The organism is Nocardioides sp. AN3 (genome assembly GCF_054653495.1).
Window position 1 is genome coordinate 1 of the sequence record NZ_BAAIGC010000024.1, and the last position, 54,590, is coordinate 54,590.

A 54,590-nucleotide genomic window follows, 5' to 3' on the forward strand; every position below is an offset into this window, starting at 1 on the left:
TGCGGCGGGATGGCGGGAGTCGGGGGAGTTGAAGGCGCAGTAGTCGACCGCGACTTGGATCTTGCGGACCTGTTCGCGGGCCTCGCGGCGTTGCGCGGCGGTGAAGGCTTCCAACAACTCCCCACTGGAGTCCCACGACCCACCGTCCTGCGGTGACGGGCCTTCGTCATCGGGCGGGGGTGGGCACTCCTCCTCGAGCGGGGGCACATCCTCGTCACGCGGGAGAGGCCACTCCTCCCCGGCCGGGAAGAATGCAGCGCCCTCGACGTCCTCGGCGCGGCCGAAGTCGGGCTTGGGGCCCGCGTCACGGTCGGAGCGACGGTCGGGGCCCGGGGCGCCGTTGGCGTTACGATCGGGGCCGCAAACACCCTCGGGAGCGCCACCGTGCCCGTGATCGGGCTCGCCGTCAGGCGGCGGAGGAAGCGGTTCCGAGATCGACATGGAACTAGCCAATCAGAGGCCACCGACAATCTGTTGGGTCGGCCGAACGCCTGTGGAACAAGGCACTTGAAGCCTCGCTGGGGACCAGAAGCGGCCCGCTCAGGCGCACCGCAACGCCCACAGCGACGCCCACCAACAACGCCGACCAGCAGACCCCGGCATCCTGCGGGGAGTCAGCTCGGCGGAGCGCCGTACTCCCGCAGGACGGTGGCGACACGGACGCGGTAGTCGGCATACCAGGCCGCCTGCCCGCGTCGTTGCGCAACCACATGCTCAGCGACGCCCTTCCAAGCGGCCGCTGCGGCTTCGGAGTCCCAGTAGGACACGGTGATGCCGACGCCGTCACGCGCGGACTCGATGCCCAGATAGCCGGGTTGTTGCATGGCGAGCGCCTCCATGCGGGCCGCCATCGCGGCGTACCCCTGGTCGCCGTCGGTGCGAAGAGACGTGAAGATGACGGCGGTGTAGGGCGGCTCCGGCGTCTGCGCGATCGTCACCCGCTCACACTAGGACCGGCGCCAGAGGCCCGGCACGAAAACCGGGACGGTCACCGGTGTCTCGATTCCCCAGCGAAGGGAGGGATGGGTCGCTTAACCTCCGCTCATGCAGACGTCGCGGCTCGGGCGCGGCATCGGGGAGCTCACGCGCCGGTGGCGCACTGGCTCCGCCGGGAGCCAGGTGCAGGTGCTTGCTCTCCTGCTGTTCGGGCTGCTGGTCTGCTTCGGGCTCTCCCTCTGGGCCTATGACCGGATGCCGACCGGGGTCTTCTTCCTCTGGCCGCTCGCCGGTCTGACGCTGCTGCGGTTCCGCCCCCTGACTGTGCTGACCGCGGCGACCGTGGCGGCCGCGATCGCCGCCTTCGTGCACAGCGACCGTTCGCGCGAGCTGAGGCCGGGAGACCTGATGGTCGGCGCCATCGCGGTGGGGATCGTCCTGTGGCAGTCCAGTCGACAGCGCAGCGGACTTCCGGTCGGCCTCAGCGAGGCGATGCTGGCGGAGCTGCGTGACCGGCTCCAACGGCAGGGCCGCGTGCCGACCCTGCCTGGTGGGTGGTCCTGCCAGTCGGCGATGGTCGCAGCGTCGGGCACCGGCTATGCCGGCGACTTCCTCGTCGCCGATCTCCGTGACGACAAGGTGCTCGAGCTGGTGTTGGTCGACGTCTGCGGCAAGGGCACGGCTGTCGGCCCGCAGTCGCTCCAGTTCGCCGGCGCCCTCGGTGGCCTGATCGGCGCGCTCCCGCCGAAGCAGCTCCTGCGGGCAGCCAACGCGTTCCTGCTCCGTCAGGATGCGGAAGAGGCATTCTCCACAGCCGTTCATCTGATCGTCGACCTGAACGACGGCAGCTACCGGGTGACGAGCGCCGGACACCCTCCGGCTCTGAAGTGGGTGGCGGCGTGCGACGAGTGGGTCGTCGACAACGCTCGCGGCACCGCGCTGGGCGTCGTCGACCATCCCGCGTTCGACGCCAGTGAGGGTGCACTGGAGCCCGGTGAGGCCTTGATGTTCTACACGGACGGCGTCGTTGAGCGGCGCCACTCCGACATCGACGCAGGCATCGCGTGGCTGCGCACCGCCGCCGAGGAGGACGTGGGTCGAAGAGGCTTCCCTGGTGCTGCCCGGCGCATCCTCGCGCGCGTCAACGGCGGAAGCGACGACCGGGCCATCCTCATCCTGTCGCGGGAGGCGTGAGCGAGGCCACACGGCAAACCGTTTGCTGGAAGTCCTTTGAGGTCATCTGTGCGGTGGGGAGGCTGACCATGGAGAGGATGAATGACCACTCTGGCTCGCCGGCCTGCTCTGGCGCTCGCATGCGCCCGGAGTGGTACGCCGTCGACGGCGGGGCAGATGTGCTGTCGACCGTGTCGTTCACCCTGCAGGCTCCCACTGCCGACGCGGGCCTCTTCGTGCAGGGCCCCACCAGCGTTCCTGTCGGCGGCGACTCGGCCAGCGGCGCCGGCACGCCGTCGGGCCCCGACGCCGTGCAGTCCTACACGCTGACCTTCGCCGGAGCCCCACAGGCAAGCAGGGCTATGGGGTGCGACTCACCGTCTCCACCCCTGGATCGCGCGGCAACGACACGCAGACCAAGATGTTCTGGGTCTCGCCGTGCGCTCCGACCGCTGGAGCGTTGCCCGGAGGGACCGCCCACCTGTCCCGGTCCACGGGCAACGGCGCTGCGACGTCCACGTCGTCCGACTTCATGGGCACCAAGCTCAGCGGCCGCAACATCGACGCCCGTCCCGCTCGCCATCGATGCCGGGGAGGACCGGTCGGCGCTCGCCCGCTGGACGCGATCACCGCTGGGCGTGACGCTCGTCCTGGGCGGCCTCGCGCTCGTAGCCGCCGGGTCCCGGGTGCGGCTCCGCCGCTGTGCTTGGGGACAGCGTGCCTGAGGACCACCTTTCCCGACACCGTCGCCTCCCGTCACTGGTGCTGGTGGCGGCGGTCCTGGTGGCGGCGGTCCTGGGGGCAGCACTCGTCGCCGGGCGTGCTCGTCTCGGCAGCAGCAATGACGGGGCGGGCACCCACCCCCTGCTGCGCACGCCGACTGCCAGCCCGTCGGCCTCTCCGCCGGCGGCGGTGCGGGCACCATGGACGCCCGGCGCTCCGAGGCGGCTACGACTCCCGACGCTGGGGGTCACTGCGCCCGTCGTCCCGGTCCGCGCACCGGGACGCACACTCGTGCCGCCGCCGGATTCGCAGACCCTCGGCTGGTGGGCGGATGGCGCCCGGCCGGGTCAGCCGCGCGGGCGGGTGCTGATCGCCGGGCACACCGTGCACGGGTCGGCGACGGGGGCCTTGGAGCACATCGGCGATCTGGAGATCGGCGACCCCGTGGTCGTCGCCACAGAGACCGGCCGACTGCGCTACGCCGTGGTGCGCGTGCTCAGGTTCGACAAGGGAATGGTGGCGCGGCAGGCGGCGAGCCTGTTCGCCCAGGACGGCGCACCGCGACTGGTGCTCATCACGTGCGCGGACTGGGACGGGACTCGGTTCCTCAGCAACACCATCGTGGTGGCCCACCCGTCCGCCTCCACGTGACCGGCAGCGTGGAATAGCGTGAAGGTCTGCGAGGTTCATCGGATAGTTCAGAATTCAACTATCCGGCCATGAGCCCGGACGCGAGGAGCGCACGATGCAGTTCGGAATCTTCACCGTCGGCGACGTCACCACCGATCCCACGACCGGCCAGACGCCCACCGAGCACGAGCGGATCAAGGCGACGGTCGCCATCGCGAAGAAGGCGGAGGAGATCGGACTCGACGTCTTCGCCACCGGCGAGCACCACAACCCGCCGTTCATCGCGTCCAACCCGACCGCGACCCTCGCCTACATCGGCGCCCAGACCGAGCGCATCATCCTGTCCACCGCGACGACGCTGATCACGACGACCGACCCCGTCCTCATCGCCGAGGACTACGCCAAGATCCAGCACCTCACCGACGGCCGGGTCGACCTCATGATGGGTCGCGGCAACACCGGCCCCGTCTACCCGTGGTTCGGCAAGGACATCCGCCAAGGCATCAATCTCGCGATCGAGAACTACGCGCTGCTGCGCCGGCTGTGGAGCGAGGACGTCGTCGACTGGAGCGGCCGGTTCCGCACACCGCTGCAGGGCTACACCTCGACACCTCGTCCGCTGGACGGCGTGCCCCCGTTCGTCTGGCACGGGTCGATCCGGAGTCCTGAGATCGCGGAGCAGGCGGCGTACTACGGCGACGGCTTCTTCCACAACCACATCTTCTGGCCGGCCAGCCACACCGAGGCGATGGTCCGCCTCTACCGGCAGCGCTTCGAACACTACGGCCACGGCACCGCCGACCAGGCGATCGTCGGCCTAGGCGGGCAGTTCTTCATGCGGAGGAACAGCCAGGACGCGGTCAACGAGTTCCGACCCTACTTCGACAACGCGCCGGTCTACGGCCACGGTCCCTCGCTGGAGGACTTCACCGAGGCGACCCCGCTGACCGTCGGCTCGCCGCAGCAGGTCATCGAGCGCACGCTGTCGTTCCGTGAGTACGTCGGGGACTACCAGCGCCAGCTGTTCCTCGTCGACCACGCCGGCCTACCCCTCAAGACGGTGCTCGAGCAGCTCGACCTCTACGGCGAGATCCTGCCGACCCTGCGCGAGGAGTTCGCCAAGCTCCGCAAGCCGGGCGTGCCCGACGGGCCGACCCACGCCTCCCTGGTGGACGAGGCCGGCGGCGCCAAGGACACGACGGTGTACGCCGCCGGCGACGCGGCCACCGGCACGACCGACCGTGACGCCGTTCACATCGACGGCGACCCCGAGGTCGCGAAGGTCCTGGAAGGCGAGCTGTGAGCACCTCTGCCAAGCGGATCGTCGTCGTCAGTGCCGGACTCAGCGTCCCGTCGAGCACCCGCCTCCTCGCCGACATGCTGGGCGAGGCGGCCGTAGCGGCCGTCCACGAACGCGGGCAGGAGGCGGAGCTCGACATCGTCGAGCTCCGCCCGCTCGCCCATGCACTCGCCGACCACCTGCTCACCGGCTTCCCGTCCGGCGAGCTGAAGGCAGCCATCGAGACGGTACGCCGGGCCGATGGGCTGGTCGTGGTCACGCCGGTGTTCTCGGCGTCGTACTCCGGGCTCTTCAAGACGTTCTTCGACGTCCTCGAGCTCGGCGTGCTCGACGGCAAGCCGGTCGTCGTCGCCGCGACCGCCGGCACCGCCCGACACTCGCTCGTGCTCGACCACGCCCTGCGGCCGCTGTTCTCCTACCTCCACGCGGTCGTGGTGCCGACCGGTGTCTTCGCCGCGAGCGAGGACTTCGGGTCGGCGGGGCGCGAGGCAGGCACGGGCGAGCTGGCCAAGCGGGTCGATCGGGCCGCCAACGAGCTCGCCGCACACGTCGCCGGCCCGGGCGCCGTGGCGCGTCCGACGGCACACCGCCGGACCGTCGACGACGAGTTCGCACACCCGACGTCGTTCGAGGACCTGCTCAAGGCCGCGAGCGAGGGTCCGCCGGAGTATTAGGGCCTCGAGCGACTACGTCCGTGGCTTGACCTGGCGTGCCAGCTCCTCGGGCATCGGCTCGTAGTGGGCGAAGGTGCGGGTGAAGGTGCCTGCGCCACGGGTGGCCGAGCGCAGGTCGATGGCGTAGCGGACGAGCTCGCGCTGCGGCACATAGGCGCGCACCACGGTCCGGTCGTCGCCCGCTTGGTCGGTCCCGAGCAGACGCGCCCGCCGCGACGACAGGTCGCTCATCACCTGACCGACGAGGTCGTCGGCGACGACGACCGCCACCTCGTCGTACGGCTCGAGGAGGTTGACGGTGGTCGCCTCGGCCGCCTCGCGCAGCGCCAGGGCCCCGGCACTCTGGAAGGCCATGTCGGAGGAGTCGACGCTGTGGGCCTTGCCGTCGACGAGCGTCACCCGCAGGTCCACGACCGGGAAGCCGGCGCGCACGCCGCGCGCCATCTGCGCGGCGATGCCCTTCTCGACGCTCGGGATGAACTGGCGGGGGACCGAGCCGCCGACGACCTTGTCGACGAACTCGAACCCGCTGCCCTCCGGCAGCGGCTCGACGACGATGTCGCAGATCGCATACTGCCCGTGTCCGCCCGACTGCTTGACGTGGCGGCCGTGCCCCTTCGAGGCACCGCCGAAGCACTCCCGGAAGGGCACGATGACGTCCCGTTCCTCGACCGTCACGCCATAGCGGGACTGCAACCGGTCCAGCGCCACCTCGGCGTGGGCCTCGCCCATCACCCAGACGACGAGCTGGCCGGTCTCGGCGTTGTGCTCCACGCGCAGGCTCGGGTCCTCGGCGGTGAGACGGGCGAGGGCCGAGGAGAGCTTGTCCTCATCCGAGCGCGTCGCCGCCTCGACCGCGATCGGCAGCAGGGGCTCGGGCATCGACCAGGGCCGCAGCACCACGGGCAGGTCGGGGGAGGAGAGCGTGTCGCCGGTCTCGGCGCGCGAGAGCCGGGAGACGATGCCGAGGTCGCCCGCGACGACGCGGGTGGCAGGCACCTGGCCCGCCCCGAAGGGGTAGGCGAGCGCCCCGACCCGCTCGTCCTCGTCGTGGTCCTCATGCAGGCCGGCCGGGCCCTCGAACGCCGAGAAGTGGCCGGAGACATGCACCGCCGCGTCCGGGCTGAGCGTCCCCGAGAACACGCGCACCAGGCTCACGCGCCCGAGGTAGGGGTCGCTGCTGGTGCGGACCACCTCGGCGACGAGGGGACCCGACGGGTCGCAGGTGACGGGCGCCGCGGGCTTCCCCGACGGGGTGAACACCTCGGGCGGCACGTGCTCCGGCGGTGACGGGAACGCGCGCACGCACAGGTCCAGCAGCTCCCGTACGCCGACCCCGGTCGGCCCGCACACGGGGATGACCGGATGGAAGGACGCGCGGGCGATCGCCTTCTCGAGGTCGCCGAGCAGGACCTGCTCCTCGATCGTCTCGCCGCCGACGTAGCGGTCCATCAGCGTCTCGTCCTCGGACTCCTCGATGACGGCCTCGATGAGCTCACCGCGACGGGGGTCGGCCTGGATCTCCTCGGAGTCGCCGGTGATGAGCCCTGTGAGCGTGTCGCCGGTGAGCACGTACACGGGCAGGACGCCGGGGCCGAACGCCTCCTGCGTCTCACCCAGCACACGGCCGGCGTCCGCGCGCGGGTGGTCGAGCTTGGTCAGCACGACCGCGCGGGGCATGCCGACCTCCCCACACTCGCGCCACAGTCGACGGGTGTTGTCGTCGACGCCGTCGTTGGCGGCGATCACGAAGAGCGCACAGTCGGCGGCACGCAGCCCGGCGCGGACCTCGCCGATGAAGTCGACGTAGCCAGGGGTGTCGATGATGTTGACCTTGACGTCCTCATGGACGACGGGGGCCACCGCGAGCGAGATCGAGCGACCGTGCGCCTGCTCGGCGTCCTCGGTGTCGCAGACGGTCGTGCCCTCGGCGACCGACCCGGGACGGAGGATGGCGCCCGCTTCGGCGAGCAGGGCCTCGACGAGCGAGGTCTTTCCGGACTGGGAGGGCCCGACCAGGACGACGTTGCGGATCCTGTCGGGCCCCGATGCGTCCACGTCTTGGGTGGTCGCCTTTCGGGTGCTCTTCTCGGCCATGACCCCAACCAACTCCTGTGTGACGCACGACACAAGAGTCAACACGGATCAGAGGCGAATCAGTGCCTCGCGTCGGGGTAGATGCTCCGCGTCTCGGCCCGACGGCTTCGACTGGCGAACCAGGTGGTGGGGCGCATCGGCGGCAGCAGCTTCGCGATCGACAGCGTCGCGAACGCGACGGTGTTGACCGACACGAAGGTCACGAGCACCAGATAGGGCTCGGAGTGCAGGACGCTCTCGGGCAGCAGCCGGAACCCGAGCAGGAGTGCACTCATGCGGCCTGCTCCTCGCTCTCGCTCGCCCGCTGGACATGGGTCCACCCGGCCGTCTTGCCGAGGGAGATGTCGAGGACGCCCTTGACGTAGGCCAGCTGCAGGAACGCGTCGAAGAACAGCTCCGGGAAGATGGTCAGAGCCACCAGACGGGCGTTCCAGCCTCCTCGCCAGACGGTGACGAGGCGCTCGACCATGAAGATCAGACCGAGTCCGATCCAGAAGGTGAACCAGATCCAGTGGCTGCTGGCCAGCAGCATGACGAGGAGCAGCACGAAGTAGGCCCACAGAGCGAAGACGCCGTACCCGATGGCCAGCTGCTGGGACCAGTAGCGCATCGTCTGAGGGGTCAGGCCGTAGGCGCCGAGGTTCTCCAGCGCTCCGCGCTGCCAGCGCAGCCGCTGGTGCCACAGCAGCCGCCAGGTCGGCATCAGCTCGGTGACGACCGTGCACTCGGCAGGGGAGACGGTGAGCGCGCCGAGGGACTTCAGGGCGATGGTGAGCTCGTTGTCCTCGGTCAGCGCCGCGGTGTCGTAGACATCGCCGTGGATGCCGGGGATGGTGCGGCCGCGCTGCTCGGCCACCGTCCGCAACGCGCGCGGCCGGAACAGCGACGCCGTGCCGGTCAGCACGAAGACCTTGCCGCGCCGACGACGCAGCTCGCGGGCGTAGCGGATGTACTCGTTGCGCTGGAACTGTCCGATCAGGCCATGCCCCTGCTCGCCGTAGAACACCCCGCCGACGGCCATCAGGCCGCGGTCGTCGGTGAAGCGCCGCACCGCGGAGGCGAGGAAGCCCTGATCCAGGATCGTGTCGGCGTCCATCACCATGACGACGTCGTTCTCGCCCTGTCCGGGGAGAAGGTGTCGCAGCGCCTGGTTGAGGGCGCCACCCTTCTTGTGCGTGTTGCCGATGGTCTCGAAGACCTCGGCACCGTGCGTGCGGGCGATCTCGGCCGTGCGGTCCGTGCAGTTGTCAGCGACGACGACGACCCGCTCAGGCGGCGGCTGCTGCGCGCCGAGCGAGGTCAGGGTCGCGCCGAGCGAGGCCTCCTCGTTGTGGGCCGGCACCAGCACCGTGACCGTGACCTCGCCGTCGAAGCGACCGCGGGTGTCGGCCATGACGACGCGAGGCGCGAGCGGCGTGCCGTGGGGGTTGGTCGAGCGTCGTGCGTGGGTGATGATGCGGTGCTCGAGGTAGGTGACCCCGGCCGCACACAGCAGCGAGACGCTGATCGCGATCTCCAGCACGCGCCACGTCGGCGCCTGGGTGTCGTAGAGCACCCGCCACGCGCCGAACACGAGGCCGTCCCGCTCGGACCCTGCGGGCACGCCGGTGCGGGCCACCGCCAGCCACAGCAGGAGGGCCGCGGCACCGGTCAGCCCCAGCACGATGAGGCCGACGAGGCGCTCGAGTTTCCTCACAGTCATCGAACGTATCAACGGCCGGAACGTGACGCGCCTGAGGACAACGTACGTCCGGTCCGGGTCAGGTGATCTTTTTCACCCGGAGGCCGTCCAACAGCTCCTGAGCGGGGATCGGCACCCCGAGGAAGTTGCCCTGGGCCAGGTCGACCTCCAGGGCGCCGGCGACGTCGAGCTGCTCGGCGGTCTCGATTCCCTCCAGGAGGACGGTCGTGCCGAGCTCGTGGAGCATCGTGACGGTGTGGCGCAGGAGGATCCGCCCCCGGTCACCCATGGCGAGGAACCCTCGGTCCAGCTTGACCCAGGTCCACTCCTGTTGCGCCAGCAGCCGCATCCGCGACGCGCCCGCGCCCAGGTCGTCGATGGCCAGCGGGAGCCCCGCACCGCGCAGCTGCGCCAGGGCCTCGTCCTGGGCGGCGGCCCACGTCGGGTCGTCGCTGCGCTCGGTGATCTCGAGGAGCAGCTGCGCGGCGGACGAGGCCGAGCGGTCGACCAGCCACCGGAGGAACGCGCTGTCGGGGCGGAGCTGGTGCGGCTCGACGTTGATGGACACCGTCATCCGCCGGCCCAGACGCAGCGACGCCACCGTGGCCGTGGTGAGCGCCTGCTCGGTGACCTGACGCATCACCCGGTCGAGCGCGCCGGTCCGGCTGGCTGAGCCCACGACGTCCTCCGGGCTGACCGCGCCATGCTCCGGCAGCTCGCCCCGCAGCAACGCCTCCCAGCCGATGACCACACCGGTGTCGACCGCGACGATCGGCTGGTAGGCGACGTCGAGGCCGCACTGCAGCAGGCTGCCGACGATCTGGTCGTCGGACAGCGGCTCCGGCTCGGACACGGGGCGAGCCTAGGCCCGGACGGCTCCTAGTGTTGGTAGGTCCCGACCAAGATGGCCCGTGCGGCTGTCTTGAAGGCCAGGTTGAAGCCCACCACCGCTGGAGTGGCGTCGCCGTCGACGCCGAGCGACTCCTCGGTCACCGCGTGGACCACGAAGTAGTAGCGGTGCACCTGGTCGCCGGGCGGCGGGGCCGCCCCGCCGAAGCTCTTCGTGCCGTAGTCGTTGCGGACGTGGAAGGCGCCGTCGGGGAGCGAGTCGTCACTCGCCCCGGCGCCCGCGTCGAGCGAGGTGACGTCCGCCGGGATGTCCACCGCAACCCAGTGCCAGAACCCGCTCACCACCGGCGCGTCGGGGTCGTAGCAGGTCACGACGTAGCTCTTGGTGCCCTGCGGGCCGGGCTCCCAGGACAGCTGCGGGGAGGTGTTGCCGCCGTCGTAGACCTGCGCCTGGTCCAGTGGCTGCCCCTGCGTCAGGTCGGTGCTCGTCACGGAGAACGAGGCGACGACGGGGAGGAGCTCGTACGGGTCGGGCTTGACCGGACGGTCCAGAGACATGGCACTCCTTGTCGAGAACTCTGCGGGGACGGGCCGAGACTAGTCCGATGGGTGAGCGGCCGTCAGCGGGGCAGGCACGCACGAGGGTTGAATACCCCCGTGGACTTCCCTCCCTACCCCTCGGGTCTCCGGCTCGCCGGCCGTCGCGTCGTCGTGGTCGGGGGCGGTCATGTCGCCCAGCGCCGGATCCCCGCGCTCATCGCCGCGGGCGCCGACGTCGAGGTGGTCTCGCCCGAGGTCACGCCGGCCATCGAGGGCATGCTGGGGTCGGGGGAGCTGCGCTGGACCCCGCGAGGGTTCGCCCCCGCCGACCTCGACGGAGCGTGGTACGTCGTCTGCGCGACGGCTGATGCGGCCGTCAACGAGGCGGTCAGCGCGGCTGCAGAGGAGCGACGCGTCTTCTGCGTCCGCTCCGACGACGCCCTCGCGGCCACCGCCTGGACGCCCGCTGTCGGACGCCACGGCGGGGTGACCGTCGCCGTGCTCGGCAACCGCGAGCCGCAGCGGTCGGCAGCGGTCCGCGACGAGATCCTCGAGGGCCTCCGCGACGGCACGCTCGACGTGCGCCGCGCGCGCCCCCGCGCCGCCGGCGTCGTGCTGGTGGGCGGAGGCCCGGGCGACCCGGACCTGGTCTCCGTCGCGGGGCGCAAGGCGCTCATGGAGGCGGATGTGGTCGTGGCCGACCGGTTGGCGCCGCGCGAGCTGCTGTCCGAGCTGCCTGCGGACGTGCAGCTGATCGACGTCGCGAAGCTCCCGCGCGGTCGCTCGGCGCAGCAGGAGGAGATCAACCGGGTCATCGTCCAGCACGCCCTGGCAGGCAAGGCCGTCGTCCGCTTCAAGGGCGGGGACAACTTCGTCTTCGGACGCGGCTACGAGGAGGTGATCGCCTGCCGTGCGGCAGGTGTGCCGGTCACCGTCATCCCGGGGATCACCTCGCCGGTCGCCGTCCCGGCGATCGCGGGCATCCCCGTGACGCACCGCGGGGTGACCCACGAGTTCACCGTGATCTCGGGGCATCTGCCGCCCGGACACCCGGAGTCCCTGACGAACTGGACCGCCGTGGCGGGCCTGACCGGCACGCTGGTGCTCATGATGGCCGTCGAGAACGCGCCGGCGATCGCCGGCGCCCTGCTCGAGGGCGGCCGCGGCTCCTCGACCCCCGTCGCGGTGATCTGCGACGGGTCGATGCCGACCGAGCGCACGGTGCTCGCGACCCTCGGCACCCTCGAGAAGCGTCTCCTGGAGGAGGCGGTGCGGCCACCGGCGATCATCGTCGTCGGCGAGGTCGTCAGGGTCGCGCACCCCGACGACTTCTGAGAGCATGGTCGCGCCGTGGACGGGCAACTGCTCCGATAGCGGCCGTCACTGCCTCCAACCGGTCGTAGGGGTGTGCCATGGGCGCCGACACAGCCGTCACGTCCGAGGAGTCGTCCGAGCGGCGTGAGCGACAGCGGCGCACGGTGCCCCGGCTCGTGCTCGGCAGCGCCCTCATGCTCTTCCTCGAGCTGGCGCTGATCCGCTGGCTGGGCGCGAACATCGTCCACCTCTCCTACTTCACGAACTTCGTGCTGCTGGGGTCCTTCCTCGGCGTGGGGTTGGGCTTCCTCATCTCGCGCCGCAGCTGGTCGGTGCTCCCGTGGACGCCGGTGCTCCTGGCGGCGCTCGTCGTCGTCGTCCGACTGGTGCCGGTCTCGATCGACCGCGCGAACGCGGACGTCATCTTCTTCACCTCGCTGCACACGACGGGGCCGCCGAGCTGGCTGGTCCTCCCCGTCGTCTTCCTCATGAGCGCCGCGATCATGATCGGGCCGGCCGAGGTCGTCGGCCGGTGCTTCCCCCAGCTGCCGTCGCTGACGGCGTACCGCTGGGACCTGGTCGGCTCGCTGATCGGCATCGCGCTCTTCTCGGTCCTCTCCTTCGCCTGGGCGCCCTCCTACGTGTGGGGGACCCTCGCCGCGGTCGCCCTCGTCGTCCTGGTGTCCGGGAAGGCGCGGCTGCTGGCCGTCGCCGCCGGCGTCGTCATGGTCGTCGCGCTGGTCATCGAGTCCACCGGCGCGGGGGTCTCGTGGTCGCCGTACTACAAGATCACCACGCGCGAGGTCCACGACGCCCAGTACGGCACCCGCACCTACATCTCCGTCAACGGCGTGCCCCATCAGTCGATGTCGTCAGCGCGCTGGAAGCTCAACCGGGCGTCGCAGATCTACGGCGCGCCGTACGAGCACCGCGGCAACGCGCCCCTGCGCAACGTCCTGGTGGTCGGCGCCGGCTCGGGCAGCGACGTCGCGATCGCGCTCTCGAAGGGGGCGCAGCACGTCGACGCGGTCGACATCGACCCGCGGATCGTGCAGATCGGCGTGCAGGGCAACCCCGACAAGGCGTACGCCGACCCGCGCGTCACCCGGCACATCAACGACGGTCGGGCCTTCCTGGAGGGCACGAGCCAGAAGTACGACCTGATCCTCTTCGCCCTGCCCGACTCCCTGTCGCTGGTCAGCGGCGGCTCGCAGATCCGGCTCGAGTCGTTCCTCTTCACCGAGGAGGCACTCGAGCTGGCCCGCGACCACCTCAGCAGCGACGGACTCTTCTCGATGTACAACTACTACCGCCAGCCGTGGCTGATCGACAGGCTCGGCGGCACGGCAGCCACAGCGTTCGGGCACGCCCCCTGCATCGACCTGTTCGGCGGGGCGACCGCGGTCATCAGTGCCGCCAAGGACGCCGCCAACCAGCGCTGCGGCGCGCAGAACCACGAGCTGGCCTCGTCCTACGTCAAGCCCGCGCGCGACGACCGGCCGTTCGTCTACTACCGCGGCGGCATGCTGCCGGCGCTCTACCTGTGGGCGCTGGGCGGGATCGTCGTCGTCTCGCTGGTCGCCGTGCGGCTCCTCGGCGGCCCGTTCCGCACGATGCGGCCCTACGCGGACCTGTTCTTCATGGGCGCCGCCTTCCTGCTGCTCGAGACCAAGAACATCGCGACCTTCGCGCTGCTCTTCGGCACCACCTGGGTGGTCAACGCGCTCGTCTTCGGCGGCGTGCTCCTCATCGTGCTGGCGGCGGTGGAGACCACCCGGCGCGTGCGCACCCCACCCCTGCCCGTGGTCTATGCGCTCATCGCCATCGCGCTCGCCATCGCCTACGTGGTCAAGCCCGAATGGCTCCTGGCCTTCCCGTTCTGGCCGCGACTGGTCCTGGCCACGCTGCTCGCGTTCCTGCCGATCTACCTGGCCAACATCGCCTTCGCCAAGCGCTTCGCGGAGTCGTCGGACTCGCAGTCCGCGTTCGCCGTGAACCTGCTGGGCGCGATGGTCGGCGGCTGCCTGGAGTATGCGGCCCTCTTCACCGGCTACCGCAACCTGCTGATCGTCGTCGCCCTTCTCTACCTGACGGCGTTCCTGCTCAAACCGCGCGCGGTCGTGACGTAGCAGGCGACTGCGGCCGCCGCGGCCACGTTGAGGGAGTCCACTCCGGCGTGCATGGGGATGATCGCGCGTCGAGCGGCGATCGCCTGCCAGCGCTCGGAGAGTCCGTGCCCCTCCGACCCCAGGACGAGCGCGACCCGGTCGAGCCCGGCGACAGCGTCGGCGATGTCGAGGGAGTCGGGCGTGAGCGTGAGCGCCACGGTGGTGAACCCGGCGGCGTCGAGGGCCGGCAGGGCGTCGTACCAGTCAGGCAGGCGTGTCCATGGGACTGAGAACACGGTGCCCATGGCCACCTTGATCGAGCGCCGGTAGAGCGGGTCAGCGCACCGCGGCGCCAACAGCACCGCGTCGAAGCCGAGTCCGGCCGCACATCGAAAGACCGCTCCGACGTTGGTGTGGTCGACGATGTCCTCCAGGACGAGCACAGACCGCGCCCCGTCCAGCACCGTCTCGACGGATGGCAGCGGCCGGCGAGCGTAGGACGCCAGGGCTCCGCGGTGCACGTGGAAGCCGGTGACCTCCTCGGCCAAGGCCTCCGACACCACATAGCAAGGAGCGTCGGAGGCGTCGAGCACATCGGCGAGGCTGTCGAGCCAGCGGGGCGCCATGAGGAAGGAGCGGACGTCGTAGCCGGCCTCCGCGGCTCGGCGTACGACCTTCTCGCCCTCGGCGAGGAAGAGCCCCTCGGCCGCCTCGACCGACTTGCGCAGCTCCACGTCGCGCAGGTCCCGGTAGTCGGCGAGCCGGGGATCGTCGGGGGAGTCGACCGGGACGAGCGTCGCCATCAGGCGGTCTCGCCCACCGGCCAGTCCGGAGGGAAGTCGTCGGCGAGCTTGTCGTGCTCCTTGCGCAGCTTCTTGCGGTTGCGGTCGGAGATCCGGTCGCCGAAGACCGTGCCCTGGGTGTGGTCGGTCTCGTGCTGGAGGCAGCGGGCGAGCAGCCCGTCGCCCTCGAAGACGACCGGCTCGCCGGTGAGACCGACACCGTCGACCCGAGCGTGGTCGGGTCGGGCGCAGGAGACGAACGCCCCGGGGTAGGACAGGCATCCCTCGAGATCGTCGTCGAGGGTCCGGTCGCGCCCCTCCGGCAAGGTGACGACCGGGTTGCACACGACCCCGACCCACCGCTCGCCCTCGGCGTCGGGGCAGTCGAAGACGAACATGGCGACGTCCTCGCCGATCTGGCAGGCGGCGAGGCCGACGCCCTCGGCGGCGTACATCGTGGCCACCATGTCCGCCGCCAGCTGGCGCAGGGAGTCGTCGAACACCGTCACCGGCTGCTGCGGGCGGTGCATCACGTCCGCTCCCCATCGCGTCATCGGGCGGACGGTGCCACCCGACGGCAGGGGACCGTACGGCGCGTGCTCGGGCGCGTTCTCCTCAGGCATGCTCGGACTGTAGCGACGGGATCCACGCAGCTCGCGCCCGGCTGCGAGGCACGCCATCGCCGAGGCATGTAGATCATTGTATAACTCGTAGTTACAGTTGTTTCATGTCTCTCATGACGACCCTGAAGGGCGGCGGCCGCCACGGCGTGCCGACCAACGAGAGCCGGGATCCGATCGGCTACCTCGTGGCCGGACTCAGCAAGCTCGCCCAGAGCGAGCTGCTGGACCGGCTCGGCATCCGCCGACAGACCCACCCGTCCAGCGCGGCAGGCGAGGGTCTGTTCGACCTGACGCCGACCGAGGACGAGCAGATGCTCGTCGACGTCGTCACCCAGATCGCGAGTGAGGTGGGGCACCGACGAGCAGCAGCGCACCTACCTTCCCGCCTTCACCGAGCCTTCGGAGGCTGGGGTGCCTGCCGCCTCTCTCGCGCTGGCGGAGCCCGCCGTCCTCTTCGACGTCCTGCGTCCGAGCACGACCGCGGTCCGGCAGGGCGCCGGGTACGTCGTCAACGGCACCAAGGCGTTGGTCGCCCGCGGTGCCGAAGCCGAGCTCTTCGTCGTCGGCGCCGGCCGTGCTCGGCGCGACCGACGGATCGACGTACACCGAGTGCGTGCGCCTGTCTCGCCTCGTCGAGCACCGCCTGCGTGTGCGCTCGCGGTGGGCATGCTCGAGCGTCGGGTATGAGGAGCATGAGCTGCTCGAGAAGTGGGCCCGCGACTCCAAGATCCTCGACATCTTCGAGGGCACCCAGCAGATCCAGCAGCTGATCGTCGCGAGGCGAGTCCTGGGGCTCACGTCGGCCGAGCTCACCTAGACCTCTAAGGTCGCCGACATGACCGTGCTCGTCGTGTCGGCGACCCACCAGGAGGCGGCGTATGTCCCCGCCGGCATGCGCGTGCTCGTGACCGGGATCGGGAAGGTCCCGGCCGCCGCAGCCGTGGCCCGGGCGCTCGTCATGGACCCGGAGATCGACCAGGTCGTCAACATCGGGTCCGCAGGAGCGCTCCACGACCACCTCGAGGGGCTGCACGAGATCGGCAGCGTGCTCAACCACGACCTGTCGGCGGGACTCCTCCGCCAGCTCGGCGTCGACCCTCGCGAGTGGCTCACACTGGCGCCGGACGGGCTGCGGCTCGCGACCGGCGACCTGTTCGTGACGGACCCGGTCGTCCGGGCCGGCCTGGCCGAGCTCGCCGACCTGGTGGACATGGAGGGGTACGCCGTCGCCTGGGCCGCGCAGCAGGCGGGCGTGCCCGTCCGCCTGGTCAAGCACGTCTCCGACCAGGCCGACCAGGCCTCCCTGGACTGGCCGCAGCTCGTCGACGTCAGCGCCCGGGCGCTCGGGGACTGGCTCGCGGAACGGACATGAGGGTTCGGCTGGCTGCCCATCGAGGCAGCGCGGCTCAGTCCTTCCGGGGATCGCTGGCCTTGCGGAGCACGTCGGTCTCGGCCTTGATGCGCTTGGTCGTGGACGGATCCATCAGCGGCTCGGTCCCGGGCTGCTGGAGGTCCGTCTCGCCGGTGTGCGGGTTGTAGCCCACGCCCGCGCCCGTCGTGCCGACCGGCGTCGTGACCTCGACGTCGTACTCCTCGTACGGCACCGCGCCTGACGGGATCTCGTCCTCGTCGCCGATGGCCGTCACGCCGGACGGCTCCGTCGACCGCGTCTGGGTCGACAGCGCATCGCCCTGGATCTTCCGTGAGCCACGCTCGGGCGGCGCAGGCTGGGCAAGCGGGCCACCGGTGGCGACATCGGGAACGGCGTGATCGTGACTGTCGCCTGTCACCACGGAGGCCACGAGGCCCCGACCGAAGGTGGTGACGTCGCCGACGGTGCGGATCGGGTGTCGGACCGCCGTGAACGAGAGGTGGGTGACGGCACGAACGGCGCCGAGCGGGGTCTTGACCGGGTGGATCATCGGGTCGCTCCTCCTACGGGTGCTGTCAGGGGCCGGTCCGGTACCCGCTCGGCGGGCCCCTACGCGGGACGCCGCAGGCCCGAGGCGTGACTCAGCCCACGACCACCGCGCCGCTCGACGGCTCGGCGAGGAGGTGATGTGGCGGCTCGAGGTGGGCGCGCTCGAAGGCACCGTCGACGGCGGTGACGACCTCGGCGAGGCGGTCACGAGGCACGATCGCCACGATGGAGCCGCCGAAGCCACCACCGGTCATCCGAGCGGCGTCGGCGCCGTTCGCCACGGCGGTGGCGACCGCGAGGTCGAGCTCCGCGGTGGAGATCTCGAAGTCGTCGCGCATGGAGGCGTGCGAGGCCGCGAACAGCTCGCCCAGACTGGCCCAGTCCGCCGCCGTCAGGGCCTGGACCGCGATCGGAACGCGCGCGGTCTCCGTGACGATGTGGCGAGCGCGGCGGGCGACGCGCGCGTCGGTCAGCCGGGTCACGTCGTCCAGCGTGGCCTCACGCAGCGTCGCCACCCCAAGCTCGCGGGCCGCCTCCTCGCAGTCGGCGCGACGCGACCCGTAGCCGCCGTCGGTGAGCTCATGGGAGACCCGGGTGTCGGTGACCAGGATGGTGCGGTCCGCCAGGACCAACGGCACCGACCGGTGCGCGTGGCTGCTGAAGTCGATCAAGAGAGCCTCACCGGCCTGCGCGAAGACCGACACCGTCTGGTCCATCCCGCCGGTCGGCGCGCCGGCCACCTCGGTCTCGGCACGGATGCAGGCGTCGACGACCCGGCGCCGCACCTCGCCGGTCGGCTCCACTCCGGTGAGGCCGAGGAGGGCGAAGGCCACCGCGCACTCGATCGACGCCGAGCTGGACAGGCCGGCGCCCAGCGGAACGGTCCCGTCGACGTGCAGGTCGACCCCAGGCACGTCGAAGCCCGCCTCCCGCATCGCCCACAGCACACCGCCGGCGTACGACGGCCAGCCGGTCACCTTCCCCGGCGCCAGGTCGTCGAGCGAGCCGGACCACACCTCGTCGGCCTGGGCACTGGAGAGGCGGACGGATCCGTCGTCGCGACGAGCGGCGGCGGCGGCAGTGGCGTGGGGGAGCGCCACCGGGAGCACCAGCCCGCCGTTGTAGTCGGTGTGCTCCCCGATCAGGTTGACCCGACCTGGCGCCCACCCCACGACGTCGGCGGTGGCATCGAGACGGTCGACCAGACCGCGGCGAGCGCGCTCGGCGAGCTGGTCGGGCGTGGCGGGACTCGACACGGGGCTGGGCGACGTCATGCCCGCCAGCGTAGGGAGGTCACCGACGCGAGGACTGCGCGGTCCGCCCCCGGACGACCCCGACGAACGCCTGGGTGCGCTCGTCGTCGTGCTCGACGAGCCAGGCGAGCCCGACCTTGGTCGCCTCGAGGTCGCGGACGGGTCGGTGGACGACGTCCTTGCGGTGGTAGAGGCGAGCAACCGACATCGGGAGGATCGCGACGCCCGTGCCGGCCGCCACCGTCTCGACCGCGTCCTTGTCGCTCATCGGTGGCCATGCGAGCTGCTCGACCCCGGGCGCCCAGCCGGAGCGGTGGGGCAGGACGAGCTGCTCCTCGGCGAGATCCCCCAACGTCACGTCGTCGGCGAGCGAGAGGTAGTGCTCACGGGGCAGCACCACGACGGGGAGCTCCTCGTAGAGCGGGATGAGATGCAGACCGTCGCGGTCGACCGGCAGACGCACGATCGCCATGTCGACCTGCCCGCCGCGCAGCGCCGGCTCCTGCTCCGCCTCGAGCAGGGCGACCACCTCGAGGCGCTCCGGGAACCGCTCCCGCCACGTCCTCGCCCACTTGTCGGGGGTCGCACCGGTCACGAAGCCCAGACGGAAGGTCACGTCCCGATCCTAGAGGCCCGTCGCCCTCAGCCCGTCGCGCCGAACTGCTCCACGCGGGTCGCGTCGGTCCGCACACCGGCCTCCCCGAGCAGGCGCGTCGCGTAGGAGGCGAACCCGACGGAGCCGCACACGAAGGCTCGCTCGGCGCCGACGGTGAGCGGCTCGAGCTCGTCGAGGTACGGCGGCGCGGCGACGCGGCCGTCGAGGTTCTCCCGCGTCAGCGCGACGAAGGCGCCCGCCGCGAGGAGCTCGTCGGCGTAGGGGAGTGCCGCGCGGCTCCGGCCGACGGCACACACGCGGATGAGCCGCTCGGCACCGATCCGTCGCGCATGGCGCAGCATCGAGACGAACGGGACCACCCCGGTCCCGCCGCCGAAGCAGACGATCGGGACGTCGCCGGCCCACGTGAACCAGCCGCCGATGGGTCCGCGCAGCTCGAACACGTCGCCCACCCGGGCCTCGTCGTGCAGGAACCCGGACACCTCGCCTCCGGGCAGACACTCGACCATCAGCTCGAGCAGCGGGTCACTGGGATCCGAGGCCACCGAGTAGGACCGCGACGCGGTGTAGCCGTCCTCGGCCCGAAGCCGCAGCACGTAGTGCTGGCCGGGGAGGTGGTCGACCCGATCTGCCACGTCCAGCCTCAGCCGCACCAGCCGGTCGTCGCGCTCCATCTCGACCAGCCTGCCGGTGGTCCAGCCGCCAGCCGGGGCCGATGCGGCTGGATCGGAGGACATCACGGGTCGCCCTGGTAGCGCTGCTCGAGCCAGGGATCCCCGCGGTCGTGGTAGCCGTTCTGCTCCCAGAAGCCCGGCCGGTCCTGCTCCATCAGCTCGAGGCGGGTGACCCACTTGGCCGACTTCCAGAAGTACAGATGCGGCACCAGCAGCCGCGCCGGGCCGCCGTGCTCGACGGGCAGCGGCCGTCCGTCGTACGACCAGACGATCCAGGCCCTCTCGCCACGGACGTCGTCGAGCGGAAGGTTCGTGGTGTAGCCGGTCGTGGAGTGCGCCATGACGTACGCCGCCTCCGGGCGCGGCCGTGCGATCTCGAGCAGCGTGTCGACGCTGACCCCACCGAAGGTGACGTCCAGCTTCGACCAAGTGGTCACGCAGTGGATGTCGCCGAAGTACGTCGACCCCGGCAGCGCGTGAAGGTCGCGCCACGACCAGGTGTGCGTATTCTCCACCAGCCCGTCGACGGTCATGGTCCACTCGTCGGGCACGAGATGCGGCGTGACCTCGGCGGTCAGTGTCGGCCAGTCGGCTCCGGTGTCGTATTGCCCCGGCGGCAGCCGGTCGGGCCTGCCGCGGCGGGGCCGTCCGGTGAAGCCGCGGGTGATGGGCACCGCTCCACGTTAGCGGTTTGAGATCGGGGGCACCGAACCGGTTTCGGCCGCCCGTGCGCCGGGCACGGAGCACGTGGCCTGCGCGGGTGCGGGCGCGAGGGGTCCCCGCGACAGGGACGACCGGCAGGGTGCCGGCCGGGTGCGACAGCGCCCGCGGAGGTAACCCGATGAGACGGATGGCGAGCACCGTGGCCGTGGCCGCGCTGGTGCTGGGAGGGACGGCAGCCGCCAGCAGCGGCCTGTCCGGCGGACGATCCGACGACGAGTCGGCCCTCGCAGCCGCACGGAACGCACCGAGCCGGGGCGTGGAGGCCCGGGTCAACGCACTGCTGAGGCGGATGACGACCGCCGAGAAGCTGCAGCAGGTGCAGCTTCTCTCCGACGGCCAGATCACCGACGCCGATGCCAAGGCCGGTGTGGGAGGCGTCTTCAGCCTCACCGATCCGGCGAAGATCAACCACTTCCAGAAGATCGCGGTCGAGCAGTCGCGGCTGCACATCCCGATCCTGTTCGCCTACGACACCATCCACGGCTACCGCACGGTCTTCCCGGTGCCGCTCGGTGCGGCCAGCTCGTTCGACCCGGCGGTGTCCGGCACGGACGCCTCGATCGGCGCACGGGAGTCGGCGACGGTGGGCATCAAGCAGATCTACAGTCCGATGGTCGACGTCTCGCACGAGCCACGGTGGGGCCGCATCGTCGAAGGCAACGGTGAGGACCCCTATCTGGGCTCCGTCATGGCGGCCGCCCGCGTCAAGGGGGCGCAGGGCCGTGACTACAGCGCGCCGGACAAGGTCGTCACCAGCGTCAAGCACTTCGTCGCCTACGGTCAGCCCGAGGGCGGCCGGGACTACAACACGACCGACATGTCCGAGCAGCGGCTGCGCAACATCTACCTCCCGCCGTTCAAGGCGGCGATCGATGCGGGCGCGGACACCGTGATGTGCTCCTTCAACGCCATCAACGGCGTGCCCGGCTGCGCCAACCCCTACACCGAGACCCAGATCCTCAAGAGGGAGTGGGGCTTCGACGGCTTCATCGAGAGCGACTACACCGCAGTCGCCGAGACGCGGGCGTGCCCGCCCAAGACACCCGACACCGGACCGTGCGGACACGGCACCGCGGCTGACGGTCCCAGCGCCGGTGCGAACGCGCTGATGGCCGGCACTGACTCCGAGATGGTGAGCACCAACATCCGCGACTACGGTGCCCAGCTGCTCACGCAGGGGCGGATCAGCATGGCGCGGCTCAACGACGCCGTACGCCGCATCCTCCGGGTCAAGTTCCGTGCCGGGCTGTTCGACCACCCCTACGTCGACCAGACCAGGGCCGTCGACCAGTCCCTCTTCGTCACCGCTGCCGACCGGAAGGCGGCACGCGACGCCGCCGGCAAGTCGATGGTGCTGCTGAAGAACGACAACGCGACCCTGCCGTTCAGCGCCTCCAAGAGCACCGCCGTCATCGGCCCGCTCGGCGACGACCAGCACGACATGCTCGGCCCATGGTGGGGCCAGGGTCGCGACGAGGACGCCGTCTCCGTCTTCACCGGGATCAAGGCACAGAACCCGAACACGACGTTCACGGCCGGCTGCACGCGGAAGAACGTCGACCCGCCGGACGCGCGCGACGACGACGCCTGCAGCAACGCCGACATCGCCGCCGTCACCGCAGCGGCGAATGCGGCCGACCAGGTCGTGCTGGCCCTGGGGGAGACGCGCGAGATGAGTGGTGAGGCCAACTCCCGCTCCGACATCTCGCTGCCAGGTGACGAGCAGAGGATCATCGACGCCGTGAAGGCGACCGGGAAGCCGTTCGCCGTGGTGCTGTTCAACGGCCGGCCGCTCACCCTCGGCCCGGTGGTGGACGCCTCGCCGTCGATCCTCGAGGCGTGGTTCCCCGGCATCGAGGGTGGCAACGCGGTCGCGGACGCCGTCTTCGGGAAGGTGAACCCTGGTGGCAAGCTGCCGGTCTCCTTCCCGCAGCGGGTCGGGCAGATCCCGATCTACTACAACCACGAGCCGACGGGGCGACCCTGTGACGTCACGCAGAAGTACGTCTCGCGCTACCGCGACCTGCGCACGTGCGATCCGCTGTTCGCGTTCGGCTACGGGCTCAGCTACACGACCTTCAAGGTCTCGGACCTGACCCTGAGCCGCACGACGGTCAGCCCGCACGGCAGCGTGCGCGCCACGATGACCGTCACCAACACCGGCGCGCGTGCCGGTGACGACGTCGCGCAGCTCTACCTGCACGACCCCGTCGCAAGCATCTCCCAGCCGGTCCGTCGCCTGAGGGGCTTCGAGCGCATCACGCTCGCGCCCGGCGAGTCCCGGAAGGTCACCTTCACGCTCGACAAGAGCGACTTCGGGTTCTACGACAACCGTGGCCGGTTCGTCGTCGAGCCGGGGGAGATCGACCTGTATGCCGGCGACTCCTCGATGGCGACGCTGACCGCCTCGTTCACCGTCACGGGCCACTGAGGTGAACCCCTCGGAGGCCTGAGTCCCGATAGGCGTGAGTGTCTCGACCACCCATGGGTGGTCGAGACACTCACGGTTCCGAACGACGGCGGCCGCGCCTGCGAGTTCGCTTGGTGACCGTCCCGGCTGATAGCGTGCGGGCGTTGAAGGAAGCGCTCCGACGCTTCCCCGCGCCCGTCGGTCGCGGCTCATCCTCACAGTTCTTGGTCTTCGGTCTCTCTGGACATCAGGCGCAGCGCAGATGTTTTCAGCGTGGTGCTGACAGGTCGTCCGCACCCGATTCACCGAAGGTATGAGAAATGGCACAGGGCACCGTGAAGTGGTTCAACGACGACAAGGGCTTCGGCTTCATCGCGCAGGACGGCGGCGGCGCTGACGTCTTCGTCCACCACACCTCGATCGCCGGCACCGGCTTCAAGTCCCTCAAGGACGAGCAGCGCGTCGACTTCGAGATCACCCAGGGACCCAAGGGCCCCCAGGCAGAGAACGTCCGCGCTCTCTGAGATCCATGAGCACCTGCGGCTGAGGTCAGACCTCGGCGCGGGGAGGAAGGTACGACGGCGGCCCCGATACGCTCGGGAGCCGCCGTCTTGCTCTCAGCGGACACCGAGGCATCATTCGGTCTCGGGACCGGAGCCCAGGATCTCGCGATAGAGGGCCGACTCGCGCTGGAGAAGGGACTCCCAGTCGGCGGCGAGCTGCGCGAGCTCATCGTCGCGGCCGCCGGCGACCGAGGGAAAGAGCCTCGCGACCTGGGGGGAGATGCCACGCCTGTGGAACTGCTTGGCGATCTGCTCGTTCAGCGCCATGCGCTCGACGAGCAGGAGATTCAGCTCGTCGAGCACATTGCGTCCCATGTCGTCACTCCGCCTGAGTCGACGACAGCTTGGTCATCTTGGTGAACGGGCTTGTCAGCCGGACCGTCTCGGTCCTGAAGTCGACCATCACGGCGTCGGTCTCCAGCAGGATGACGCGTCCCACCCCGTAGACGTCGTGGGACACCAGGTCGCCGAGCGCATATCGCACGATGATCGGCTCCGGATCCGGTCGGAACGGGCTGCTGGCCAGATGTCGCCGTGGCCTGCCTGAGGATGTCATCACCTCGAGTATCACACGGTTCGGCACATCTCGGGCGCCGGCAGGAGCGTGTGACGACCCGGAGGTAGGCTGGGAGCACGACCGCGAACCCCAGACGCCCTCCGTCTGACAAGCGGCGATGTGAGGCGGCGGTCCCGATGGACACGCAGGACAAGGCGCGGCTCGCGCTGGCGCTGTCAGCAGATCGACACACATTCGACGGCGCGTGGTGGCCGCGCAGCCGAGAACTGGGCGACGAGCTCGTCGGACTCTTCGCGGCCTGGCCGGCCAATGCCGGGTACATCTCTCGGGTGATCTTCTGTCCACGCGACTGGGACGATGCGCCGACCGCAGTGCCCATCCCGAACCGGCGTGGCCGAGTCAAGACCGGGTTCCTGCCGGTCGACGACACACACCGGGTGGTGCTCATGATGTTGGACGGGCAACGTCGGACCCTCGCGGTCATCCCGCAGAGTGCCGCCCCGGAGACGGCGAATCGGTATCTGCGCGCCTTCGGCTTCCGCGGCAGTCCCGAGCCGCAGGTCCCCGTCGCAGGCCCTCGTCGGTGACTCGCCGGCCACGAGACCGTTCGAGTCGCGCCCATCCGCGGCGTCCCTTCGCGTCGAACGTGTAGTGTCGAAGACGACCGACCTGCCAGCCAGCGCTCTCCGAGCCTCCGGGGCAGGACCGAAAGGCGGACGTCATGTCGACGTCGTCGAAGCCCAGCCCGAGCACCACACCGGCAACGCCCGAAGAACTGCGACTGCACCTCGCGGAGGTGGCCGATCTCGTCGATCACCTCCCGACCACGCACGGCCGCATCAGCCGCATGGTGCTCTCACGTCCGGACTGGGACGACTCGAGCACGGACGGGCGCGGCGTGCGGTCCATCCGCGCCGCGCGCGGCAGGGTCGAAGTGGGCTCCTTTCCTCGTGACGACACCCATCTCAGGATCCTGACGATGAGCTCCGGCCGACGCCACCGCCTGCTCGTGAGCCGAAGCGAGACGCCCGATCCCGGGGCAGACGTCAGCGCCACCGACTCCGATGGAGCCGTCGACCGAGCCCGTGGGGACGACGAGAGCCCCGCCGGTTGGCCGGCACACGACGGAGACCCTCCATGGCATACGTGATGTTGTACGGAGTCGGCTGGACCCAGCGCTGGCAGGTCGCCGAGGGCGCCATCTCGGCTATCGAGAACGAGATCAGTCGCGTCGGCCTGGACGAGACCGGCCACCTCGCCGTCCTGGATCCCGCGAGCGGTGAGCCCACGACGTTGGTCGTGGCATGGCGACACGTCGCCGCGGCCATCGTGCTCGGCTCAGCCGAGTCGATGACATCTGGCGACACCACCACCGGTCCCTACCGATGAGCCTCGCGGATCGGACCGCGTCGGCGTCTCCCGTGCTGACGCACCTTCCGGGGCATGCCCTGGGAATGCCAGCCGTCATCACCCGGGTGGTCGTCACGCTCGCGACGGCGGTCCTCGTGCCGGCCGTTCTGCTGTGGGCGACAATGCAGCTCTTCGATGTGACCACCGCCGTGGTCGTCGCCCTCTCCTGGATGGCCGCCTTGATGGGGTGGCGGCACGTCACCGGACGCCCCGTGTCCGGACTACTCCTGCTGAGCCTGGGCGTCCTCACCGTGAAGACGGCGTTCACGCTCGTCACGGGCAACACCTTCGTCTACTTCGTGCAACCGGTCTTCGCCGACGTTGCGGTCTCCGCCATCTTCCTCGGATCACTCGTGAGGGGCCGCCCGGTCATCGCTCGGCTCGCTCCTGAGTTCTATCCGATGAGCGCCGCCCTCGCCGCCCGGCCCGAGGTCTGCGCCCTCTTCCGCCGGCTCACGCTCATGTGGGGGTTGGTGATCCTCGGGAAGGCCGCTATCACGTGGTGGCTGCTCGAGGCGCTCTCCACCGCCGCCTTCGTCCTGATCAAGGGCGGCGCCATCATCACGCTCACCACCACCGCCGCCACGGTGACCATCGTGTGGGCCTACGTCGTCGTCCGTCGGCAAGGGCTGCCGAGCACCTGACGCCATCGTCCACAACACGTCCACAGGAGCCACCGGCCCCAAGAGAGAGGTTCCACATGAACGACAAGTCGCCGCGTCAGAGCATGTCGAAGAAGTCCGGCAAGTCCATCAAGGAGAAGCGGGCCGAGAAGCGAGACAAAGGGGTCGCGGAGAGCATCACGGACAAGATCCACCCGACGAAGAAGGGGTGACGCCTTTGGCGATCACGAGCAACGAGGCTCACCGGATCGCGCGCGAGCAGGGCGTGAGCGGTCCGCTCTATCTGCTGGTGAAGCACACCGCAGGGCTGGTGTTCAAGACTCTCTGCGGCTTCACCGTGACCGGCACGAACAACGTGCCCACGACGGGGCCGGTCGTGATCGTGCCGAACCACAAGTCCTTCTGGGACCCGTTCCTCGTCGCGATCGTGCTGCGCCGGCCGGTCCACTTCATGGGGAAGGCGGAGCACTTCGAAGGACCGCTCGCCAAGGTGTTCGTGCGGCTCGGCGCCTTCCCCGTTCGTCGTGGCGAGTCCGACGCCGACGCCCTGGAGACCGCTCGAGCCATCCTCCGTCGCGGCGACGCCCTCGCGCTGTTCCCCGAGGGCACTCGGGTGCGCGCCGTGGGCCTGGGTGCGCCGAAGCGTGGCGCTGCCCGGCTCGCGATCGAGGCCGGTGCACCGCTGGTCCCGGCGACCATCACGGGCACCGAGAAGCGCCGTTGGCCTCTCCCGCGCCGTGTCCACCTCGCCTTCGGCACACCGGTGTCGGTCGTTGGTCTGACCGCTACTCCGCAGGACGCCGCCACCGCGATCGGCGACGCCTGGCCGCAGGTCGCCGAGGCGTACGGCCGCTGGCAGAGCCGACCGTGCCGCAGGTCCGCGCCACCCCGGACACGCCGTGTCGAGGAGAACTGACGTGCTGGCTGGGTGCGGCCCGCTGGCCGCCCGTTCCGGGCGCCGCGCTCCGCCCGGGCCTATCGCCTCCCTACCGGGTCCGATCTCGACCTAGAGGCCGAGCAGGCGGGCGAGCGCCACCCGAGCGGACTCGGACTGCCGGGCCGCCTCGGCCACCTTCTCGGCCAGGAGGCGCGCCCATGCCTCGATGCCGACCTCGCGCCGCGAGATCACGACTCCGCCGCTCTGGGCGATGACCCTTGCGCGCGGCACGCGGCCTTTGACGGGCTCCAGCTCGAGCACCTCGTCGTCGAGGTGCACGCGGATCGCGGTGACACTGCCCTCGCGGCCGGCGAGACGGTCGCTGAGCGAACGCTCGCGGTCGACATCGACCGAGCCAGGCGGAAGGGCGTCGGCCAGGTTCGCGGTGAGGACGTGAGCGAACACGGCCAGGTCCCTGCTGTCGGCACGCAGCGCAGCGGTCAGACTGTCGAGGTCGATCTCAGGAAGGTCGGGCATCGTCGTCTCTCAGTCGGTCAGGGGCAGGACGAGCGTCGGCTTCTCGATGGTGTGGTCATCGCGGAGCGCACGGATCGCGGTGCCGATCGCGAAGAACTCCGTCGTGTGGCCGCCCCACCGATGAGGCAGGCTCCGCAGCTGGACCCCGACGATCCCGTCGGCCTCGAGCCGCTCCGCCTCCGACTGCATCCGACCCATCGCGAGCTCGCGGGCGTCGTAGAGCGCCTCGGTGAACTGGGGGATCTCGACGTTGGCTCCGACGTTGCCCAGTGCCTGCCAGAACCGCTGGTGACCGATGTGGTAGACGCACGTGCCCATCGTCAGCGCGAGCGGTGCGTAGCCGGACTGGAGGAGCGTCCAGAAGTCCTGGCCGGAGAGATCCGAGGTGAACGGCTGGCCGAGGCTGTTGTGCCACGAGTAGCCCGGTGGGGCGAGCGGGTGCTCCGGGTCCGCCTTCACGGCCGTCCCGACGGCGATGAACTCGGCGATGCTCTCGCCGAACTCCTTGAACTCGATGTCGAGGCGCACCGCCACGACTCCGTCGGCCCCGAGCGCACGCGCCTCGGTCTCCATCCTGGTCATCGCGAGCTCACGGGCGTGGTACATCGCCTCGGAGAGCGTGGTGAGCTCCTGGTTCTTGCTCCACCGGGCCATCTGCACGCCGACGTGATAGACGCTCGAGCCGAGGACGAGGCCGAGCGGCGTGAAGCCCGCCTCGCGCACCAGCAGGAACTCGTTGACGCTCAGGTCCGAGGTGAACAGCCCCCGGTGCTCACCCTCACGCATCGAGTTGAGCCGGTTGATGGCGTCGAGCGGGATCGCTGCGTCGTCGATGGTCATCGGGTCGTCTTCCTGGTGCGGTCGAGTGGGAGGATGCTCAGGCTTCGAGGCGGTGCTGTGCGGCTCTGACGGAAGGCGGTGGCGGCGGTCCCCACGAACCGCGCCTCGGCATAGTGGTCGCGGTGGCCGTCGGACGGCTCGTTCTCCCAGACCCGCAGATCCATCGAGGAGACCAACACGACCTCTCCGCCGTGCTGCCGGGCGCCGCGTTCGAACTGGTCGCGAGCGTCATGGCGGACGGTGTTGACCAGGTCGGTGTAGCCGTCCACCTGGACGTTGCGCTGCGACCACGCCGTCTGGTTGCGGACCGTGTAGTCGTCGTGCCGGACGGCGGCGGCGATGCCGAACGCGATGCCGGTCGGGACCCAGCCGGCGTGGAGGAGCTTGCTGACGTCAGTGCCCGAGAGGTCCGTGGTGAACGGACGCGTCGCTCTGCCCGCCGCCGGCGAGGACGCACGGACCGCGGTCCCGAGCGCGACGTACTCCCGGTTGTTGCTGCCGAGGTCGGTCTCGGTGAGGCTGATGTCGACCACTCCGTCCGCTCCGAGCAGCGTCGCTTCCTCGACCAGGCGGCGCATGGCGGTGTGCCAGCCGGCGTAGAGGGCGGCGACGTACGGCCCGAGCCCACTCCACCTCTCGCCCGACCCCGAGGTCACGGTCCGCGCGGCGTTCCAGCCGTACGACGCTCCCCCTCCGCATCCGTAGCCGTCCCAGCCCAGGTGCTGCACCGTGCACCCCATCGCCTCGCCGACCGGCATGAAGCCGACCGATGCGAGGGCCGTCGCCTCGGGCGCGGACAGCAGTGATCCCGCGACCTGCGTGCGCCGCGCGCGCTCGACGCGCTCGTGGGCCTGCGGGGGCAGCCCTCGACCGCTCCACGGCGTCGACGTCGGGTGTGCGGGCACGGCGCCATCGTGCCTCATGCCGTCGGAGGAAATGCGCAGGACCCCGGATCAGCGATCCGGGGTCCTGTTGCCATCGCGTGCGCGAGGGGGGACTTGAACCCCCACCCACTATACGTGGACTAGCACCTCAAGCTAGCGCGTCTGCCTATTCCGCCACCCGCGCGAGTGCGAACAGAACGTTAGCAGCGTGCCGTCCCGGAGACGAATCGGGGCAGGGTGCGCGTCGCGTCAGTAGGTTAGGTCCCATGGCTGAGCCGACTGCCCCCTCGTCCGACCCTGCCGGCGAGGTGGTCGACCTGTGCCGTGAGCTGATCCGGATGGACACCAGCAACTACGGCGACGGCTCAGGCCCGGGGGAGCGGAAGGCGGCCGAGTATGTCGCCGGGCTGCTCGACGAGGTCGGGATCGAGGCGCACCTGCACGAGCCCTTCCCGGGACGGACGAGCCTGGTCGCTCACTGGGGCGGCGACGGCGAGCGCACCGATGGGCTGCTCGTGCACGGGCATCTGGACGTCGTCCCCGCCGAGGCGGCCGACTGGCGGTTCGACCCGTTCGCCGCCGAGGTCCACGAGGGCTACGTCTGGGGGCGCGGCGCAGTGGACATGAAGGACTTCGACGCGATGGTCCTCAGCGTCGTGCGGGCTCGGCAGCGCGAGGGACGGCCTCCGGCGCGACCGATCACGCTCGCCTTCCTGGCCGACGAGGAGGCTGGCGGTCACCAGGGCTCGGAGCAGGTCGTCCAGGACCTTCCGGAGCATCTCGAGGGCGTCACCGAGGCGGTCGGCGAGGTCGGGGGGTTCTCGACGACGATCCGCGGTCGCCGGATGTACCTCATCGAGGCCGCTGAGAAGGGGATGGCCTGGATGCGCCTCACCGCTCGCGGCACCGCCGGGCACGGCTCGATGATCAACCGCGACAACGCGGTCACCCGGCTCGCCGCCGCGGTCGCCCGGATCGGCGCCCACCCGTGGCCGGTGCAGCTCACGCCGACCATGCAGACGCTTCTCGCCGCCGTCGCCGAGCTGGCCGGCACGGAGGCGACCCCGGAGAACGCCGAGGCGCTGGTCGAGGAGTTCGGCCCGGCGGCCCGCATGATCGGCGCCACCCTGCGCCACGTCGCCAACCCGACCATGCTCGGCGCCGGCTACAAGGTCAACGTCATCCCGACCGAGGCCACCGCCCACGTCGACGGGCGGTTCCTGCCGGGCTACGAGGACGAGTTCTTCGCCACCCTGACCGAGCTGTGCGGCGACGGGGTCGACCTCGACTTCGTCACCAACCAGCGCTCCTGGGAGACCCCGTACGACGACACCCCGATCTCCGACGCGATCACCCGGTCACTCCTGGCCGAGGACCCCGACGCGATCGTCGCGCCGTACCTCATGTCGGCCGGCACCGACGCGAAGCACTTCAGCAAGCTCGGCATCCGGACCTACGGGTTCGCGCCCCTGCGACTGCCCGAGGACCTCGACTTCACCGGTCTGTTCCACGGCGTCGACGAGCGCGTCCCGATCGACGGTCTCGAGTTCGGGGCTCGGGTGTTCGACCGCTTCCTGGACCTCTGCTGAGGTCTCGATACGCCCTCGCCCAGAGGCTCGGGCTACTCGACCGACGAGGATCGCTGATCGAGTAGCCCACGAGCGCCAGCGAGGGGGCGTATCGAGATCAGGCTGTTCTGACCGCCCGGATGATCTTGCGGCGCAGGATGACCCGGCGCTTGCCGTCGTTGCCGATGCGGACGCGGTCGAGCACCCAGCCGCCCTGCTCGGCGCGCTCGACGAGGAGCTTGCGCACGACGTTGCGCGAGAAGTCGCGAGGGAACGTGACCGAGTCGAACTCCCATTCCACACCCGGGCGGGGCGGGCGGCGGTCGACTGCGGCCATCTGGTTCCTCCTGTGTCGTTCCTACTCTGCGGAGACGTCGTCGAGAGCGGCGGCGAGCTCCGGGGGGAGGGTCAGCTCCTCGACGGCGAGGGCCACCCTCAGCTGCTCGGCGGTCCGGGCCCCGACGATCGGAGCCGTCACGCCGGGACGGTCGCGCAGCCACGCGAGCGCCACCTGCAGCGGTGCCCAGTCCAGCCCGTCGGCCGCCTTGAGCACCGCCTCCACGATGCCACGTCCCCGGTCGTCGAGGTAGGAGTCGACCCGTCCGGCGAAGTCCCGGTCGGCGCCGCGCGAGTCCGACGGCGTGCCGGTGCGGTACTTCCCGGTGAGCACCCCTCCGGCCAAGGGCGACCACGCCAGGATCCCCAGCCCGTTGGCCTGAGCGGCCGGCACGACGTCGTACTCGACCTCGCGGGCCAGCAGCGAGTACTGCACCTGGGTGGAGGCGAGCGTCGCCCGTCCCGGGACGGCGCGCTGCCACGCCGCCGCCTGGGCGGTCTGCCAGCCGGCGTAGTTGGAGACGCCGACGTACGACGCCCGGCCGGACGTCAGGGCCAGGTCGAGTGCGGTCAGCGTCTCCTCGAGCGGCGTCTCGTCGGACCACACGTGCACCTGCCACAGGTCGACGTGGTCGGTGCCGAGTCGGCGCAAGGAGGCGTCGAGGGTCGGCAGGAGATGTCCACGCGACGTGTCGACCGAGCGGTGTCCACTCCGCCGGGAGATGCCCGCCTTCGTGGCCAGCACGACCTCGTCGCGGGCGACGACGTCACCGATGAGAGCGCCGAGCATCGACTCGGCACGACCGTCGACGTACCCGGCGGCGGTGTCGACGAGCGTCCCCCCCGCCTCCGCGAAGGCGATCAGCTGGTCGCGTGCCTCGTGCTCGTCGGTCGCCCGGCCCCACGTCATCGTGCCGAGTCCCAGGCGGGAGACCTTGAGACCGGTGACGCCGAGCGAGCGATGCTGCATGGCCGAGAAGATAGCCCTCGCACGCGCCGAGCATCCATGCGGCTCGCGGGTCCTCACCAATTCCTCATGTGACGACCCCTAGGCTCACCCCCGACGCCTGCCGCGCCGCGGCAGCGCTGACCCCTGCGGTGCCACCTGACGAAAGGGCGGAAATGAACTACCTCGAGGCCGTCATCCTCGGCGTCGTGGAGGGGCTCACCGAGTTCCTCCCGGTCTCCAGCACCGCACATCTGACGATCGTAGAGAAGATGCTCGGGCTGCCGATCGACGACGAGGGCGTGACCGCCTACACCGCCGTCATCCAGATGGGAGCGATCGCCGCGGCGTTCCTCTACTTCCTCAAGGACATCGTCCAGATCGCCTCGGGGTGGTTCCGCGGACTCCTCAAGCCCGAGCTCCGGGGCACGCTGGCCCACCGGATGGGCTGGTACGTCATCGTCGGCACGATCCCGATCGGGGTCGTCGGCTTCCTCGCCAAGGACCTCATCTCGGGCCCGCTGCGCTCCCTCTGGGTCGTCGGCGCGGCGCTGGTGCTCTGGAGCGGCGTGATGGTCCTCGCCGAGCGGGTCGGACGCCAGGACCGGGGCGAGAAGCGGCTCACGCTGCGCGACGCGATCCTCATCGGGCTCGCCCAGTGCATCGCACTCATCCCGGGCGTGTCGCGATCAGGAGCCACGATCTCGGCGGGCCTCTTCCTCAACCTCGACCGCGTCACGGCGACCCGGCTCAGCTTCTTCCTCTCCATTCCGGCGCTCACCGCCGCCGGCCTCTACGAGCTCAAGGACATCCCCGGCTCGGGCATCGGCATCGGCCCCACGATCGTGGGCACGCTGGTCTCCTTCGTCGTCGCGTACGCCGCCATCGCCTGGCTGCTCAGGTTCGTCGCCGGCCACTCGATCGTCGCGTTCGTGCCCTACCGCGTCGTCCTGGGCGGGACCCTCCTCGTGCTGCTCGCGACGGGCACCATCACTGCGACCTAGAGCCAGCCGGACCGCTTGAAGAAGACCCACAGCGCGGTGACGGACCCGGCCATCAGCAGCAGCGCCATCGGGTAGCCGAGGGACCAGCCCAGCTCGGGCATGTGGTGGAAGTTCATGCCGTAGACGCCCGCGATGAACGTCGGGACGACGACCAGGGCAGCACCCGCGGAGATCTTGCGCATGTCGTCGTTCTGCTGCACCGAGATCTGGGCGAGGTGGGCGTCGAACGCCGAGGAGAGCAGCGACTCGAGGCCCTCGGCGAGGTCGGTCGCCTGGTTGAGGTGGTCGAGGATGTCGCGGAAGAACGGCTGGATGTCGGGGTCGAGCAGCGGCACGGCTCCGTTGCTGAACGCTCGGATCGGCTCGCGCAGCGGCAGCACCGCGCGGCGGACCTCGGCCAGCTCGCGCTTGAGGGTGTAGATCCGTGCTGAGTCGCTGGTCCGGTCGGTGGAGAAGACCGAGGTCTCGACCTCGTCCACGTCGGTCTGGAGCTCGCCGAGGACGCTGAGATACTCGTCGACCACCCGGTCAGCCACAGCGTAGATCGCGGCCGACGGCCCCTGCGAGAGCTTGAAGGGGTCGGCCTCGAGCGCGTGCCGGGCCTTCTCCAGCCGGGCCCCGCGACCGTGCCGGACGGTGATGATGAAGTCGCGTCCCGCGAAGATGTTGATCTCGCCGGTCTCGACCTGGTCGTCCTCGTCGACGTACCAGAGCGTCTTGAGGACGAGGAACAGGCTGTCTCCGTATCTCTCCAGCTTGGGCCGCTGGTGGGCGTTGACGGCGTCCTCGACGGCGAGCGGGTGCAGCTCGAAGGCCTCGGCGACCTCGCTCAGCTCCAGCTCGCTGGGAGCGTAGAGACCGAGCCACACGAAGTCGCCCGGACGCTTGATGCCGGCGCGCATCTTGTCGTACTCGTGCGGATGGCAACCGAGCTCCACCCGCCTGCCGTCGGAGTAGAGGGCACTGTCCACGATCACGGTGTCAACGCTATTCCCACGGCGCCAGTTCCGCGTGGCGACGCCCTGGCTACGCTGACGCGCATGGCCACCGTCATCCTCATCCGGCACGGACGGACGACCGCCAACGCCTCGGGCACGCTGGCGGGCCGGCTCCCCGGCGTCAAGCTCGACGACACCGGCACCGGACAGGCGGCCCGCACGGGTGAGCGGCTCGCGGTCGTGCCCCTGTCCGCGGTGGTCACGAGCCCCCTCGAGCGGTGTCGGCAGACGGCACGCGAGATCCTCGCCCGCCAGAGCGCCGAGCCGGCTCGGCACACCGAGAAGGGCCTGTCGGAGTGCGACTACGGGGACTGGCAGGGGCGCACCCTCAAGGAGCTCGCGAAGGAGCCCCTGTGGAGGGTGGTGCAGGCACAGCCGTCTGCGGCGGTCTTCCCCGGCGGTGAGTCCATGCAGGGGATGCAGGCGAGGGCGGTGGCCGCCGTCCGCCGCCACGACGCCCGGATCGAGGCTGAGCACGGCCCGCACGCCGTGTGGGCGGCTGTCAGCCACGGCGACATCATCAAGTCGGTGCTGGCCGACGCACTCGGCATGCACCTCGACCTGTTCCAGCGCATCAACGTGGACCCGGCGTCGGTCTCGATCGTGCGGTACACCCCCTCGCGCCCCTTCGTCCTCGCCACCAACACCCACGCCGGTGACCTGTCCTGGCTCGCCCCGCCCAAGAAGCCGAGTCGACGACGCAGGCCGGCCGCCGACGCCGCCGTGGGTGGCGGCGCCGGTCCCTCGTAGGGTTGACGCATGCCGTCCGTCGTCCACAGCTTCGACCCGCCCGAGCGCTTCGTGGCGGGGACCGTCGGCGAGCCCGGCTCGCGGACCTTCTTCCTTCAGGCGAAGTCCGGGCGGCAGATGGTGAGCGTCGCGCTCGAGAAGCAGCAGGTCGCGCTCCTGGCCGAGCGCGTCGACGAGCTGCTCGACGAGGTCACGGGCCTGGCGGAGGGCGTCGTGCCGGCCGTCGCGCCGTTCGAGCTCGACGACAACGACCCGCTCGACCAGCCGATCGAGGAGGAGTTCCGCGCCGGCACCATGACGCTGTCGTGGGACCCGGGCGACGAGCGGGTCGTGATCGAGGTCTTCCCCGTGGACGAGACGGTCGCCTTCGTGTCCGAGACGCCCGAGGGCGAGCAGCAGATCGAGGTCGAGGAGTCGGAGCCCGACGAGGTGCTGCTGATCCGCATCACGCCCGGGCAGGCGCGGGCCTTCGCCAAGCGCGCCCAACAGGTCGTGTCGGCGGGCCGGCCCGACTGCCCGTTCTGCGGGGGACCGGTCGACCCTGCCGGCCATCTGTGCCCCCGCGCCAACGGCTTCCGGCGTCGAGACCCCTGAGTGAGGGTCGGATGAGTGTCGAGGTCGAGCGCAGCCCTGAGGAGGGCGAGCTGGTCCTGCGCGGACGGATCATGCCGGCGTCGAACCTCACCTTCGTCGGCACGCTGCGCTCGGCCGCCGGTGCCGACGTCGAGGTGGTCTACAAGCCGATCCGGGGTGAGCGCCCCCTCTGGGACTTCCCGGACGGCAACCTGGCCCACCGGGAGGTCGCGGCCTACCTCGTCTCCGAGGCGCTCGGCTGGGCCATCGTGCCGGAGACGTGGCTGGGCGCCGGCCCCCATGGCACCGGGATGATCCAGCGGTGGTGCGAGGTCGACGAGACGCAGGCGGCCGTCACGATCGTGCCCGAGGGGGTCCTGCCCGACGGCTGGCGCCACGTCTTCGACGGCTTCGGAGCCCACGACCAGCCCGTGTCGCTGATCCATGAGGACACCGACGCCCTGCGGCGGATCGCCGTGTTCGACGCGGTGATCAACAACGCCGACCGGAAAGGCGGCCACGTCCTCGAGATGGCCGATGGCCACCGTCACGGCATCGACCACGGCATCTGCTTCCATCGCGAGCCGAAGCTGCGGACGGTGCTCTGGGGCTGGGCCGGGGAGCCGCTGACCGGCCCCGAGGTCGACGGCGTACGCCGGCTCCGCGGGCTGCTCGAGGCCGAGCTCGGGCAGGCACTCGAGCCCCTGCTGTCCGGGTGGGACCTCGACGCTCTGGTGAGACGCTGCGACCGGCTGCTGTCCCGCGGCACCCTCCCCGAGCCCGGCGACGGCTGGCCGTCCGTCCCGTGGCCCCCTTTCTGACGTCGAAGACCACCGCGCAAGTAGAGTTCGGCGCATGCGTGCCTGGACCAGCCCCGAGTTGCCCTCCCTTGCCGTCACAGGGCCCGAGGTCGCACTCCACGACACCGCGTCCGGCATGCTCACGACCGTGGTGCCGGAGCGTTCCGACGGCACGGCGACGCTCTACGTCTGCGGCATCACGCCGTACGACGCGACGCACATGGGCCACGCAGCGACCTACATCGCCTTCGACCTGCTGCAGCGCGCCTGGCGCAACGCGGGCCACCCGGTCCTCTACACCCAGAACGTCACCGACGTCGACGACCCGCTGCTCGAGCGCGCCTCGCTCGTCGGCGTGGACTGGGTCGAGCTGGCCGAGCGCGAGACGGAGCTGTATCGCCAGGACATGGAGGCGCTGCGCGTGATCGCGCCGACGCACTACACCGGTGCGGTGGAGTCGATCCCCCTCGTGATCGCGCTCATCGAGCGCCTGCAGGCGGCCGGCGCGATCTACAGGGTCGACGACGACCTCTACTTCTCGGTCACGGCCGACCGCGACTTCGCCGCGGAGTCCAACCTGACCCGCGACCAGATGCTCGAGATCTTCCCCGACCGCGGCGGCGACCCCGACCGACCCGGCAAGAAGGACCCGCTCGACTGCCTCGTGTGGCGGGCCGAGCGACCGGGGGAGCCGTCCTGGCCCTCGCCCTTCGGCCCCGGGCGGCCCGGCTGGCACATCGAGTGCACCGCCATCGCGCTCGAGCACCTCGGTGGCACGTTCGACGTCCAGGGCGGCGGGTCGGACCTCGTCTTCCCGCACCACGAGATGTCCGCCGGGCACGCGCACGTGGCGGGCGAGGGCTTCGCACGGGTGTATGCCCACGCGGGCATGGTCGGCTACGACGGCGAGAAGATGTCGAAGTCGAAGGGCAACCTCGTCTTCGTCTCCGCCCTCCGCAACAGCGAGATCGACCCGATGGCGATCCGGCTCGTGCTGCTGCGCCACCACTACCGCTCCGACTGGGAGTGGACCGACGACCAGCTCTTCGACGCGGTCGACACCGTCGCCCAGTGGCGCAAGGCGCTCTCCCTGGGTCGCGGCGCGCCGGCGTCACCCGTCGTCGAGGACGTCCTCGAGGTGCTCGCGGCCGACCTCGACGCGCCCGCCGCCGTCGAGCTGGTGCAGGGCTGGGTCGACGCGACGCTCGGCAGCGACGGCCTGGCCGACACCAGCGACGCCACCGCCGGCGCCACCATCCGCGACCTCGTCGACGCCGCGCTCGGCCTCAAGCTCTAGTCGACGCCACGGCACGCGCCGAAGCGAAGCGGAGGCGCAATCAAGCACCGCCTACTCATCCTCCTGGCGGCGTTTGAGGTAGCGCTCGAACTCGCGGGCGATCGCCTCGCCGGAGGCCTCGGGCAGGTCGGCGGTGTCCCGGGTCTCCTCGAGGGCACGGACGTACTCGGCGACGTCCTCGTCCTCCTCGGCGAGCTCGTTCACGCCGCGCTCCCAGGCGCGGGCGTCCTCGGGGAGGTCGTCGAGCGGGATCGAGATGCCGAGGAGCTCCTCGAGCCGGGCGACGAGGGCGAGCGTCGCCTTGGGGCAGGGTGGCTGGGCCACGTAGTGCGGCACGGCGGCCCAGTAGGAGACCGCCGGCATGTCGATCTGGTCGCAGGCGTCACCGAAGACACCCACGATGCCGGTCGGACCCTCGTAGGAGGAGACCTCGAGCTTGAGCCGGTCGACGATGTCCGGCTCGGTCGACGTGCCTGAGACCGGGATCGGCCGTGTGTGGGGCGTGTCGGCCAGCAGCGCGCCGAGCGTCACGACGAGGGATCCGCCGAGCTCCTCGACCGCCGCCAGCAGCTCGGCGCAGAACTGGCGCCAGCGCATGTTGGGCTCGAGCCCTCGGATCAGGATCACGTCGCGGTCGAGATCAGGCGGAGAGGCGATGGCGATACGGGTCGTGGGCCAGGTGATGCGGCGCATGCCCCGCTCGTCGGTGCCGGTGTAGGGCCGGTTGACCTGGAAGTCGTAGTAGTCCTCCGGGTCGATCTCCCCGATGACGCGCGCGCTCCACACGCTCATCAGGTGGTCCACCGTCGCCGAGGCCGCGTCCGCGGCGTCGTTCCACCCCTCGAACGCGGCGATCACCACCGGGTCGGTGAGCTCGGAGGTCTGCTCGATCTCGATCACGCGTCAACCCTAGTCGCGCGACGATTCACGCGCCGGTGTCGGGCGGTGGAAGGATTCTGTGCGGTATCAGCATCCGGCAGCCCCGTCCATCCACTGGACGTTGTCCGTAGCCTGGAAGGCGCCGGATCCCGAGAGGAGCCCCATGACCGAGCCGACGCGTGATCACCGACCCGACGCGACCGAGGCGCTCGCCGCCACGCTGCGCGAGCGGATCATGGTCATCGACGGCGCCATGGGCACCGCGATCCAGCGCGACCGGCCGGACGAGGCCGGCTATCGCGGCGAGCGGTTCGAGGACCACCCGAGCGACCTGATCGGCAACAACGACCTGCTGACGCTCACCCAGCCCCAGATCATCGAGGGCATCCACCGGGAGTACCTGGAGGCGGGCGCCGACATCATCGAGACCAACACGTTCAACGCGAACGCGGTCTCGCTGGCCGACTACGGGCTGGAGGACCTTGCCTACGAGCTGAACCTCGAGTCCGCCCGGCTGGCACGCCGTGTCGCCGACGAGTTCAGCACGGCGGCGAAGCCGCGCTACGTCGCCGGCGCGCTGGGTCCGACGACGCGCACTGCCAGCATCAGCCCCGACGTCAACGACCCCGGGGCACGCAACGTGTCCTACGAGCAGCTGGTGGCGGCGTACACGACGGCAGCGCAGGGCCTGGTCGACGGTGGCGCCGACATCGTCATCATCGAGACGATCTTCGACACGCTGAACGCCAAGGCGGCGATCTTCGCGGTCGAGAGCCTGTTCGAGGCCGAGGGCCGGCGCTGGCCGGTCATCATCTCCGGCACGATCACCGACGCGTCCGGGCGCACGCTGTCCGGCCAGGTCACCGAGGCCTTCTGGGACTCGGTGCGCCACGTGAGGCCTGTCGCCGTCGGCCTCAACTGCGCCCTGGGGGCGAAGGAGATGAGGCCCTACATCGCCGAGGTCTCCCGGCTCGCCGACACGTTCGTGTCCTGCTACCCGAACGCCGGGTTGCCCAACGCCTTCGGCGAGTATGACGAGGGGCCCGCTGAGACGGCCGGGCACCTGCACGAGTTCGCCGGCTCAGGCTTCGTCAACCTCGTCGGCGGCTGCTGCGGCACCACACCCGCCCACATCACCGAGATCGCCAAGGCGGTCGAGGGACTCACCCCGCGCACGCCCGCCGAGGTCGCTCCCGCCATGCGGCTCTCGGGGCTGGAGCCGTTCGCCATCACCGACGACAGCCTCTTCGTCAACGTGGGCGAGCGGACCAACATCACCGGATCGGCCCGCTTCCGCAACCTCATCAAGGCCGGCGACTACGACACCGCGCTCTCGGTGGCCGCCCAGCAGGTCGAGAGCGGCGCGCAGGTCATCGACGTCAACATGGACGAGGGCATGATCGACGGCGTCGCCGCGATGGACCGCTTCCTCAAGCTGGTCGCCTCCGAGCCCGACATCAGCAGAGTGCCCGTGATGATCGACTCCTCGAAGTGGGAGGTCATCGAGGCCGGGCTCCGCAACGTCCAGGGCAAGCCGATCGTGAACTCGATCTCGCTGAAGGAGGGCGAGGAGAAGTTCGTCGAGCACGCCCGCCTGTGCCGCAAGTACGGCGCCGCTGCCGTCGTGATGGCCTTCGACGAGGACGGGCAGGCCGACAGCCTCGAGCGCCGTCAGCAGATCTGCCGACGCGCCTACGACATCCTCACCCAGAAGGTCGGGTTCCCGGCCGAGGACATCATCTTCGACCCGAATGTCTTCGCGGTCGCGACCGGCATCGAGGAGCACGCCGCCTACGGCGTCGACTTCATCGAGGCGGTGCGCTGGATCAAGCAGAGCCTCCCGGGTGCGAAGGTGTCCGGCGGCATCTCCAACGTCAGCTTCTCCTTCCGCGGCAACAACCCGGTCCGCGAGGCGATCCACGCTGTCTTCCTCTTCCACGCCATCGAGGCCGGCCTCGACATGGGCATCGTCAACGCCGGCGCTCTGGTCACCTACGACCAGATCGATCCGGAGCTGCGCGACGCCATCGAGGACGTGATCCTCAACCGGACCGCGGACTCGCTCGCGGCGACCGAGCGGCTGCTGACGCTCGCCGAGCGGCACCGAGGCAGTGGCGAGCAGCAGGAGGCGGCCGCCGAGGAGTGGCGCGACCTGCCCGTCGGAGAGCGGATCACGCACGCCCTGGTCAAGGGCATCGACGCCTTCGTGGAGGGCGACACCGAGGAGCTGCGCCAGCAGATCGCCGAGCGCGGTGGCCGCCCGATCGAGGTGATCGAGGGCCCGCTGATGGACGGCATGAACGTCGTCGGCGACCTGTTCGGAGCCGGCAAGATGTTCCTCCCGCAGGTGGTCAAGAGCGCCCGGGTGATGAAGAAGGCCGTGGCCTACCTCATCCCGTTCATCGAGCAGGAGAAGCTCGACAACCCGCAGTTCGCGACCGCCAAGGAGACCAACGGCACCGTCGTCATGGCGACGGTGAAGGGCGACGTCCACGACATCGGCAAGAACATCGTCGGTGTGGTGCTGCAGTGCAACAACTACGAGGTCGTCGACCTCGGCGTCATGGTGCCCGCCCAGAAGATCCTCGACACCGCCCAGGAGGTCGGCGCCGACATCATCGGTCTCTCCGGCCTCATCACGCCGTCGCTGGACGAGATGGTGGGCTTCGCCAGCGAGATGCAGCGCCTCGGCATGGACATCCCGCTGCTGATCGGCGGCGCGACGACGTCGCGCGCCCACACGGCGGTCAAGATCGACCGGGCCTACGACGGGCCCGTCGTGTGGGTCAAGGATGCCTCCCGCTCCGTCCCGACGGCCGCCGCTCTCCTGAGCGCGGAGCGCCGGCCGGTGCTGATGGCCGAGATCAAGGCCGACTACGATGCGCTGCGCGCCCGGCACGCCCAGAAGTCCGAGCGACCCCAGCTGAGCTTCGAGAGGGCCAAGGCGAACGCGACGCCGATCGACTGGTCGTCGTACGTCCCGCCGATGCCGGCGACCCCGGGAGTCCACCGGCTCGCCGACTACGACCTCGCCGAGCTGCGCGAGTTCATCGACTGGCAGCCGTTCTTCAACTCCTGGGAGATGAAGGGCAAGTTCCCCGACATCCTCAACAGCCCGACCACCGGTGAGGCGGCGACCAAGCTCTACGAGGACGCCCAGGTGATGCTGGATCGGATGATCGCTGAGAAGTGGGTCACCGCTCACGGCGTCTATGGGCTGTTCCCCGCTGCGTCCACCGGCGAGGACGTCATCGTCTACGACGACGACCGCACGACCGAGCGGGCGCGCCTGCTGGCGCTGCGCCAGCAGGGAGAGCACCGGGAGGGCATTCCGAACCGGTCCCTCGCCGACTTCGTCGCGCCGGAGGGCTCGGGGCTGCAGGACTGGGTCGGCGCCTTCGCCGTGACGGCCGGCATCGGCCTGCCGGCGAAGGTCAAGGAGTTCAAGGAGGCCCTCGACGACTACTCGGCGATCCTGCTCGAGTCGCTGGCGGACCGACTGGCCGAGGCGTTCGCCGAGCGCCTCCACCAGCGGGTCCGGACGGAGTTCTGGGGCTACGCCGCGGAGTCCGACAAGACCAACGACGACCTCATCGCCGAGCGCTACCAGGGCATCCGCCCGGCTCCCGGCTACCCGGCATGTCCCGACCACACCGAGAAGCGGACCATCTGGGACCTCCTCGACGTGGAGGCGAGCGCGGGCATCGAGCTGACCGAGTCGATGGCCATGTGGCCTGGCGCGTCCGTCTCCGGCGTCTACTACAGCCACCCGCAGGCGCAGTACTTCGTCGTCGGGCGGCTCGGTCGCGACCAGGTCGCCGACTACGCCGAGCGCAAGGGCTGGACGCTGGCCGAGGCCGAGCGGTGGCTCTCCCCGAACCTCGGCTACGACCCGGAGGACTGATGCCGCTCGCCGCCGTCCTGTGGGACATGGACGGCACGCTCTGCGACACCGAGCCCTACTGGATCGAGACCGAGTTCGCCCTCGCCGAGCGGTTCGGCGCATCGTGGAGCCGTGCCGACGCCCTCGAGCTCGTCGGCAACGACCTGCTGGAGTCGGGCCGCTACATCAAACGACGGATGGGGCTCGACATCTCGCCTGAGGAGATCGTCGATCTGCTCCTCGACGGGGTCGTCGAGCGCATCGAGCACGCCGTCCCATGGCGACCCGGCGCTCGCGAGCTGCTCGAGTCGCTCCACGCCGCGGGTGTGCCCTGTGCGCTCGTCACCATGTCGTGGCAGCGCTTCGTCGCACCGATTCTGCGGCAGCTGCCGGCCGAGACCTTCCAGGTCGTCGTGACCGGCGACCAGGTCGTGTCGGGGAAGCCTCACCCCGAGCCGTACGAGACCGCGGCCGCCGCTCTCGGTGTCATGCCGACGGTGTGCGTCGCCATCGAGGACTCCAACACGGGCGCGAAGTCGGCCGAGGCGGCCGGGTGCACCGTGCTGGTCGTCGAGAACCACGTCCCCGTCCTGGACGGCCCGCGCCGGGTGTTCCGCGACACGCTCGTGGGCCTCACCGCCGACGCTCTCGGCGACCTGCTGCTGCACTGACGTGCGGCCGGGCATATCCTGTCTCTGAGCCTGCTCCGGCAGGCCTCCGACCCGGGCCGCCCAGGCCCTCCGCCGCCGTCCCACAGCCGGCAGGTCGGCACCATTGCTCGACAGCCCCGTTGGCGGGGCGGCGTCGGCGTCAGGACTCGAGGTCCGCGACGACGTAGACCGACCTCACGCCCCGGGCGCGAGGCGAGGCGTGAGGTAGGAGGAGTTCGCTTGGCCGCTCAGGGGCAGCGTCAGTCCGGACGCGGGCGTTCCGGTCAGGGCCGTTCGCAGAGCCGGGCTCGACGCCAGCATGACGACGCCGGCCTGATCCCGGTGCTCGCCAAGGCTGTGCGCGAGATGGAGTCAGGCGTCCAGCGCGGCCGCTCCGAGCGCACGCGCTTCCAGGTCGTGGCGCTCCTCGTCCGCGAGGAGCGCGCCCGGCTCAAGAGCGACCCCGCACTGACCGAGCCGGCGCGTGCTGCGGAGCTGAAGCGGCTCGACGGCATCGCCAGCATCCTGGCGCAGACCGCGGCACGCGAGCCGTCCCTGTTCACCCTTCTCGCCGAGGACGCCGAGCAGACCGACGCGACCCGCCGCCTCAAGCGGGAGCTCCAGCTGGCGGCCGGCCTCGAGCCAGACCCCGAGACCGAGCAGCCGACGCGTCAGTCCTCGTCGGTCGTCCGCACCGAACGCCAGGTCGTGCCCCAGTCGGTCGCCCGCGCCCAGCTGATCACGCCGTTCATGGCGCCGGACTTCAGCGCCGCACCGGCTCGGACCGAGACGCGCCGCCTGGTCGGCTGGGAGCTGATCGGCCCGCTGCTCAACGCGTTCGAGCATCCCGCGCCCGGCGTCTCCTCCTGCATGAGCCTGCCGCCCGGCCGTCCGGCCGTGCTGCTGCCGCCGACGCTGAGTCTGATGGACCACCAGTCCCGGCTCATCGCGTCTGTCGCCGACGGTCATCGGACCTTCCTCCTCGCCGACGAGCCAGGTCTCGGGAAGACGGCGCAGTCGCTGCTGGCCGCGCAGGCCGCTGACGCCTACCCGCTGCTCGTCGTGGTGCCGAACGTCGTCAAGACGAACTGGGCCCGCGAGGCCGCACGATGGACGCCCAACAAGACCGTCAGCGTCGTGCACGGCGACGGCCAGGACGTCGACGGGTTCGCCGACATCATCGTGCTCAACTACGAGATCCTCGACCGGCACGTCGGGTGGATCGGCGACCACGGCTTCCGCGGGATGATCGTCGACGAGGCGCACTTCATCAAGAACAAGAAGTCCCAGCGCTCGCAGCACGTGCTCGAGATCGCCGACCGAGTCCGACAGCGGGTCGCCCGGCCCCTCATGATGGCGCTGACCGGCACACCGCTCATCAACGACGTCGAGGACTTCCTCACGATCTGGCAGTTCCTCGGCTGGATCACCGACAAGTCGCCCCGTCCGGCGCTCATGGCGCGGCTGGAGGAGACGGGCATGACGCCCGCAGACTTCGGCTTCTACCCTGCCGCCCGGCAGGCTGTCGTCGACATGGGCATCGTGCGCAGGCGCAAGGTCGACGTCGCCGCCGACATCCCCGCCCGTCGCATCGCCGACCTCCCCGTCGAGCTCGACGACGCCGACAGCCGCTCCATCCGAGCAGCGGAGCGTGAGCTCGCCGTACGCCTGCTGAAGCGCTACGACTCCGCTGTCGCGGCGCGTCGCGAACACCGGGGGGTCGAGGTCGACGGCATCGACCTCGAGCTCGTCCGCCGTGTCGCCGGCTGGGAGCTCTCCGACGGGGACGAGTCGACCGACGGCGACAACATCTTCGCGATGGTCCGCCGCATCGGTCGGGCGAAGGCCGGGCTGGCCGCCGACTACGCCGCGCAGCTCGTGCGCAGCGCCGGCAAGGTCGTCTTCTTCGCCAAGCACCTCGACGTGATGGACGCCGCGGGGGAGGTCTTCGCCAAGCGGGACATCCGCTACACCGAGATCCGCGGCGACCAGACCGCCTCGGCCCGGACGAAGGCCATCGACGCCTTCATGAAGGACCCCGAGGTCGGCGTGATCGTCTGCTCGCTGACGGCCGCCGGCGTCGGCATCAACCTGCAGGTCGCCTCCGACGTCGTCCTCGCCGAGCTGTCGTGGACCGATGCCGAGCAGACCCAGGCCATCGACCGGGTGCACCGCATCGGCCAGACCGAGCCGGTCACCGCCTGGCGCATCATCGCCGCCCAGACGATCGATGCCCGCATCGCAGAGCTCATCGACAGCAAGGCTGGCCTGGCGGCCGTCGCGCTCGACGGCGCGAGCGAGGAGCAGACGAGCACGACGGACATCCGGCTCGAGGCACTCGTCACGCTGCTCACCGGGGCGCTGGTCGACCGCGGCGACGGGGACGCCGAGGTCTGATCAGTCCGCGGCGAGCTCGATCAGCTTGCGTACGGTGTTGAGGTTGCGCGCGGTCGCCGGGATCCGGCCCAGGGCGCGGAACAGTTGCGCTTCCTTCAGCTCGGCCCGGCCGGCGCCCCCCGCGTACCTCAGGTGGAGCTCGCGGCCGATGACCTGCCAGCGGTCCTCGCCCGTCGGCACGGCCGCGGCGGCCTTGAGGGCCTCCGCGGTCGGGGCTGCGAGCATGAAGGAGATGTAGGAGTACCTCGGCTCGGTCACCTCGAACGGGTGCGCCTCGAGGGCGGCCACGAGCTCCTCGCGGGTGCGCGAGATCGCCTCACGGACATAGCCGAACCGCTCCTCGATCGCCTTCTCCAACGCCCGGTCGAAGTCGTCCGGGGCGCCGGGGACGTCGGCCACGAGGTTGCCGGAGGCGATGTACGTCGTCACGTTGCTCGCTCCCAGATCGGCGGCGATCTCCTTGAGGTCGGCCATCGGCAGCTTCGCCCCGCCGACGTTCACCGCCCGGATGAGGACGACACGACGGCTCACGGAGTCACCACGGGCAGCGGCGGGGGAGTGCCGCCGAACTCGGGGCACAGGCTCTGGTGCGAGCACCAGCTGCAGAGGCGGCTTCGGTTGGGCCGCCAGTCGCCGGTCTCCTGCGCGCGCCGGATCGCGTCCCAGATCGCCTCCACCTTGCGCTCGGTGGCCCGGAGGTCGGCCTCGTCGGGCTGGTAGCGCAGGATCTCGCCGTTGCCCAGGTAGATCAGCTGGAGCATCGTCGGCACGACGCCGCGAGTCCGCCACAGGACGAGCGCGTAGATCTTGAGCTGGAAGAGTGCCTTGGCCTCGAACATCTCCCGAGGGGCTCGGCCACTCTTGTAGTCCACCACCCTGAGCTCGCCGGTCGGGGCGACGTCGAGCCGGTCGATGAAGCCGCGCAGGAGCAGCTTGGAGTCCAGCACCGCCTCGACGTACAGCTCGCGCTCCGCCGGCTCCAGGCGCGTCGGGTCCTCGAGGGTGAAGTAGCGCTCGAGGACGTCGCGGCACGACTCCAGCCAGCGGCCGAGCTCCTCGCCGTCCGCGAAGAGCTCGGCGACCTCGGGGGCCGTCTCCTGCAGCCCGGACCAGGCCGGGGCGAGGAGGTCGTGGGCCTGCTCCACGGTGCGCTCGGCCGCCGGCAGGTCGAAGAGGTCCTCGAGCACCTTGTGCACGAGCGTCCCCCGGGCGGCGTCGACCGACGGCGGCTCGGGCAGCCGGTCGATCGTGCGGAAGCGGTAGAGCAGCGGGCAGGCCAGGAAGTCGCCCGCCCGGCTCGGCGAGAGAGCGCCCAGCACCTCGACGCCGTCCACCGGGGTGGACAGCTCCGCGGCAGGGGAGACGCTCGTCGTGCTCATGACCAGCACCCTAGGCGACCCCGGGGACAGTGGCGGCCAACCAGGCCGCGCCGGGGCCACGCGATCCCCGGTCGCGTACGCTCGCTGCGTGTCGTCGCCCGCCAGCCCGCCCGACCCGGGCCACGATCCCTCGCCGCGCCCACCCGGCACCATCAAGGTCGGCACCCTGGCGGGAGCCGACGTGCTCGTGTCGAGCTCCTGGTTCCTGGTCGCCGGAATGATCGCGGTCCTCCTGGCGCCCCGGGTCGACCAGGTCGCGCCAGGACTGGGCCTGTGGAAGTACGTCGCCGGGCTGGCGTTCGCGGTCATCCTCTACGGGTCGGTGCTGCTGCACGAGGCGTCGCACGCGGCGGTCGCGCGCCACTACGGCTACCCCGTCAGCTCGATCACGCTGCACTTCCTGGGCGGTGCCACCTCGATCGACGGTGAGGCGCGTCGCCCGAGCGAGGAGTTCTGGATCGCCGTCGTCGGGCCGCTCACCTCGCTCGCCGTCGGCGGCGTGGCGCTCGGCCTGCACGCACTCGGGCCCGAAGGTCTGCTGCTGATGGCGATCGAAGGACTGGCCGGCGCCAACCTGCTCGTCGGGGTCCTCAACCTCGTGCCCGGCCTGCCGCTCGACGGCGGCCGGGTGCTCAAGTCCGCCGTCTGGGGAATCACGCGCAACGTCCACCGCGGCACGATCGTCGCCGGGTGGGGCGGACGCATCGTCGCGGTGCTGGCTCTCTTCTGGCCGACCGTCCAGAGCGAGGTGCTCGGCTGGCCCGTCGGCGTCATCGACTACGTCATCGCGTTCGTCGTGGCGATCTTCCTCTGGACCGGAGCGAGCGCGGCGATGGCCTCGGCCCGGCTGCGCAGCAGGCTCCCGCGACTGCTCGCGCGCAACCTGGCTCGGCGTACCCTCTCGGTCCCCGACGACCTTCCCCTGGCCGAGGCCGTGCGTCGCGCCCAGGACGCCCAGGCGGGCAGCATCGTGACCGTCACCAGCGACGGGCGACCCGTCGGCGTGGTCAACGAGGCCGCGCTCCTGGCCACGCCCGAGGAGCGTCGGCCCTGGGTCGCCACCTCGACGGTCGCCCGCGCCCTGTCGGCAGGCCTCGCGCTGCCGGCCGACATCGACGGCGACGAGCTCATCAAGGCGATCACCCGCACGCCTGCGACGGAGTACCTCCTCCTCGAGCCCGACGGCTCGATCTACGGCGTCCTGTCGACGGCCGACGTCGATGCGGCGTTCCGAGCCGCCGGACACTAGATTTCCAGGTCATGCCCGCGACCCCCGACCCAACAGGCATGGCGGACCCAGCAGCCGAGGACGTCCCCCAGCAGGCGTGGTCCGGCGTCCACCGAGGGCCGCTGCGCGCTGGCGAGTGGGTCCGGCTGACCGACGCCAAGGGGCGCAAGCACAACTTCGAGCTGGTCCCCGGCAAGCGCTTCTTCTCCAACAAGGGACATCTCGACCACGACGAGCTCATCGGCCGCGAGGAGGGCTTCACCGTCACCTCCTCGGTGGGCGGGGAGTACCTCGTCTTCCGTCCGCTGCTCAGCGAGTTCGTCGTCTCCATGCCCCGCGGCGCCGCGGTGGTCTACCCCAAGGACGCCGCCCAGATCGTGGCCCTGGCGGACATCTTCCCCGGGGCGCACGTCGTCGAGGCCGGCGTCGGCTCCGGCGCGCTCACCTGCTCGCTGATCCGGGCCGTCGGCCCCTTCGGGACCGTGCGGTCGTTCGAGCGGCGCGAGGAGTTCGCCGACGTCGCCCGCATGAACGTGACCCAGTTCTTCGGCGCCGAGCCGCCGTCGTGGGAGCTCACGCTCGGTGACCTGGCCGAGGCGCTGCCCGCCTCGGAAGCACGGTGCGACCGCCTCATCCTCGACATGCTCGCGCCGTGGGAGTGCGTCGACGCGGCAGGCGACGCGCTGCGGGCGGGCGGGATCCTCTGCGCCTACGTCGCGACGACGACCCAGCTGTCCCGCTTCGTCGAGACGGTTCGGGTCCACGGCGGCTTCACCGAGCCCCAGGCGTGGGAGTCGCTGGTCCGCGACTGGCACGTCGAGGGGCTCGCCGTCCGCCCCGGCCACAAGATGATCGGCCACACCGCGTTCCTGGTGACCGCACGCCGGCTGGCACCCGGAGAGCGACCCCCGCGGAAGACGCGCCGGCCTGCTCCGGGAGCCTACGGACCGGACTACACCGGTCCGCGCCCCGCCGACACGCCGACGCCCTCCGCCGAGACCGTCGAGGACGCCGACGTCTGAACCGCACCGTCCCGGGTACACGGGTCGCAACGAAAATGTGATCTAGACGGTGAGAACTCCACTTCCCTTGTCCCCGACCACGGGTAGGGTCGAGGAGCACAGGAGGTGGCGCAGATGTCGACATCCGATGGTTTCTCTGCGGCGAGCGGTCGCGACCGCGACGAGCTCGAAGGGCAGGTGCGGTTCCTCGAGGCCGAGGTCCGCGACCTGCGACAGCGCCTGGGCGAGGTGCCCGGGCATTCCCGAGGTCTCGAGCTGCGGCTCGCGGACGCGCAACGTTCCCTCGCGGCCGTCACGTCACAGAACGAGCGGCTCGCCCAGACCCTGCGCGAGGCGCGCGACCAGATCCTGAAGCTCAAGGAGGAGGTCGACCGGCTGGCCCAGCCGCCGGCGGGCTTCGGCACCTTCATCGCCCGCAACGACGACGACACGATCGACGTCTTCACCGGCGGCCGCAAGCTCCGGGTGAACGTCTCGCCGAACGTGGACCTCGACGAGCTGCACCGTGGCCAGGAGGTCATGCTCAACGAGGCGTTGAACGTGGTCGCCGCGCTCGACTTCGAGACGGTCGGCGAGGTCGTCATGCTCAAGGAGATCCTCGCCGACGGCGACCGCGCCCTCGTCATCGCCAACGCCGACGAGGAGCGCATCGTGCGGCTGGCCGAGCCGCTGCTCGAGGAGGCGATCCGCGCCGGCGACTCGCTCCTGCTCGAGCCCCGTTCGGGGTATGTCTACGAGAAGGTGCCGAAGTCCGAGGTCGAGGAGCTGGTCCTCGAGGAGGTCCCCGACATCGCCTACGAGTCGATCGGCGGTCTCGCCAACCAGATCGAGGCGATCCAGGACGCCGTCGAGCTGCCCTACCTCTACCCCGACCTGTTCAAGGAGCACCAACTCAAGCCGCCGAAGGGCGTCCTGCTCTACGGCCCTCCCGGCTGCGGCAAGACCCTGATCGCGAAGGCCGTCGCCAACTCGCTGGCCAAGAAGGTCGCCGAGCGGACGGGAGCCGAGGGGAAGTCGTTCTTCCTGAACATCAAGGGCCCCGAGCTCCTCAACAAGTACGTCGGAGAGACCGAGCGTCACATCCGGCTCGTGTTCCAGCGGGCTCGCGAGAAGGCGTCCGCCGGGACCCCGGTCATCGTGTTCTTCGACGAGATGGACTCGCTGTTCCGCACCCGCGGCACCGGCGTCTCCTCCGACGTGGAGAACACGATCGTCCCGCAGCTTCTCTCCGAGATCGACGGCGTCGAGCTGCTGGAGAACGTGCTGGTCATCGGCGCCTCCAACCGTGAGGACATGATCGACCCGGCGATCCTGCGTCCCGGACGCCTGGACGTGAAGATCAAGATCGAGCGACCGGACGCCGAGGGCGCCCGCGACATCTTCAGCAAGTACCTCACGACGGACCTGCCGTTGCACGCCGAGGACCGCGCCGAGTTCCACGGCGACGCCCAGGCGACGGTCGACGCGATGATCAACGCCACCGTCGAGCGGATGTACACGGAGTCCGAGGAGAACCGGTTCCTCGAGGTCACCTACGCCAACGGCGACAAGGAGGTCCTCTACTTCAAGGACTTCAACTCGGGCGCCATGATCCAGAACATCGTCGACCGGGCCAAGAAGATGGCCATCAAGGCGTTCCTGGACTCCGGGGCTGACGAGGCGCAGAAGGGCCTGCGGGTCAACCACCTGCTGCAGGCGTGCGTGGACGAGTTCAAGGAGAACGAGGACCTGCCCAACACGACCAACCCCGACGACTGGGCGCGGATCTCCGGCAAGAAGGGGGAGCGGATCGTCTTCATCCGCACCCTCATCACCGGCAAGCAGGGCACCGAGCCAGGACGCTCGATCGACACGGTGGCCAACACCGGTCAGTACCTCTGAGGTCAGTCCCCTCTCACCCGTTTCTCGCTATCGACACCGCCACCGCGCCGGAGGATCATCGAGGGATCCCTCTCGAGGAGCCGGCCATGGGTTTCTTTCTCACCGCGTTCATCCTGATCAGCATCGTCTTCGCGTTCCTCGCCTGGCGCATGGACCGCAAGCACAAGACGAGCTACGTCGTCGACGGCCGCCGCGGCGGCGCCATGGACAAGCAGGTCGCCGAGGCGGTCTTCGGCGACGATCGCTGGGACCGCCAGCGTCACTAGTGGTGTGTCTGCACCACCAGCCGCCCGTCGGGACGTCCGCGCCCCCCGCGCCGAGGGCATGTCGAGGGCGCTCCGACGCCCTCACACGTCGCGCAGGAACCAGCCCTTCGCGATGTTGAACACCCCGAAGCAGGCGAGCCCCACGGCCACGAGGACGAGGACGTAGGGCCCGGCCAGCGCGTCGCGCAGCGTCGCCAGGGCCGCGTCGAGGCCACCCGACTTCTTCGGGTCGCGGGTGAGGGCCGCCCAGACGACGAGTCCGCCCACGGTGCCGAACGCGACCCCGCGGGCGACGTACCCGCTTCGTGCCAGCGCGGTGATGAGCGTGCCGGCGGCGCCGGTGCGCCCCTCGGCATCGATCTGCTTGCGCCAGGCGTCGGTGAACCCGCCGATGATGCTGCCGACGCCGTAGATCGCCAGGCCGACCCCCACGGCGGCGACGATGACAGGGCCGAGCGGCATCGCGAGGACCTTCGCCGTGAACCCCTGCTCGCGTGAGCTTCCCGAGCTGCTCGATCCGCCTCCGCCGGCCGCGATCCGCGCGGCAGCGAAGCCGAGGACGGCGAAGACCAGCGCGCGGAAGGCCGACGCGGTCCGGCCGCCGAGGCGCTTCAGCCCCTCCTGGTCACGGTGGCCGGCGACCACCTGGCACAGCTCCCACACCACCAACGCGGCGAAGCCGACGGTGACGACCCACAGGAGAACGCCCCCGAGGGGCTGCTGTGCCAGCTGCGCCAGCGCGCCCTGGCCCGAGACGGAATGATCCGGCCTGCCGAACGCCAGCTGCGCGGCCAGCCAGCCGATGAGGAGGTAGACCACCCCGTAGCAGGCGAAGCCCAGCCGGGCCGTCCAGGCCAGTGCCGGGTGGTCCTTCGCCTCGTCGGCGGCTCGTGTCGCCGCCCCGCGGCTCGCCTGCATCGTCATCGTGTCCCTCCCGGGGTCTCGTACCCTGCGGGCGGTACGCCGACACGTGCCGGGCCGCCGATGTCGCCGCATCCGCGTAGGCTCGGACCATGAGCGTTCGACGGGTGATGGGCACCGAGGTGGAGTACGGCATCTCCGTGCAGGGCCAGCCTCTGGCCAACCCGATGGTGGCCTCGTCCCAAGTCGTGAACGCCTACGCGAGCGCGACCCTCAAGGCGCGCCGCGCGCGGTGGGACTTCGAGGAGGAGTCCCCGTTGCGCGATGCACGGGGCTTCGACATGTCGCGCACCGTCGCCGACCCCAGCCAGCTCACCGACGAGGACCTCGGGCTGGCCAACGTCATCCTGACCAACGGTGCGCGGCTCTACGTCGACCACGCGCACCCGGAGTTCTCCACCCCCGAGGTCACCACGCCGCTGGACGTGGTGCGCTTCGACAAGGCGGGGGAGGGTGTCATGCTGGACGCGACGCGGCTGGCCCGGCAGCTGCCGACCGCCCCGGCGATCACGCTCTACAAGAACAACACCGACAACAAGGGAGCCTCCTACGGCGCCCACGAGAACTACCTGATGCGCCGGTCGACGCCGTTCGCCGACATCGTCAAGCACCTGACTCCGTTCTTCGTCAGCCGGCAGGTCATCACGGGTGCCGGCCGCGTCGGGATCGGCCAGGACGGTCGCAAGCACGGCTTCCAGCTCAGCCAGCGGGCCGACTTCTTCGAGGTCGAGGTCGGCCTTGAGACGACCTTGAAGCGCCCGATCATCAACACCCGCGACGAGCCGCACGCCGACCCCGACAAGTATCGTCGCCTCCACGTGATCATCGGCGACGCGAACCTGGCGGAGATCTCGACATACCTGAAGGTGGGCACGACCTCGCTCGTGCTGTCGATGATCGAGGACCGCTTCCTCGCGCGTGACCTCTCGATCGAGGGGCCGGTCGCGGCGCTCCGCGCTGTCTCCCACGACCCGACGCTGCGTCAGACCGTCACCCTCCAGGACGGTCGCACCCTCACCGGCATCCAGCTGCAGCTGGAGTACCTGGACCTGGCGAAGAAGTACGTCGAGGACCGCTACGGCTCGGACGCCGACGCACAGACCGTCGACGTCCTGGCGCGGTGGGAGTCCGTGCTCGACCGTCTCGAGCGCGACCCGATGCTCTGTGCCGGCGAGCTGGACTGGGTGGCCAAGCTCAAGCTGCTCGAGTCCTACCGCCTGCGTGACGGGCTCGACTGGGATGACGCCAAGCTCCACCTCATCGACCTGCAGTACTCCGACATCAGGCCCGAGAAGGGCCTCTACCACCGGCTCGTGAAGGCCGGTCGCCTCGAGCGCCTCCTCGACGATGACGTGGTCGACACGGCCAAGCACGAGCCGCCCACCGACACGCGTGCCTACTTCCGCGGCCGCTGCCTGGAGAAGTACGCGGCGAATGTGGCCGCCGCGTCGTGGGACTCGGTCATCTTCGACCTCCCCGGCCGGGAGTCCCTCCAGCGGGTGCCGACCATCGACCCGCTGCGCGGGAGCAAGGCGCACGTCGGCGAGCTGCTCGACCGGTGCGAGACAGCGACGGACCTGTTCGCGGAACTGACGGCAGGCTCCTAGACCCCTCGGTGCGCGGGGCGGCGGGTGGAACACGACACGAGTGGGTAGGGTTCGAGACATGGCACAGGAGCAGAAGCAGCCTCGCAAGGCCAACGAGGAGGCGGAGGAGGTCGCGACCGCCTCCGAGACCGAGGCCGCGGAGCGCAAGGAGTCGCTGGACGCCGACGTGGACGACATCCTCGACGAGATCGACGACGTCCTCGAGTCCAACGCGGAGGACTTCGTGAAGTCCTTCATCCAGAAGGGCGGGCAGTAGTCCTTGAGTGACTCCCGCATCCCGGGCGCCTACATGGCCCCGGGCACGTCCTCCTTTGCCGAGTTCCTCGCCGACCAGGCGCCTGACCTGCTTCCCGGACGTCCCAAGGACGCGGCGACGCTCCCGGCGGGCAACGCCGGCGACCTGGCCCCCCACGGCACCACGATCGTGGCGGCCACCTTCAACGGCGGCGTCGTGATGGCCGGCGACCGACGGGCGACGATGGGCAACGTCATCGCCCAGCGCGACATCCAGAAGGTCTTCCCGGCCGACGAGTTCTCGGCCGTCGGCATCGCCGGCGCTGCCGGCCTCGCCGTCGAGATGGTGCGGCTCTTCCAGACCGAGCTGGAGCACTACGAGAAGATCGAGGGCAGCACGCTCTCGCTGGACGGCAAGGCCAACCGCCTCGCGGCCCTCATCCGCGGCAACCTGGGGATGGCCATGCAGGGCCTCGCCGTGGTGCCGCTGTTCGCAGGCTTCGACCTCGACAAGGGCCTGGGCCGGATCTTCTCTTACGACGTCACCGGCGGCCGCTACGAGGAGACCTCGTTCCACTCCGTCGGCTCCGGGTCGATGTTCGCCCGCGGTGCGCTGAAGAAGCTCTACCGCGACGACCTCGACGAGGGTCTGGCCGTCGAGGCGGTCGTGCAGGCGCTGTACGACGCCGCCGA

General features: G+C 70.4%; 58 protein-coding genes, 1 tRNA gene and 1 pseudogene (1 of these 60 running past the window's edge). 33 read left to right on the forward strand and 27 right to left on the reverse strand.

What is annotated here, in order from left to right; translation table 11 throughout:
• Both ACYQ1K_RS20835 and ACYQ1K_RS20840 read right to left on the reverse strand, forming a co-directional pair.
• The coding region (locus ACYQ1K_RS20835) for a hypothetical protein (RefSeq protein WP_459985184.1) at positions 1-441 on the reverse strand (441 nt) is incomplete at its 3' end.
• A gap of 173 nt (positions 442-614) precedes the next feature.
• Positions 615-938 carry an antibiotic biosynthesis monooxygenase family protein gene (locus ACYQ1K_RS20840; protein WP_459985185.1) on the reverse strand — a complete coding sequence of 108 codons (324 nt, stop codon included), beginning with the start codon at positions 936-938 and terminating at the stop codon, positions 615-617.
• Positions 939-1,044: 106 nt separating this feature from the next.
• Between ACYQ1K_RS20840 and ACYQ1K_RS20845 the strand changes: the two genes are divergently transcribed.
• The 4 genes from ACYQ1K_RS20845 to ACYQ1K_RS20860 all read left to right on the forward strand — a co-directional run bounded on the left by ACYQ1K_RS20845 (position 1,045) and on the right by ACYQ1K_RS20860 (position 5,436).
• Positions 1,045-2,130: a PP2C family protein-serine/threonine phosphatase gene (locus tag ACYQ1K_RS20845; protein ID WP_459985186.1), complete on the forward strand. Its 1,086-nt coding sequence runs from the start codon at positions 1,045-1,047 to the stop codon at positions 2,128-2,130.
• A gap of 696 nt (positions 2,131-2,826) precedes the next feature.
• Positions 2,827-3,483 carry a class F sortase gene (locus ACYQ1K_RS20850; protein WP_459985187.1) on the forward strand — a complete coding sequence of 219 codons (657 nt, stop codon included), beginning with the start codon at positions 2,827-2,829 and terminating at the stop codon, positions 3,481-3,483.
• 94 nt (positions 3,484-3,577) lie between these two features.
• Positions 3,578-4,765, forward strand: a complete 1,188-nt coding sequence (locus ACYQ1K_RS20855) for an LLM class flavin-dependent oxidoreductase (RefSeq protein ID WP_459985188.1) — start codon at positions 3,578-3,580, stop codon at positions 4,763-4,765.
• A complete protein-coding gene (locus tag ACYQ1K_RS20860) occupies positions 4,762-5,436 on the forward strand; it encodes an FMN reductase (protein ID WP_459985189.1) in 675 nt (224 codons plus the stop codon). The genes ACYQ1K_RS20855 and ACYQ1K_RS20860 overlap by 4 nt, the downstream gene beginning before the upstream one ends.
• A 12-nt stretch (positions 5,437-5,448) precedes the next feature.
• Here the strand turns inward: ACYQ1K_RS20860 and ACYQ1K_RS20865 are convergent, their stop codons facing one another.
• From ACYQ1K_RS20865 to ACYQ1K_RS20885, 5 genes are read right to left on the reverse strand one after another with little or no spacing between them, the layout of a single operon-like run.
• Positions 5,449-7,533: an elongation factor G-like protein EF-G2 gene (locus ACYQ1K_RS20865; RefSeq protein WP_459985190.1), complete on the reverse strand. Its 2,085-nt coding sequence runs from the start codon at positions 7,531-7,533 to the stop codon at positions 5,449-5,451.
• A gap of 59 nt (positions 7,534-7,592) precedes the next feature.
• Positions 7,593-7,808 (reverse strand): hypothetical protein, encoded by a 216-nt coding sequence (locus tag ACYQ1K_RS20870; protein WP_459985191.1) that lies wholly within the window; start codon positions 7,806-7,808, stop codon positions 7,593-7,595.
• Positions 7,805-9,235: a glycosyltransferase family 2 protein gene (locus tag ACYQ1K_RS20875; RefSeq protein ID WP_459985192.1), complete on the reverse strand. Its 1,431-nt coding sequence runs from the start codon at positions 9,233-9,235 to the stop codon at positions 7,805-7,807. The genes ACYQ1K_RS20870 and ACYQ1K_RS20875 overlap by 4 nt, the downstream gene beginning before the upstream one ends.
• Before the next feature lie 58 nt (positions 9,236-9,293).
• Positions 9,294-10,067, reverse strand: a complete 774-nt coding sequence (locus ACYQ1K_RS20880) for an EAL domain-containing protein (protein WP_459985193.1) — start codon at positions 10,065-10,067, stop codon at positions 9,294-9,296.
• Between the two features lie 26 nt (positions 10,068-10,093).
• Positions 10,094-10,621: a YbhB/YbcL family Raf kinase inhibitor-like protein gene (locus ACYQ1K_RS20885; protein ID WP_459985194.1), complete on the reverse strand. Its 528-nt coding sequence runs from the start codon at positions 10,619-10,621 to the stop codon at positions 10,094-10,096.
• 99 nt (positions 10,622-10,720) lie between these two features.
• On the opposite strand from ACYQ1K_RS20885, the gene cobA reads away from it, so the two are divergent.
• Both cobA and ACYQ1K_RS20895 read left to right on the forward strand, forming a co-directional pair.
• Positions 10,721-11,938 (forward strand): uroporphyrinogen-III C-methyltransferase, encoded by a 1,218-nt coding sequence (gene cobA, locus ACYQ1K_RS20890; protein WP_459985195.1) that lies wholly within the window; start codon positions 10,721-10,723, stop codon positions 11,936-11,938.
• A gap of 77 nt (positions 11,939-12,015) precedes the next feature.
• On the forward strand, positions 12,016-14,046 hold the full coding sequence (locus ACYQ1K_RS20895) for a spermidine synthase (protein ID WP_459985196.1): 2,031 nt from the start codon (positions 12,016-12,018) through the stop codon (positions 14,044-14,046).
• Here the strand turns inward: ACYQ1K_RS20895 and ACYQ1K_RS20900 are convergent.
• Positions 14,001-14,828, reverse strand: coding sequence for a TrmH family RNA methyltransferase (locus ACYQ1K_RS20900; RefSeq protein ID WP_459985197.1), 828 nt, complete (start codon positions 14,826-14,828; stop codon positions 14,001-14,003). The two genes, ACYQ1K_RS20895 and ACYQ1K_RS20900, sit on opposite strands and share 46 nt — an antisense overlap.
• A complete protein-coding gene (gene def / locus ACYQ1K_RS20905; protein ID WP_459985198.1) occupies positions 14,828-15,430 on the reverse strand; it encodes a peptide deformylase in 603 nt (200 codons plus the stop codon). Before def ends, ACYQ1K_RS20900 begins: the two co-directional genes overlap by 1 nt.
• A 411-nt stretch (positions 15,431-15,841) precedes the next feature.
• Between def and ACYQ1K_RS20910 the strand changes: the two are divergent.
• From ACYQ1K_RS20910 to ACYQ1K_RS20920, 3 genes and pseudogenes are all read left to right on the forward strand, one after another.
• Positions 15,842-15,964 (forward strand): annotated as a pseudogene (locus ACYQ1K_RS20910) (hypothetical protein); the annotation flags it as partial.
• A 4-nt stretch (positions 15,965-15,968) separates the two neighbouring features.
• Positions 15,969-16,247, forward strand: coding sequence for an acyl-CoA dehydrogenase family protein (locus ACYQ1K_RS20915; RefSeq protein WP_459985199.1), 279 nt, complete (start codon positions 15,969-15,971; stop codon positions 16,245-16,247).
• A gap of 18 nt (positions 16,248-16,265) precedes the next feature.
• Positions 16,266-16,802 (forward strand): nucleosidase, encoded by a 537-nt coding sequence (locus ACYQ1K_RS20920; RefSeq protein ID WP_459985200.1) that lies wholly within the window; start codon positions 16,266-16,268, stop codon positions 16,800-16,802.
• 34 nt (positions 16,803-16,836) lie between these two features.
• Here the strand turns inward: ACYQ1K_RS20920 and ACYQ1K_RS20925 are convergent, their stop codons facing one another.
• The 5 genes from ACYQ1K_RS20925 to ACYQ1K_RS20945 all read right to left on the reverse strand — a co-directional run bounded on the left by ACYQ1K_RS20925 (position 16,837) and on the right by ACYQ1K_RS20945 (position 20,568).
• Complete coding sequence (locus ACYQ1K_RS20925) at positions 16,837-17,352, reverse strand: hypothetical protein (RefSeq protein ID WP_459985201.1); 516 nt, start codon at positions 17,350-17,352, stop codon at positions 16,837-16,839.
• A 91-nt stretch (positions 17,353-17,443) separates the two neighbouring features.
• Positions 17,444-18,625, reverse strand: coding sequence for a galactokinase (gene galK, locus ACYQ1K_RS20930; protein WP_459985202.1), 1,182 nt, complete (start codon positions 18,623-18,625; stop codon positions 17,444-17,446).
• A 19-nt stretch (positions 18,626-18,644) separates the two neighbouring features.
• The gene (locus ACYQ1K_RS20935; RefSeq protein WP_459985203.1) at positions 18,645-19,220 is read right to left on the reverse strand and encodes a LysR family substrate-binding domain-containing protein; all 576 of its coding nucleotides are present in this window, start codon (positions 19,218-19,220) and stop codon (positions 18,645-18,647) included.
• 26 nt (positions 19,221-19,246) lie between these two features.
• On the reverse strand, positions 19,247-19,957 hold the full coding sequence (locus tag ACYQ1K_RS20940; protein WP_459985204.1) for an FAD-binding oxidoreductase: 711 nt from the start codon (positions 19,955-19,957) through the stop codon (positions 19,247-19,249).
• On the reverse strand, positions 19,957-20,568 hold the full coding sequence (locus ACYQ1K_RS20945; protein ID WP_459985205.1) for a sulfite oxidase-like oxidoreductase: 612 nt from the start codon (positions 20,566-20,568) through the stop codon (positions 19,957-19,959). The genes ACYQ1K_RS20940 and ACYQ1K_RS20945 overlap by 1 nt, the downstream gene beginning before the upstream one ends.
• Positions 20,569-20,744: 176 nt before the next feature.
• Between ACYQ1K_RS20945 and bglX the strand changes: the two genes are divergently transcribed.
• A complete protein-coding gene (gene bglX, locus ACYQ1K_RS20950) occupies positions 20,745-23,048 on the forward strand; it encodes a beta-glucosidase BglX (protein ID WP_459985206.1) in 2,304 nt (767 codons plus the stop codon).
• A gap of 299 nt (positions 23,049-23,347) precedes the next feature.
• A complete protein-coding gene (locus ACYQ1K_RS20955) occupies positions 23,348-23,551 on the forward strand; it encodes a cold-shock protein (protein ID WP_459985207.1) in 204 nt (67 codons plus the stop codon).
• Between the two features lie 111 nt (positions 23,552-23,662).
• On the opposite strand, the gene ACYQ1K_RS20960 is transcribed toward ACYQ1K_RS20955, so the two are convergent.
• Both ACYQ1K_RS20960 and ACYQ1K_RS20965 read right to left on the reverse strand, forming a co-directional pair.
• Complete coding sequence (locus tag ACYQ1K_RS20960; protein ID WP_459985208.1) at positions 23,663-23,905, reverse strand: hypothetical protein; 243 nt, start codon at positions 23,903-23,905, stop codon at positions 23,663-23,665.
• A 4-nt stretch (positions 23,906-23,909) separates the two neighbouring features.
• A complete protein-coding gene (locus ACYQ1K_RS20965) occupies positions 23,910-24,146 on the reverse strand; it encodes a hypothetical protein (RefSeq protein WP_459985209.1) in 237 nt (78 codons plus the stop codon).
• Positions 24,147-24,283: 137 nt separating this feature from the next.
• Between ACYQ1K_RS20965 and ACYQ1K_RS20970 the strand changes: the two genes are divergently transcribed.
• The 6 genes from ACYQ1K_RS20970 to ACYQ1K_RS20995 all read left to right on the forward strand — a co-directional run bounded on the left by ACYQ1K_RS20970 (position 24,284) and on the right by ACYQ1K_RS20995 (position 27,056).
• A complete protein-coding gene (locus ACYQ1K_RS20970; protein ID WP_459985210.1) occupies positions 24,284-24,694 on the forward strand; it encodes a DUF5994 family protein in 411 nt (136 codons plus the stop codon).
• Between the two features lie 134 nt (positions 24,695-24,828).
• Complete coding sequence (locus ACYQ1K_RS20975; RefSeq protein WP_459985211.1) at positions 24,829-25,257, forward strand: DUF5994 family protein; 429 nt, start codon at positions 24,829-24,831, stop codon at positions 25,255-25,257.
• Positions 25,245-25,496, forward strand: a complete 252-nt coding sequence (locus ACYQ1K_RS20980) for a hypothetical protein (RefSeq protein ID WP_459985212.1) — start codon at positions 25,245-25,247, stop codon at positions 25,494-25,496. Before ACYQ1K_RS20975 ends, ACYQ1K_RS20980 begins: the two co-directional genes overlap by 13 nt.
• 65 nt (positions 25,497-25,561) lie before the next feature.
• Positions 25,562-26,161, forward strand: coding sequence for a VC0807 family protein (locus ACYQ1K_RS20985; protein WP_459985213.1), 600 nt, complete (start codon positions 25,562-25,564; stop codon positions 26,159-26,161).
• Between the two features lie 56 nt (positions 26,162-26,217).
• The gene (locus ACYQ1K_RS20990; RefSeq protein ID WP_459985214.1) at positions 26,218-26,352 is read left to right on the forward strand and encodes a hypothetical protein; all 135 of its coding nucleotides are present in this window, start codon (positions 26,218-26,220) and stop codon (positions 26,350-26,352) included.
• Between the two features lie 5 nt (positions 26,353-26,357).
• Entirely contained in the window at positions 26,358-27,056 is a 699-nt protein-coding gene (locus ACYQ1K_RS20995) for a lysophospholipid acyltransferase family protein (RefSeq protein ID WP_459985215.1), read from the forward strand.
• Positions 27,057-27,146: 90 nt separating this feature from the next.
• Here the strand turns inward: ACYQ1K_RS20995 and ACYQ1K_RS21000 are convergent, their stop codons facing one another.
• The 4 genes from ACYQ1K_RS21000 to ACYQ1K_RS21015 form a co-directional block, all read right to left on the reverse strand.
• A complete protein-coding gene (locus tag ACYQ1K_RS21000) occupies positions 27,147-27,554 on the reverse strand; it encodes a hypothetical protein (RefSeq protein ID WP_459985216.1) in 408 nt (135 codons plus the stop codon).
• 9 nt (positions 27,555-27,563) lie between these two features.
• Positions 27,564-28,394: a heavy metal-binding domain-containing protein gene (locus ACYQ1K_RS21005; RefSeq protein WP_459985217.1), complete on the reverse strand. Its 831-nt coding sequence runs from the start codon at positions 28,392-28,394 to the stop codon at positions 27,564-27,566.
• A complete protein-coding gene (locus ACYQ1K_RS21010; protein ID WP_459985218.1) occupies positions 28,391-29,299 on the reverse strand; it encodes a heavy metal-binding domain-containing protein in 909 nt (302 codons plus the stop codon). The genes ACYQ1K_RS21005 and ACYQ1K_RS21010 overlap by 4 nt, the downstream gene beginning before the upstream one ends.
• A gap of 78 nt (positions 29,300-29,377) precedes the next feature.
• A tRNA-Leu gene (locus ACYQ1K_RS21015) sits at positions 29,378-29,462 on the reverse strand.
• Between the two features lie 82 nt (positions 29,463-29,544).
• On the opposite strand from ACYQ1K_RS21015, the gene ACYQ1K_RS21020 reads away from it, so the two are divergent.
• On the forward strand, positions 29,545-30,867 hold the full coding sequence (locus ACYQ1K_RS21020) for a M20/M25/M40 family metallo-hydrolase (protein ID WP_459985219.1): 1,323 nt from the start codon (positions 29,545-29,547) through the stop codon (positions 30,865-30,867).
• A gap of 97 nt (positions 30,868-30,964) precedes the next feature.
• Here the strand turns inward: ACYQ1K_RS21020 and ACYQ1K_RS21025 are convergent, their stop codons facing one another.
• Together ACYQ1K_RS21025 and ACYQ1K_RS21030 are read right to left on the reverse strand one after the other, a co-directional pair.
• Complete coding sequence (locus ACYQ1K_RS21025) at positions 30,965-31,183, reverse strand: DUF5703 family protein (RefSeq protein WP_459985220.1); 219 nt, start codon at positions 31,181-31,183, stop codon at positions 30,965-30,967.
• A gap of 21 nt (positions 31,184-31,204) precedes the next feature.
• Entirely contained in the window at positions 31,205-32,152 is a 948-nt protein-coding gene (locus ACYQ1K_RS21030) for an aldo/keto reductase (RefSeq protein ID WP_459985221.1), read from the reverse strand.
• 152 nt (positions 32,153-32,304) lie between these two features.
• Here ACYQ1K_RS21030 and ACYQ1K_RS21035 point away from each other — a divergent pair, with 152 nt between their 5' ends.
• Entirely contained in the window at positions 32,305-33,132 is an 828-nt protein-coding gene (locus tag ACYQ1K_RS21035) for an undecaprenyl-diphosphate phosphatase (protein WP_459985222.1), read from the forward strand.
• Here ACYQ1K_RS21035 and corA read toward each other — a convergent pair.
• Positions 33,129-34,109, reverse strand: coding sequence for a magnesium/cobalt transporter CorA (gene corA, locus ACYQ1K_RS21040; protein ID WP_459985223.1), 981 nt, complete (start codon positions 34,107-34,109; stop codon positions 33,129-33,131). The genes ACYQ1K_RS21035 and corA overlap by 4 nt on opposite strands.
• A gap of 63 nt (positions 34,110-34,172) precedes the next feature.
• Between corA and ACYQ1K_RS21045 the strand changes: the two genes are divergently transcribed.
• From ACYQ1K_RS21045 to mshC, 4 genes are read left to right on the forward strand one after another with little or no spacing between them, the layout of a single operon-like run.
• The gene (locus tag ACYQ1K_RS21045; protein ID WP_459985224.1) at positions 34,173-34,880 is read left to right on the forward strand and encodes a histidine phosphatase family protein; all 708 of its coding nucleotides are present in this window, start codon (positions 34,173-34,175) and stop codon (positions 34,878-34,880) included.
• Between the two features lie 9 nt (positions 34,881-34,889).
• A complete protein-coding gene (locus tag ACYQ1K_RS21050; RefSeq protein WP_459985225.1) occupies positions 34,890-35,474 on the forward strand; it encodes a DUF3090 domain-containing protein in 585 nt (194 codons plus the stop codon).
• Between the two features lie 11 nt (positions 35,475-35,485).
• Positions 35,486-36,274 carry an SCO1664 family protein gene (locus ACYQ1K_RS21055; protein WP_459985226.1) on the forward strand — a complete coding sequence of 263 codons (789 nt, stop codon included), beginning with the start codon at positions 35,486-35,488 and terminating at the stop codon, positions 36,272-36,274.
• 34 nt (positions 36,275-36,308) lie between these two features.
• Entirely contained in the window at positions 36,309-37,550 is a 1,242-nt protein-coding gene (gene mshC / locus ACYQ1K_RS21060; RefSeq protein ID WP_459985227.1) for a cysteine--1-D-myo-inosityl 2-amino-2-deoxy-alpha-D-glucopyranoside ligase, read from the forward strand.
• 51 nt (positions 37,551-37,601) lie between these two features.
• Here mshC and ACYQ1K_RS21065 read toward each other — a convergent pair whose 3' ends face one another.
• Positions 37,602-38,450, reverse strand: coding sequence for a PAC2 family protein (locus tag ACYQ1K_RS21065; RefSeq protein ID WP_459985228.1), 849 nt, complete (start codon positions 38,448-38,450; stop codon positions 37,602-37,604).
• Positions 38,451-38,592: 142 nt separating this feature from the next.
• On the opposite strand from ACYQ1K_RS21065, the gene metH reads away from it, so the two are divergent.
• The 3 genes from metH (at position 38,593) to ACYQ1K_RS21080 (ending at position 45,359) form a co-directional block, all read left to right on the forward strand.
• Positions 38,593-42,333 (forward strand): methionine synthase, encoded by a 3,741-nt coding sequence (metH, locus tag ACYQ1K_RS21070; RefSeq protein WP_459985229.1) that lies wholly within the window; start codon positions 38,593-38,595, stop codon positions 42,331-42,333.
• On the forward strand, positions 42,333-42,983 hold the full coding sequence (locus ACYQ1K_RS21075; RefSeq protein WP_459985230.1) for an HAD family hydrolase: 651 nt from the start codon (positions 42,333-42,335) through the stop codon (positions 42,981-42,983). Before metH ends, ACYQ1K_RS21075 begins: the two co-directional genes overlap by 1 nt.
• 219 nt (positions 42,984-43,202) lie before the next feature.
• Positions 43,203-45,359: a DEAD/DEAH box helicase gene (locus ACYQ1K_RS21080; protein ID WP_459985231.1), complete on the forward strand. Its 2,157-nt coding sequence runs from the start codon at positions 43,203-43,205 to the stop codon at positions 45,357-45,359.
• On the opposite strand, the gene ACYQ1K_RS21085 is transcribed toward ACYQ1K_RS21080, so the two are convergent.
• Together ACYQ1K_RS21085 and ACYQ1K_RS21090 are read right to left on the reverse strand one after the other, a co-directional pair.
• A complete protein-coding gene (locus tag ACYQ1K_RS21085) occupies positions 45,360-45,890 on the reverse strand; it encodes a DUF1697 domain-containing protein (RefSeq protein ID WP_459985232.1) in 531 nt (176 codons plus the stop codon).
• Positions 45,887-46,738: a RecB family exonuclease gene (locus ACYQ1K_RS21090; protein ID WP_459985233.1), complete on the reverse strand. Its 852-nt coding sequence runs from the start codon at positions 46,736-46,738 to the stop codon at positions 45,887-45,889. Before ACYQ1K_RS21090 ends, ACYQ1K_RS21085 begins: the two co-directional genes overlap by 4 nt.
• Before the next feature lie 88 nt (positions 46,739-46,826).
• Here ACYQ1K_RS21090 and ACYQ1K_RS21095 point away from each other — a divergent pair, with 88 nt between their 5' ends.
• From ACYQ1K_RS21095 to ACYQ1K_RS21110, 4 genes are all read left to right on the forward strand, one after another.
• On the forward strand, positions 46,827-47,987 hold the full coding sequence (locus tag ACYQ1K_RS21095) for a site-2 protease family protein (RefSeq protein WP_459985234.1): 1,161 nt from the start codon (positions 46,827-46,829) through the stop codon (positions 47,985-47,987).
• A 38-nt stretch (positions 47,988-48,025) separates the two neighbouring features.
• Positions 48,026-48,988, forward strand: coding sequence for a tRNA (adenine-N1)-methyltransferase (locus tag ACYQ1K_RS21100; protein ID WP_459985272.1), 963 nt, complete (start codon positions 48,026-48,028; stop codon positions 48,986-48,988).
• Positions 48,989-49,102: 114 nt separating this feature from the next.
• Complete coding sequence (gene arc, locus ACYQ1K_RS21105; RefSeq protein WP_459985235.1) at positions 49,103-50,869, forward strand: proteasome ATPase; 1,767 nt, start codon at positions 49,103-49,105, stop codon at positions 50,867-50,869.
• 86 nt (positions 50,870-50,955) lie between these two features.
• Positions 50,956-51,135: a hypothetical protein gene (locus ACYQ1K_RS21110; RefSeq protein WP_459985236.1), complete on the forward strand. Its 180-nt coding sequence runs from the start codon at positions 50,956-50,958 to the stop codon at positions 51,133-51,135.
• A gap of 81 nt (positions 51,136-51,216) precedes the next feature.
• Here the strand turns inward: ACYQ1K_RS21110 and ACYQ1K_RS21115 are convergent, their stop codons facing one another.
• Positions 51,217-52,059: a DUF1206 domain-containing protein gene (locus ACYQ1K_RS21115; protein WP_459985237.1), complete on the reverse strand. Its 843-nt coding sequence runs from the start codon at positions 52,057-52,059 to the stop codon at positions 51,217-51,219.
• An 89-nt stretch (positions 52,060-52,148) separates the two neighbouring features.
• Between ACYQ1K_RS21115 and dop the strand changes: the two genes are divergently transcribed.
• The 3 genes in view from dop to prcB are tightly spaced (at most 58 nt apart) and all read left to right on the forward strand, a layout consistent with a single transcriptional unit that may run on beyond the window.
• Positions 52,149-53,663 carry a depupylase/deamidase Dop gene (gene dop / locus ACYQ1K_RS21120; protein WP_459985238.1) on the forward strand — a complete coding sequence of 505 codons (1,515 nt, stop codon included), beginning with the start codon at positions 52,149-52,151 and terminating at the stop codon, positions 53,661-53,663.
• A 58-nt stretch (positions 53,664-53,721) separates the two neighbouring features.
• A complete protein-coding gene (locus ACYQ1K_RS21125; protein WP_459985239.1) occupies positions 53,722-53,919 on the forward strand; it encodes a ubiquitin-like protein Pup in 198 nt (65 codons plus the stop codon).
• Between the two features lie 3 nt (positions 53,920-53,922).
• Positions 53,923-54,590 carry the 5' portion of a proteasome subunit beta gene (prcB, locus tag ACYQ1K_RS21130; protein ID WP_459985240.1) on the forward strand. The gene runs 187 nt beyond the window's last position, so the window shows 668 of its 855 coding nt (coding positions 1-668); it begins with the start codon at positions 53,923-53,925; its stop codon lies beyond the right edge, outside the window.

Bases quoted from the DNA above. Each gene is read 5' to 3' on its own strand.
- ACYQ1K_RS20845 (WP_459985186.1), top strand. From the start codon at position 1,045: ATGCAGACGTCGCGGCTCGGGCGCGGCATCGGGGAGCTCACGCGCCGG.
- ACYQ1K_RS20855 (WP_459985188.1), top strand. From the start codon at position 3,578: ATGCAGTTCGGAATCTTCACCGTCGGCGACGTCACCACCGATCCCACG.
- ACYQ1K_RS20865 (WP_459985190.1), bottom strand. From the start codon at position 7,533: ATGGCCGAGAAGAGCACCCGAAAGGCGACCACCCAAGACGTGGACGCA.
- ACYQ1K_RS20870 (WP_459985191.1), bottom strand. From the start codon at position 7,808: ATGAGTGCACTCCTGCTCGGGTTCCGGCTGCTGCCCGAGAGCGTCCTG.
- ACYQ1K_RS20875 (WP_459985192.1), bottom strand. From the start codon at position 9,235: ATGACTGTGAGGAAACTCGAGCGCCTCGTCGGCCTCATCGTGCTGGGG.
- ACYQ1K_RS20885 (WP_459985194.1), bottom strand. From the start codon at position 10,621: ATGTCTCTGGACCGTCCGGTCAAGCCCGACCCGTACGAGCTCCTCCCC.
- ACYQ1K_RS20895 (WP_459985196.1), top strand. From the start codon at position 12,016: ATGGGCGCCGACACAGCCGTCACGTCCGAGGAGTCGTCCGAGCGGCGT.
- ACYQ1K_RS20900 (WP_459985197.1), bottom strand. From the start codon at position 14,828: ATGGCGACGCTCGTCCCGGTCGACTCCCCCGACGATCCCCGGCTCGCC.
- def (WP_459985198.1), bottom strand. From the start codon at position 15,430: ATGCCTGAGGAGAACGCGCCCGAGCACGCGCCGTACGGTCCCCTGCCG.
- ACYQ1K_RS20920 (WP_459985200.1), top strand. From the start codon at position 16,266: ATGACCGTGCTCGTCGTGTCGGCGACCCACCAGGAGGCGGCGTATGTC.
- ACYQ1K_RS20925 (WP_459985201.1), bottom strand. From the start codon at position 17,352: ATGATCCACCCGGTCAAGACCCCGCTCGGCGCCGTTCGTGCCGTCACC.
- galK (WP_459985202.1), bottom strand. From the start codon at position 18,625: ATGACGTCGCCCAGCCCCGTGTCGAGTCCCGCCACGCCCGACCAGCTC.
- ACYQ1K_RS20940 (WP_459985204.1), bottom strand. From the start codon at position 19,957: ATGTCCTCCGATCCAGCCGCATCGGCCCCGGCTGGCGGCTGGACCACC.
- bglX (WP_459985206.1), top strand. From the start codon at position 20,745: ATGGCGAGCACCGTGGCCGTGGCCGCGCTGGTGCTGGGAGGGACGGCA.
- ACYQ1K_RS20955 (WP_459985207.1), top strand. From the start codon at position 23,348: ATGGCACAGGGCACCGTGAAGTGGTTCAACGACGACAAGGGCTTCGGC.
- ACYQ1K_RS20960 (WP_459985208.1), bottom strand. From the start codon at position 23,905: ATGGGACGCAATGTGCTCGACGAGCTGAATCTCCTGCTCGTCGAGCGC.
- ACYQ1K_RS20965 (WP_459985209.1), bottom strand. From the start codon at position 24,146: ATGACATCCTCAGGCAGGCCACGGCGACATCTGGCCAGCAGCCCGTTC.
- ACYQ1K_RS20970 (WP_459985210.1), top strand. From the start codon at position 24,284: ATGGACACGCAGGACAAGGCGCGGCTCGCGCTGGCGCTGTCAGCAGAT.
- ACYQ1K_RS20975 (WP_459985211.1), top strand. From the start codon at position 24,829: ATGTCGACGTCGTCGAAGCCCAGCCCGAGCACCACACCGGCAACGCCC.
- ACYQ1K_RS20980 (WP_459985212.1), top strand. From the start codon at position 25,245: ATGGCATACGTGATGTTGTACGGAGTCGGCTGGACCCAGCGCTGGCAG.
- ACYQ1K_RS20985 (WP_459985213.1), top strand. From the start codon at position 25,562: ATGCCAGCCGTCATCACCCGGGTGGTCGTCACGCTCGCGACGGCGGTC.
- ACYQ1K_RS20990 (WP_459985214.1), top strand. From the start codon at position 26,218: ATGAACGACAAGTCGCCGCGTCAGAGCATGTCGAAGAAGTCCGGCAAG.
- ACYQ1K_RS21000 (WP_459985216.1), bottom strand. From the start codon at position 27,554: ATGCCCGACCTTCCTGAGATCGACCTCGACAGTCTGACCGCTGCGCTG.
- ACYQ1K_RS21005 (WP_459985217.1), bottom strand. From the start codon at position 28,394: ATGACCATCGACGACGCAGCGATCCCGCTCGACGCCATCAACCGGCTC.
- ACYQ1K_RS21020 (WP_459985219.1), top strand. From the start codon at position 29,545: ATGGCTGAGCCGACTGCCCCCTCGTCCGACCCTGCCGGCGAGGTGGTC.
- ACYQ1K_RS21025 (WP_459985220.1), bottom strand. From the start codon at position 31,183: ATGGCCGCAGTCGACCGCCGCCCGCCCCGCCCGGGTGTGGAATGGGAG.
- ACYQ1K_RS21030 (WP_459985221.1), bottom strand. From the start codon at position 32,152: ATGCAGCATCGCTCGCTCGGCGTCACCGGTCTCAAGGTCTCCCGCCTG.
- ACYQ1K_RS21035 (WP_459985222.1), top strand. From the start codon at position 32,305: ATGAACTACCTCGAGGCCGTCATCCTCGGCGTCGTGGAGGGGCTCACC.
- ACYQ1K_RS21045 (WP_459985224.1), top strand. From the start codon at position 34,173: ATGGCCACCGTCATCCTCATCCGGCACGGACGGACGACCGCCAACGCC.
- ACYQ1K_RS21050 (WP_459985225.1), top strand. From the start codon at position 34,890: ATGCCGTCCGTCGTCCACAGCTTCGACCCGCCCGAGCGCTTCGTGGCG.
- ACYQ1K_RS21055 (WP_459985226.1), top strand. From the start codon at position 35,486: ATGAGTGTCGAGGTCGAGCGCAGCCCTGAGGAGGGCGAGCTGGTCCTG.
- mshC (WP_459985227.1), top strand. From the start codon at position 36,309: ATGCGTGCCTGGACCAGCCCCGAGTTGCCCTCCCTTGCCGTCACAGGG.
- metH (WP_459985229.1), top strand. From the start codon at position 38,593: ATGACCGAGCCGACGCGTGATCACCGACCCGACGCGACCGAGGCGCTC.
- ACYQ1K_RS21075 (WP_459985230.1), top strand. From the start codon at position 42,333: ATGCCGCTCGCCGCCGTCCTGTGGGACATGGACGGCACGCTCTGCGAC.
- ACYQ1K_RS21090 (WP_459985233.1), bottom strand. From the start codon at position 46,738: ATGAGCACGACGAGCGTCTCCCCTGCCGCGGAGCTGTCCACCCCGGTG.
- ACYQ1K_RS21100 (WP_459985272.1), top strand. From the start codon at position 48,026: ATGGCGGACCCAGCAGCCGAGGACGTCCCCCAGCAGGCGTGGTCCGGC.
- arc (WP_459985235.1), top strand. From the start codon at position 49,103: ATGTCGACATCCGATGGTTTCTCTGCGGCGAGCGGTCGCGACCGCGAC.
- ACYQ1K_RS21110 (WP_459985236.1), top strand. From the start codon at position 50,956: ATGGGTTTCTTTCTCACCGCGTTCATCCTGATCAGCATCGTCTTCGCG.
- ACYQ1K_RS21115 (WP_459985237.1), bottom strand. From the start codon at position 52,059: ATGACGATGCAGGCGAGCCGCGGGGCGGCGACACGAGCCGCCGACGAG.
- dop (WP_459985238.1), top strand. From the start codon at position 52,149: ATGAGCGTTCGACGGGTGATGGGCACCGAGGTGGAGTACGGCATCTCC.
- ACYQ1K_RS21125 (WP_459985239.1), top strand. From the start codon at position 53,722: ATGGCACAGGAGCAGAAGCAGCCTCGCAAGGCCAACGAGGAGGCGGAG.